Genomic DNA, 56,971 nt, shown 5'->3' with positions numbered 1-56,971 from the left:
GTTTTAACGGTATATATGATGTTGTCGGAAATGTTTGGCAGTGGAGCAAAACACCTATATTTGGATTTGATGGTTTTGCTATCCATCCTGCTTATGATGACTTCTCTGTACCTACTTTTGACAATAAACACTCACTTATACTAGGCTCATCATGGGCTAGTAGCGGAAATCTTATCATGAAGTATTCACGTTATGCATTTCGCAAGCACTTTTATCAAAATGCAGGCTTTAGGTATGTTATATCAAGCTTGAGTGCAAAGGTTCAGAGTGATATATATGAGAGCGATGAATTAGTATCGCAGTATTGTGAATTTCAGTATGGAGATGAAGAGTTTGGCGTTGAAAACTTTGCAGTAGCATGTGCTAGAATAGCTGCAGAATTTGCAACAAATACTGAAAAAGCCCTTGATTTGGGATGTGCAACAGGGCGAGCATCATTTGAACTTGCTAAGAGCTTTGATGAGGTAGAGGGGATTGATTTCTCGGCTAGATTTATAAGTGTTGGCGTAAAACTAAAGGATGAGGGCTACTTGGCTTATAGGGTAAAAACAGAGGGCGATTTAAGCGAGGATAAAAAGGTTACGATAGAAGAGCTTGGTTATGAGAGCGTGAAAGATAGAGTCTCTTTTTGGCAGGGGGATGCATGTAACTTAAAGCCAAACTTTAACTCCTATGATTTGGTCATGGCGACAAATCTTATAGACAGACTTTACAATCCAAGACTATTTTTAAAGAGCGTTCATGAGAGATTAAATGAGGAGGGGGTCTTGATGCTAACATCTCCATACACATGGCAGGAGAGTTCAACCAAAAAAGAGTTCTGGCTTGGTGGCTACAGAGATGATAGCGGCAAAGAGATAAAAACAATAGATACGTTAAAAGAGATTTTAGGCAAAAAATTTGAACTCATTCATCTACAGAATTTGGAGTTTGTCATAAAAGAGACGGCTAGAAAGTTTCAGCATAGTATTGCAGAGGTGAGCGTGTGGAGAAAGAGGTGAGTTATAACTTTTTAACCTCTGCGCCAAGGGAAGATACAAATGCCGAGAAGTATGTTTTAAGAGAGAAGCTCTTTGGGAGCCAAGATGTGCTTCCGGCATGGGTGGCAGATATGGATATAGATACACCTCCGTTTGTTCTTGAAGCCGTAAAACAAAGGCTTGAACATCCAATCATTGGTTATGAAGAGGTTCCAGATAGTGCATTTTTGGCTCAGGCAGAGTGGATGAAAAAAGAGCATAACGTAACTTTTGAGTTAGAAGATATGCTCTACTCGCACTCCGTAGTAGCGAGTATAAATGTAGCCATAGAGGCTTTTAGTGAAGTAGGCGATAAGATAATAGTCCAAACTCCGGTTTACTCTCCGTTTTTTCATAGCGTCTTAGAGCATGAGAGAGAGCTTCTTAAGAATCCTCTAAAGCAGAGTGAGGATGGAAGTTACACTTTTGATATAGATGATTTGAGGGCAAAGATAGATAGTAAAACAAAACTTCTACTTTTATGCTCTCCACATAATCCGGTTGGACGTGCTTGGAGAAGAGATGAGTTAGTGCAGATTTTAGAACTCTGCCTTGAACATAATATAATAGTCTTTAGTGATGAGATCCACTGTGATCTAGTTTATGCACCAAAGAGGCATATACCCTTTGCCTCCCTCTCTAAAGAGGCAAGAGATATTAGCGTAACGGCAATAGGAGTCGGCAAGACGTTTAATATGGCTGGATTTGCCATGAGCAGCGTGGCAATACCGGATAAAAATCTTAGAGATAAATTCTTAAAAGTCTATAATCGTATCCATTTTGCACATGGAAGTTCTCTCTCACATGTAGCTTTTGAAGCGGCATATACAGAGAGTAATGAGTGGCTAAAAGAGCTCAAAGAGCATCTTTTTAAAAACTACAACATGTTAAAAGAGGTATGTGGAAAATATCCGCAACTTATAAAAATAGTGCCCATTGAGGCGACATATTTAGCTTGGCTTGATTGTAGAGGGATGGGGGTTCGTGATAAAGTGCTGAGAGACTTTTTTGTCAAAGAGGCAAAATTAGGGCTTAGTGCAGGGATAAGTTTTGGCAGAGAGGGGAGCGGTTTTATGAGATTGAACTTTGCCGTTACTTCTGATAAAATGTCGCAAATAATAAAAAATTTACAAAAGGCATTAAAGAATTTTAGGAGAGAGAGTTGATTGATATAAACTGGGATGAGTTTAAATTTTTTAAGCAGTACAGCGAGAAGAAAGATGATAACTTTGAGGTGCTCTTAGACTTTCTAAAAAGTTACTACTCCATGACAAATATTAAAGAGATGTATGAGACGATGGCAAATGACGATATCGCGCAGATGATGCTAAATAAGCGGGATATATGCTCGGTAGAAGATCTAGAGAAGCATCTTTTTAGAAACTTCAATGTCGCAAAATAATCTAGCAAAGATAGCCTCATTTTTGGCTAAACATCATGTTTTGACTCTAGCTACATCCGATGGATTAAAGCTTAGTGCGTGCAACCTTTTTTATGCCTATGATTTGCAAAAAACTTCATTTGTAGTTGCAAGCAGCGATGAAACTGAGCATATAAAAAATACTTCAAAAAATCCATCGGTTGCAGGAACGGTTGTTTTAGAGACAAAAACTGTAGGCAAGATAGAGGGAGTTCAGTTTAGAGGTGAGTTCTCAGAGAGTGAGGATGATGAGTTAAAAAAGCTCTATTTTAAAACTTTTCCATATGCTCTTGCTATGAATCCGAAGCTTTGGCAGATAAAGATTAACTACTTCAAACTAACGGACAATACCTTAGGATTTGGCAAAAAGATTATTTGGAAGGCTTCTTCTCTTTAAACATAGTGCAGTCACTTCCGCTACTTTGAAACACCATAAGCGAGGGTATTTGCGCTGATTTAAATCCATATGCTTTGCATCCATGCGGTCTTTTTGCTTCCCATGTAACAAAATAGTATTGACATCTTCTACAGTTAATTCTTTTCATGCAAGCTCTTAGTTTAAGTGCGCTATTTTAGCATATTTGGTACAATGCCCCATAAAATAAAGCAACTAGTTGCCCCTTGAGGGTATGAAACAGATTAAAGGAAGAGTGATGGATAAGATATTGTTGATGCTGCAACTTCAAGCCGATTTAAATGAAGCAACAAACGGAGATAAGTGGACTGAGGGAGTTACAAAAAACGGTAAGCTTATAAACTGGAGAAGATGTATATATATGGAGTGCGCAGAGATGATTGACTCCTTTACGTGGAAGCATTGGAAAAATATAGACCAAGAGGCAGATTGGGATAATCTACAAGTTGAAGTTGTAGATGTCTGGCACTTTATTATGAGTTTAGCGATAGAGAACTACTCTCAAACCCTAAGAGGGCAAGTTGAAGATTTGGCAATAGATATCTCAGAGTTACAGAGTTTTAAAAAGATAGATACAGAAGATGAACTATTTGCAAAACAGGATGAGACTATCTACAAGATAGAGTCTATTATGATAGAGGCTCTATCTAGGGATTCGCTACAACTTGAGAAGCTTTTAGGTGATTTTTTTGATTTGGTGCTTATGAGCGGACTCAACCTTGAGAGCCTCTATAAGCTTTATGTAGGGAAAAATATCTTAAACCAATTTAGACAAGATAACGGTTATAAAGAGGGCTCTTATATCAAAGTATGGGCAGGGGAAGAGGATAATGTAGTAATGAAGAGAGTTTTAGAGCAAGACAGCGGCATAAAACCTGATGCTCTATACAGAGAGCTTACAAAACTCTATTTGGCACTAAATAAGAGTTAAGTGTTGAGCAGCTTATTAGATATAAAAAACCTCTCCTTTGGTTATACAAAAGAGCTACTGCTTTTTGAGGAACTTTCACTCTCTTTAAAAAAAGGGGAGATAAAAGCGATTGTTGGAGAAAGCGGAGCGGGGAAGAGTACTCTCTTTGAACTAATAGTCGGCAATCTTGTTCCGCTCTCTGGAGCTATTAAAAGCTCACGTACTTCGGAGGTTTTTCAAGACCCCTATAGCTCTTTTCACCCAAGCTATACACTTTTAAATCAGATAAAAGATGTCGCAAATATAGATGAGCTTGATTTCTATCTAAAAAATATAAATCTAGATTATGAACTTCTTTTAAAGTTACCTCATGAGCTCTCAGGCGGGCAACTTCAACGCGCTTCAATCCTTCGTGCAATGCTTATGAAGCCTGAGCTACTTCTGCTTGATGAGCCTACTTCTGCACTTGATAATATTATTCAGCTTGAAGTCATGAGTATGCTTATCAAACATCTCGATAGAATGGGAATGTTGCTTATTACGCATGATTTGGATTTGGCTAAGTGGTGCGCCGATGAGATTATTATGATTTGAGGCGGTTTATTTTATAAATAGCTTTGCTAGATAAAAACCGCTTCCAGCCATAATAATTGTGCCAAAAGCATTGAGTGATATATTTATAGCCGCTAAAAGTATATGACCGCCGCTTAACAGTAAAAAGCTCTCAAATGCAAATGCAGAGTATGTTGTAAGAGCACCTAGTACTCCGGTAGAAAGAAAAGATTTCATATGCAAAGAAAATATTGTCGTGTACATAAAATAGGCAATTAAGATACCCATTAAAAAACTTCCTATCAAGTTTACACCAAGTGTTCCATACGGCAGGTCGTGCGGAACTTTATGTGAGATAAGGCCGTTAAAGTAGGCTCTAAGCACTGCGCCTATAAAACCGCCGCTACCTATGGCTAGGATTGTTTGCCAGCTCATCGTCATACACCTTTTGCATTTTATTGCGCAGATTACTTAACCACTTATCGTCACTCTTATCCGCGATAAACGACTCTAAAAAGATTGCCTTTATACGTCCGGGTTTATAATAGAACTCTTTTATGTTGTAATATTTTGATGTCTGCATTAAAACAACAGGCTGAACACGAAGCTTGTTAGCATCAGCTATAATCTTTGCTCCGGATTTAAAGGGAAGCATAGTGCCTGTAGTAGAGCGTGTACCCTCTGGAAACATAGTTATAACTCTGTTAGTTTTAAGAATACGTTTAGCATCTCTTAGAAGCTTGATTAGAGATGTTTTGCTCTCTCTCTCAACAGCTATATCTTTTGGCATTTTAAGAATTAAACCAAAAAAAGGCATATCAAACAACTCTTTTTTTGCAACCCATGTAATATCTCTTTTGCTAATTGTCTCCATCACTACAATATCCAAATCACTTTGATGATTTAGCAAAAACATCTGCGCATCAGGGTCCTCTTTTCCTTCAACTTCAACTGTGAAAAAGATTCCTATTCTAATAAGCCAAGCAGATAATTTTCTGCTGTAAGGTCTTGGAAGAATATGAAAGGTAAGAATCATAATAGTAAGGGATGTAGCTATTATGATTGTTGCAAAGAGCCAACTAACGTGAGCAAATATCTTCATTTTTTACCCATCCTATTTTTTCATTTTCTAACAGCACTTTTACCCAGCCTTTTATCTCATCCTCTTGTTTAAGATGATATACGCTTGAAGTAGTCTCAAATATTGTTCCGTTTACAAGGGGAAGAAGATAGATATTTGAGTTCTCCTTGATGCAGACCTCTTTTGAAGGAGAGCCAACATATGCTATATATGTTAGAGGCAAGAGTATAAAGATAAGATATATATATTTTCGTCTCCATAAGATTATAAAAAAAGCAATTACGGCAACAGCTGCGGCTGCTGCCATTTTAAGTATCTCATGAGATTGGTTTTTTGGTTTTAAGTCACTTTGCGTTGTCACACTGTCATCATCAACGATGATTGGTATATAGATAGGGATAAATCTATTTTTTTCTAAATTAAAGTATGAGAATGATAAGTTTTCTAGTTTTTTATCTATTATTGCATAGTATGTAATTTTTGAGTCAAAGTAAGACTCTGTAATAGATTCTACCCCTTGCTTATAGACATTGTTTAGAGAAAGAGCCGAAATATCGCAATTAGAAGCAGTAGCTACAAATACTACTATGTTATGAAGGGCGTCATAGCTTGTAGTTTTGTACTCAAGTATCTCAAACTCCTTTGCCACAATATGAGAGAAATCTTTTTTTGGATTCAAGGAGATGACATTTAACTCTTTACCGAGCAGTGTTGTAGGTCTGCTCTCCTCATTATTATTACCTATTAGAGTAGCTGTAAAATCAGGAAGTCTGATTGTGCTTGATGTTGCTAAAAAATGAAAAGTTTCATAGTAGTATCTTGAGTCAATCTCTCTTGATGGGAATTCACTTAGAAGCTTTAACCCCTGTGAGTTTGTGGCAGTATAGGTAATGTCCATAAAATCCTTAACCGTAGATAGAGCTTTTATGGTAACGGTAAATATCTCGCCCTCTAGTACTCTTGATGGAATTTTCTCATAGCTTAGATAGATTACTTTTGGAAGGTTCTCTATCTCACTATTGCTCATAAATGTAGTATTATTAATATTTTGGGTATTAGTAGAGTTATTTAAGTCAACACTCTGTGCAGATGCTAGGAGAAAAACGCATACTAAGAGAAAAAGTCTCACGCTTTTAGAAATCCTTGTAACATCTTAAGTCCGTCATCGCTTCCGAGAATTTTTTCCATTGCACGTTCAGGGTGAGGCATAAGTCCAAAAACATTTCTCTCTCTGTTACAGATTCCTGCAATAGCGTCTATACTGCCGTTTGGATTTTTAATATCCCCATCTTCATCGCAATACTTTAAAAGAACTTGATTATTTTCATAAAGCTCTTTTAGACCGTCTTGATCTATATAGTAGTTTCCGTCATGATGAGCTATTGGAATATTTACAACATCACCGTTGCTCAACTCTTCTAAAAATATATTGTCGTTATCTATAACTTTTAGGTGATGATGCTTTGAGATAAAGTGAAGGCTCTCGTTTCTCTTTAGCGCACCGGGAAGCAGCCCTGCTTCAGTTAAAACTTGAAATCCGTTACAGATACCTAAAACTTTTCCACCGCTGTTTGCATATTTTGCCACTGCCTTCATAACGGGAGAGAATTTTGCAATAGCTCCGCTTCTTAAGTAGTCTCCATAGCTAAATCCTCCGGCAACTACTAAGAGGTCTGTGTCAGATGGAACACTCTGCGACTTATGCCATAAAATCTCCGTTTTAGCGCCAAGTTTTTCAAAAGCATACTGTGTATCATATTCGCAGTTCGTGCCGGGAAACTGTAAAATAGTTACTTTCATTTTACCAACTCTATGTTGTAGTCTTCAATTACGGTGTTTGCAAGAAGCTCTTCGCACATCTTTGTAACATCTGCCATAGCTTTTGTCTCATCACTCTCATCTAGGTTCAAAACTATCTGCTTTCCGATACGAACATCACTTACATTATTAAAGTGCAGAGACTCTAATGCATGGTGGACGGCTTTACCTTGAGAGTCTAATACTCCGGCTTTTAAAAATACGTTTACTATAACTTTCATCATCTTTATTTCCCTAAAATTCTATTTAAAACTTGTTCGTATGCAACAGTTAGTCCGCCTAAACCTTGACGGAATCTGTCCTTATCCATCTTTTCACCGCTTGCCATATCCCAAAAACGGCAATTGTCAGGGCTAATCTCATCTATAAGAATAATATTGCCGCTACTATCTTTTCCAAACTCAAGTTTAAAGTCAACTAGATTAAGACCTTTAGAGGCGAAATAAGGCTTAAGGATATCATTTATCTGTCTTGCCATTCGGCGAAGTTTGTCAAGCTCATCTTGAAAATTAACCAAACCGAGGATAAGTGCATGTTGGTCGTTTAGTTTAGGATCACCCAATGCATCATTCTTGTAGTCAAACTCAACTAGAGTAAAAGGAAGAACCGTTCCATCTTTTATACCTAGGTTACGGCTTAGACTGCCCGTTGCAATATTGCGAACGATAACTTCTATGAGAATAACCTCTGTCTTTTTATGAAGCATATGGTTATCATCAAGCATCTTTACAAAGTGTGTCTGTATGCCCTCTGCCTCTAAAAGCTTAAAGAGTTCTGTTGAAATCTTGTTGTTAAGCGCACCTTTTCCCGCTTCGCTAGATTTTTTCTCTCCGTTAAACGCAGTCAAGTCATCTTTAAACTCTGAGATAAGAAGGTTTTCATCATCAGTCGTAAACAGTTTTTTTGCTTTTCCCTCGTAGAGGACCTCTCTCTTTTGCATCTTTTTATAATCCTTTTGTAATAATTAATGCTTTTAAAATATCAACACCGACTTTTAGTTGCATGTCTTTATTTATCATCTCATCAGTTATGATGTATTTTGAGTCTTTTTGAGTCTCTTTCTCCTCTTTTTTACCGTCAACTTTTTCTAGTTCTTCTTCTAGGTGTTTCTTTAAGTCAGCCTCTTTTATAGCAAATTCATTTTTATTTACCGTTGCTTCACCTGGAAATACCTCTATATCAGGCTTTACTCCAAGAGCTTGAATTGTTCGTCCGCTTGGAAGGTAGTATCTTGCAATTGTAAGTTTAATAGCTTCCTCTTCCGTTATAGGAAGTACCACCTGAACGCTTCCCTTTCCAAAGGTGTTTTGACCTACTACAATAGCTCGCTTATGATCTTGAAGCGACCCGCTTACAATCTCACTAGCACTCGCACTTCCTCCATTTACAAGGACAACTAAAGGGACATCCGTTAAGGTATTTGAGCTTTTTGCAGAGTATATCTCATCATCTGCCTTGTTTCTACCTTTTTGAGAAACTATGTCTCCTTCATCAACAAACATATCTACGAGTCCGACAGCTTGATCAAGAAGTCCGCCGGGATTGTTTCTTAAGTCAAGAACAATACCTTTTGTTGATGATTTTCTTTTCTTGATAGCTTTTGAAATCTCTTCATCAACTTTCTTATCAAAGCTTGTTACGCGTATATACTGTATGTCATTGCCTATAGATTTTGCATATACCGACTCAATAGTGATGATTCCTCTTACTATTTTAATTGTCAGAGGCTTGCTCTCACCCTCTCTTACAACCATTAGCTCAATAGGAGTACCGACTTTTCCTCTCATGATAGAAACGGCTTCATCGATTGTCATGTTAAGAGTTGATTCTTTATTTATTTTTAAAATAATATCTCCGGCTTCTATGCCTGCTTTGTCAGCCGGAGTGCCTTCAATAGGAGCAATTACGGTAAGTGCACCGTCTCTGATTCCGACTGTAATGCCAAGACCGCCAAACTCGCCGTTTGTTTGAACTTTTAAATTTTTATAATCTTTTTGTGTTAAGTAGTTTGAGTGGGCATCTAAGTTGCTCATCATTCCCTCAAGTGCTTTATCCATTAGCTCTTCAATAGTTATGTCATCTACATTATACTGCTCGACAATGCTTATGACTTTTGTAAATTTTGCTAAAGATTCAAGCCTAGACGCCTCTTTGCTTTTCGTTTTCTCCGCGTCAGAAGCAAAAAGATTTGTTGAAAACAGTAGAGCCAAGGCAACCGTTACAGAGGCAAAACCAAGGGTAAGTAGTTTTTTATTTTTCATTATTTTTCCTATATGAAGTAAAAAGGACATTATAGTAAAAAGCTGTTTAAATAACAACTTGAATGAAATTGATATATAGTAATTTTTATTTAAATTACTTTTAATATAATACGAAAATTTAATTAAATAAGGCATAAAAACAATGAGCAGTATAAAAGAGTATTTAAGCACAGACCATGGTCGTTGTGATGAGCTGTTTGCAAGCATGGAAGATGCAGTAACAAAAGATATACAGAGTGCAAAAGAGGCATATGAAGAGTTTGCTAATGCGACAGAGAGACACTTTCAGATGGAAGAGCGTGTTATGTTTTTAGAGTTTGAGCAAAAAACGGGAATGACGCAAGGGCCGACTGCTATGATGAGACATGAACACGCGCAGATGAGAAATCTAATCTCGGACATGGGAGAAGCAATAGATGATAAAGATAAAGATAAATTTTTTGGAAGCAGCGAAACGTTGATGATTTTAATGCAGCAACACAACATGAAAGAGGAGCAGATGCTCTACACCATGGCACAGCAGCATCTAAGTGCAGACTCTGAGCGTATCGTAGATATGATGAACTCTATGATTGTAGAGTAAAGAAGAGATATAGATTTGGATTTTAACGGACTATCTGTAGATCAAGCGCCACCGATATCGGCACCGATTAGATTTTTTTTAACAGCACCTCTTTTTGCAATCTTAGCCGGAGTTTTAATACTCTTTAGTGATGCTGCGTCTTTGGCGAGCAGGCACTCCATAGAAGCAATCGTAATAACGCATGCTATAACTATCGGCTTTTTAAGTTTTGTAATGTTTGGAGCGCTTACTCAGATGTTACCGGTCTTAGCCGGAGTTAAAATTGCAAAAGTGGATTTTGTCTCTAGGCTCTCATATACATTTCTGCTAAGCGGTGTTTTATCTATGATATTTGGACTCTGGCTAAACATTCAAATATTGATATTTGCCGCATCTGCTCTGCTTGGAGGCGGTTTTTTAATTACTATAATCTCTATGCTGCTTGCCCTAAAAAACGTTATAAATTTTACTCCAAGCATAAAGGCTATGATTACCTCTCTTATTTTTGCCCTTTTAATTACATTAATTGGAGTTCACCTCTTAGCATCTTACGGAGTTGGAAATTTTTCTGAGTCTCATCTCTTTTTTGCAAATACTCATAGTGTTTGGGCAATTTTCGGTTTTGCCGGAATTTTGATTATCGGAGTCGCTTTTCATATACTGCCTATGTTTTATGTAGCACCGAAGTTTAAGCGATTTTGTAAGCAGAGAGTTGTTCTGCTCATAAGCTTAGGACTCCTCTTTTGGATGGTTTTAAATCTTTTTTTAGATTCATACGCAATTGTTGCAAAAATTTGGATTATTACATTTTTTTGGGCATTTGCTACAACCGTGCATATTAAACTAAATACACGCCGTAGAAAAGTTAGTGACATAACAATCTGGTACTGGAGGAGCGCTTCTGTTTTTATGACTTTGGGTGCTTTCTCATGGGTTATAAACGATTTTTTCAACTCTGAGTATATAGTGATAGTCTCTGTTATGATAGGCGGAGGGTTTATACTCTCCATTATGACGGGTATGTTATACAAAATAGTTCCGTTTTTAGTCTGGTTTCATCTTAATGCAAAGGGATATATGAGTATCCCTACAATGAATGAGATGATAAACAAGAGGCTTGCAACAGCGCAATTTGTGCTCTTTATAATCTCTCTTATAGGCTTTGTTGTCTCATTTTTTGCACCATACCTTCTGTCACTATCTGCTATTGCTTTTATTATCAGTATGTTAATATTAGAGTACAATGTCATCAGTCCTGTTTTGATATATCTCAAAACAATCAAGACCAAACCTGATTTTGACATGAGCATGTTTGCAGCTACAACACAACAGCAGAAGTGATAATAATTAAAATGCAAGGAGATACATAGTGCCGAGTCATAGAAATATTATATTAATAGGCTTCATGGGTGTTGGCAAGGGTAGCGTTGCTCGTGAGGTTGTAAAAATATCTAATTATATATCAGTAGATACCGATGATTTGATAGAGAGTATGGAGAATAGAACCGTTAAAAAAATCTTTGAACAAAGCGGCGAAGAGTATTTTAGAAAGCTTGAAAAAAAGGTTTCTGTGTGGCTAGAAAATAGTGTTAATAACACCCTTATCTCAACCGGCGGCGGATTTTATAAGCAAGAGAACTTAAAAGAGATAGGGATTGTTGTTTTTTTAAACTCACCTTTTGATAAAATACTAAAACGGATAAAAACTCATCCAAATGCGTCAAAAAAACTTAAAAAAAGACCGTTGTTAAATGATTTAAGCAGGGCAAAAGAGCTATATAATGAGCGCTTACCCGAGTATATGGCTGTTGCAGATATTACAATTGACGTAACTAATAAGAGTGCGCTTGAGTGTGCTAAGGAACTTCTAAAAAAGGTAAAAGAGTATGCGTAAAATTTTTATATTTTTGGTACTAGGTATATTGATTAATCTCTTTGCATCGGAGATAAAGTGGATGAAGGATTATCATGAAGGGATTAAGGTTGCGCAACAGAGTACAAAGCCGATTCTTTTTGTCTCATCAAGCCACGCTTGTAAATATTGTGTAATTTTGGATAATACTACATTTAAAGATGCAAAAGTAATAGAGGAGCTCAATAAAAATTTCGTATCGGTCATATCTTATAGCGATGAAAACGACTATCTACCGACAGAGCTATGGAGACCGGGAACTCCGGCTATCTGGTTTTTAATGCCAAACGGCGAGCCTATGTATGAGCCGCTAATGGGTGCGATGAATGCAGAGAATTTTTTAAAAGCTCTCTCTATTGTTGAGGAAGAGTTTAATAAGGAAATAGAAAAAAAATGATTTTTACAAATTCAAAAAGCAGTAGTTTTAAAGCAGATTTTGACGAGCTTCTAAAAAGAGGCAAGATGGATATAGAGTCGGTAAGTGTTATTGTCGGAAATATTATCAGCGAAATAAGAGATGAGAAAAACGATGCACTAAAACGCCATATTGTCAAATTTGACAACTGGACTCCAAAGAGTGATGAAGATTTGAAAATATCTGTTGAGGCTATGGAAAAAGCGTATAACAATATTGACAATAAGTTAAAGGACTCCTTGCATTTGGCATATGAGAGAATAAAAAGTTACCATGAAAAGCAGAAGCCCAAATCTTGGTTTGACACTGAAGAGAATGGAACTATTTTGGGTCAAAAGGCTACAGCTGTTGATAGTGCAGGGCTTTATATCCCGGGAGGAAAAGCGGCTTATCCCTCATCACTTCTCATGAATGTAATTCCTGCTCAAGTTGCCGGAGTAAAAAATATAGTCATATGTACACCGACACCACAAAACGAACCAAATGAACTTCTGCTTGCCGCTTGTCACCTGTGTGGAGTTAGCGAAGTATATAAAGTAGGCGGTGCGAGTGCAATAGCCGCAATGGCGTATGGTACACAAACTATTCCCAAAGTTGATGTAATTACGGGACCGGGCAACATATTTGTAGCGACTGCAAAAAAGATGGTTTTTGGCGAGGTCAACATTGACATGATTGCAGGTCCGAGTGAGATTGGAATTTTGGCGGATGATAGCGCAAATCCTTCACATATGGCAATCGATATGCTCTCTCAAGCAGAGCATGACGAGATGGCAAGTTCAATCCTAATAACTCCGTCGCAAAAATTAGCGGATGAGGTTAAGATTGAGCTAGAGACTTGGTTAAAAAAACTCCCTCGTCAAGAGATTGCAAGAGAGTCGATAGAGAAGCGCGGGGCAATTATTGTAACGAGTGACATGCAAGAAGCAGTTGCTCTTATGAATGAGATAGCACCGGAACATTTAGAAGTTGCGACAACATCTCCTTTTGAGTTGCTACCAAGTATAAAACACGCGGGAGCAATTTTCTTGGGACATAACACCCCAGAAGCGATAGGCGACTATATTGCAGGTCCAAACCATACTCTTCCGACAGGCGGAACAGCAAAGTTCTACTCTCCGCTTGGAGTAGAGAACTTTATGAAAAAATCTTCAATTATCTATTTTAGCCAAAAAGCTATAAACGAGATAGGCTCTGAATGCGCATTAATTGCAAATACAGAAGGATTGACTGCACATGAGGAGTCAGTCAGGGTAAGGCTTAAGAGCTAAAGCACTACCCAGCTCTCTGTTTTTCAAATATTCCCAATAATAGAAAATATTATAAAATTATCACATTTTTATAACTAATTTAAGCTTTATATAGATAGTATACTCGTAGTAAGAACTTCCGTTTTTTAAAATAAGGGTTTTTTATTCAAAGATTAACTGTAGTTATAAATCTAACATTTGTCTAATAGATTAGGCTAGAAGGAGAATATATGCAATTAGGCTTCCTAGTTGATTTACATCTGTGTATGGGATGTAAAGGGTGTGAAATCGCATGTAAGGTGGAAAATGAAGTTCCACTTAGTACATGGAGACTTCGTGTTAAGTATGTAGATGTGGGAACATTTCCTGAGACAAAAAGAACATTTACTCCACTTAGATGTAACCATTGTGAAAATGCACCATGTGAGAGAATTTGTCCGGTTAGTGCACTTCACTATTTAGATAACGGTATCGTAAATATTGATAAAGAGCGCTGTATCGGTTGTGCGGGTTGTGTAATGGCTTGTCCATATGGAGCAATTTACATTGATCCTCAAACACAAACTGCCGACAAATGTACATATTGTGCGCACCGTGTTGCTTCATCTATGATGCCGGCTTGTGTTGTTGCTTGTCCTGTTCAAGCAAATATTTTTGGTGACTTAGATGATCCGACTTCAAATATCTCTAAGTATATACAAGCAAATCAAAGTAACGTTCAAGTACGTAAGCCTGAAAAAGGGACTAATCCTCATCACTACTATGTAAATGGCGGTAATGTCTCTCTTAACCCACTTGCATCGTTCCGTCCTGAAGGTCATGACTTATTTGGTAAAATAACATCTAAAATGCCTGTAGGAGGACACCACTAATGGCGGCACATGAAATATTAGCAGCAACTAATGCTGTGGTTACTCTAGATGTAGGAATCCCAGGCATAGTTTGGCCTTGGTTAGTTACGGTAAATATGTGGGCAAAAAGTATTGGTACCGGTGTTATATTTATGCTCTTTATGCTTCTTAGAATGTATCCAGATTCGGTTAAAAATTTAAGGTTGCCGACTGCTATAGTTGCGTTTATTTTTATCAATATCTTCTTGCTCTTTACGCTTGCAGACTTGCATCAACCATTTAGAATGTGGCACATATTTGTTTACTCTAGCTGGTCTTCGGCAATTGCTTGGGGTTCATTTATGGCTTCAGCATTTTTGGGTCTTTTGACTCTACTTGTATTTCTTGCATATAAGAAAAACAATGAAACATATGACAAAGTACTGCTATGGAGCACTATTCTTGCAATACCGGTAACTCTTTATACGGCTGCATTAATGGCTCAATGTACAGCTCGTGAATTGTGGCAGATGCCGGCAGAGTCGGCTCAGATGATATTAGCAGCACTTCTAGCGGGTTCGGCAACTATGATTCTTCTTGGAGGAAACAAGCTCTCTAGTGAAGCAAAAAACACTCTTGGAGTTGTTTTAGGTCTAAGTGCTTTAATGGCATTTATAATCTATATGTCAGAGTATATCTTTGGAGCAATGAAAGCAGAGGAGATAGCAGCAGTTATCGGCTACATTAAAGGTGACGGACCATATACGGTTATGTTCTGGCTAGGTCAGTGGATGGCATATCTTTTACCGATGCTATTTATCCTTTTAAGCAGAGTTAGCAAAAGTGAGAGTATTTTAAAGCTTGCAGCTATTTTAGCGTTAGTCGGTCTTGCAATAGTTAAGCATGTATGGCTAATGATTCCACAATTATTACCAATGAGTTAGGGAGAATATTTAATGTATTTACAAAGTAGAAGAACATTTTTAAAAGGCGCCGCATTTACTGTAGCGGGCGTCTCAATTGCAAAAGGTGTATTTACGGCTGATGCTATAGCAGATTCAATCACTGAGAGCAAGTTTACAAATACTCCGGACTCTCTATCATTTTACCCTCCAATGAGTGAGTGGGATGATTTTAAAGAGCTAGATGGAGATGATTGGAAAAGAGGCGGTATAGATCGCCATGGTGTAAGAAGTGCTTCAAATCCTGAAGGTATTGAAGTTAATGACTACATGATAGTACCTACGGCATGTTCAAACTGTGAAGCTTCATGTGGTTTGACGGCATGGATTGATAAAAAAACATTTACAGTTAAAAAATATATGGGTAGTCCTCTTCATCCCGCTTCTCGTGGACGTAACTGTGCTAAAGGTTATGCAACACAATCGCAGATGTATGATCCAGATCGTATAGCATTCCCGCTTAAGCGTGCTCCGGGTTCTGCTCGTGGTGAAGGTAAGTGGATTCGTACTACTTGGGACGAGGCTATGACTACTATAGGTAATAAGATGCATGATGCTATTAAGGTAGGTGATGAATTATCTAAAAAATCATGTATGTTCCACGTCGGTCGTCCAAACGAAAATGGATTTACGGGGCAAGTATGGTCTACAATAGGGCAAGACTGCTTTAACTCACATACAAACATCTGTTCGTCAAATGGTCGTACTCCTACTATTCAGTGGGCAAATGACGATAGAACTTCTCCGGATTGGGCAAATGCAAAACTTATATTTCTAAACTCATCACATGCCGCAGATGCAGGACACTACTTCCAGCAGTCTGCTTCATTTATTGCAGATGCTAGAGCTAAGGGTGCAAAGATGGTAGTTATGGATCCTCGCCTCTCTAACTCTGCAGGTATGGCAGATCTCTGGATTGCAGCGTGGCCGGGTACTGAGCCTGTTGTATATCTCTATCTTGCTCAAAGAATGCTAAATGAAGGCACGGTAAATAAAGAGTTTGTTAAGAAGTGGCTAAACTGGGAAGTTATGCTAGATAATAAAAAGTATTTGGAGTTTATGGTTAGCAAGGGATATATCTCTAAAGTTCCATCTGGTGATGATTTTGATACATTCTTAGATGTTCTAAAAGAACTTTACTCTCCATTTACATTGGATTATGCAGTAAAAGAGACACATGTTCCCGCTTATAAGCTAGAGAAACTTTACGATATGTTTATCTGGGCAGGAACTTCTATCTCTACATACTTCTGGAGAGCAACAGCTGCAGGAAATCGTGGTGGATGGATGAGCGGACGTACAGGTTATTTATCGCTTGCTCTTCGCGGGGCTATCGGACCTGAGGGCGGTACATTTTTTCACCACTGGCATGTTATATCTGTCGGCGGAAAAGGTGGAAGTTCAACAGTCGGTCAAGGTAAACGTGGAGCAGAAGTTCCAAGAATTAATGCCTACAATGAGCTTTCTTGGCCGCCTGAATGGCCACTGTCAACTTATGAGCTCTCTTACCTTCTACCTCACCTTCTTTCTGATAAAAAATGGCAGAAAAAGTGGATAGATAAAGGATTTAGCGTTCCACAAAAACTTGCAGTTTGGATTCCTCGTATGTACAATCCTGTATGGATTAATCCGGATGGGTTTAGATGGATTGATACTATCAAAGATGAATCCAAAATGGAACTTACCATGAATCTCTCTCCGGTATGGTCTGAGACAAACTGGTATGTTGATTATATTCTACCTGTGGGTCTTGCAGGGGAGAGACATGATCAGCACTCAGAGGCTACAATGCCTGCACGTTGGACATCTTTCCGTCAACCTGTTATGAGAGTTGCGCTTGAAAAAGCCGGCTGGAAGCCTAAAAATCCTAACCGTGCAACTCTAGAAGCGCATATAAAAGCGGGTCTTGGAGAAGTTTGGGAAGAGAATGAGTTCTGGTTTGATATGTGTGTAAATTATATAGATCCAAAAGGTGAGCTATATTTAGATGAATCAAAAACCAAGACAATCAAATCTATGTGGGAGTCTAAAAAGAACCCAGGAAGACCGGTTACAATCGCTGAGTGGTATGATGCTGCATTTGGCGATAATCTTCCAAATCTAAAAGCAACTGCAACTGCAGATGAGAGATATAAAAACTCAGAGTATCCTGTATATGAGTATATGAGGGATCACGGTGCTTGGATGGAGGAGAATCATATCTACTCAGCACAAGAGCGTGAGATTAAAGATGACGGTAAAAACTATATTTCACATGGTCATAAGTATGACAAAAAAGATGTAACTATAAACAAAAGAACAGGTGTTATGACTGCTAAGAGCCATGGTAAGACAAAAGCTATCGGCATAGAGATTGACGGTAAAAAGATGGAAGGGTTTGCAACTCTAGATAAGAAACTTGACTTCTTCTGTGAGTGGCTTGCAGATGATTGGAAGTGGCCTGAATACGCTATTCCTTTCTATCCACGAAATGAGGACGAGAAGAAAGAGATGCCTCATATTCTCTCACATGTAAATCACTCTTACATGACGGAGAAAAACTCTTATGCTTTAAATACTGTATTTAGATTGCCATACAATATTCATACTCGTTCTGCAAACTCTAAACATTTAATGGAGATTTCGCAAAACCATGACCCAATCTGGATCTCAACTCCAGATGCTAAGCGTCAAGGATTTAAACGTGGCGATGCTATACGTGTTAGGATTGTAGATAGCGTAACCGGATTAGAGTCCGGTTACTTTGTGGCTATGGCAGTTCCAACAGAGGGTGTTTTACCCGGAACATTAGCATGTTCACACCATGGTGGTCGCTGGAAGCTTGTAAACTCCGTATCTGTTCCAAACGGTGTAACAGACGGCAAAGTAGATTCGCAGCCAGTTACTAGAAATATGAATGATCCTAAATTTTTGGCACACTCGCCGGAAAACGTCGGAAAAGATGGTGCTCAAATTAAGATTGAAGATTATGATGGAACAAGCGGCTTAAATAGTTTTGGTGTTCCGACTGCTGAACTTCAGATGGATGGAAAAATCGGTAAACTCAAATATGTTGAGGGTATCAAAGCGTTTAAAACCAAAAGATTTGCAGACTACAATAAAGATAGTGCAAATATTTGGTGGGATGGGCTTAGCGGTTCATGGCAAAATGCTGTAGCTGCTGCACATCCGGACCCTATTTCAGGTATGCACTGCTGGCACCAAAAGGTTATTTTAGAGCCTGCTCAAGCCGGTGATAAGATAGGTGATATATTCGTAAACTACGACAATAACTTTAAAATTTATGAAGGTTGGAGAGATCAGCTAACTCGTGGATTAGATGAGAACTCTACTCTTCGTCGTCCTCTTCATATTAAGCGTCCTTGGGTGCCTCTAGCTCGTGAGGCATATACGGTTAATATAACAAAATAAGTAATAAGCCTCATTAAGAGGCTTATACCTTATAAACTTACCCACCACATTCTAAGCCACAATCCAAAAGTGCTTGTATAGCCTACATCACTAAAAAACTCATTTTTATTTCTATCATATATAATCGTAGTAGGAAAAACAGAAACAGAATATTTTTGAGTAATTTGACCGGTAGTGTCATTAACGACATTAAAGTCTAAATTGCGACTCTTGAGGTAATCTCTTATCTCCTCATCGCTTCCTGATTTAAGAGCAATAGTTAAAACATTGTAATTTTGTGAAATAGTTTGAATGTTTTGTGCTTCAGCTTTACATGTAGGACACCATGTGGCCCAAAAATGAAGTAGTATAGGCTCATTTTTAGGCAACTCATAGGGTATATCCCCAAGAAGAGTAACCCTGTTTAAATCTAGAGGCTCTTTACTTACGGCACCACTTCTATAAAAACTTAAAATATTGGCAAAGATAATCATAACTACAAGAAAAATAGTTATCTCTTTGGCATATTTTATAAACTTATTTTTCATTTAAATCCATTAATCTACTATTTTAAAGCATAATTCCTCTTATTGTAAAGTATAGCATTCCCGCAAGTATAGCGGCAGCCGGTACTGTAATAAGCCATGCTGCAACTATTTTGTTGAAAGAGTCTCTCTTTACATACTGAATTTTTCTAGCTTTTTTTATGCTCTTCTTTGTTGATTTTATTATTTTTTTCTCATTTGCTATAAGCTTATATAGTTCAGCAATTCTAGTATAGTTAGCTTGAGATTTTTCATCTTTTTCTTCTAACTCTTTTAGCTCGTACTCATATGCACTTTTTGTAAGTTTTTCATCTTCTATAGCTGCTATATCATCTTCGATTGTGTGATTATTTTCATCTTTAACATAAAGCCACTCTCTTAAAAAACCAACTCCAAATACTCCACCTATAGCAATGTGCGTAGAGCTTACAGGCAAACCTAATTGTGAAGCAATAATAACGGTTAGCGAAGCTGCCATGGCTATTGAAAAGGCTCTTATTTGATCTAAATCTGTTATTTCACTGCCGACGGTTTTAATTAGTCCGGGACCATAGAGTGCTAAACCTAAAGATATTCCAACAGCACCCACGCCCATAACCCAAAGTGGAATAGAGGCATCTGATGAGACGCCGCCATTTACAATTGCATCATTAATTGCAGCTAAAGGACCGATTGCATTTGCAACATCATTAGCACCATGAGCAAAGCTAAGAAGAGCAGCCGCAAAAATAAGTGGGATTGTAAAAAGCGTGTTTACCGATTCTCTTGTGTTTTGTAGGGCAGTTGTATTAAAAGAGACTCTTCTTTTTACAATGACATAAACAAATATAGCCACTACTAAACCAATAGTAAATGCAGTAAAAAAGGATGGCTTATCTGTTATCTCTAATGATATCAAAGGTAGAGTGTTGAGGAGTTGTAATATCTTTGCCCATATATGCTTTACACCCTTTATTATAATATATGTAACAAATGCCCAAGACATAATAGCAACAAAAATTGGAACATAGGTCTTAGCAGCACTAATTTTATCCTCTTTAAAAACAATTGACTTTTTAATCGCAAAAAGAAAGCCTGCCGCAATTATTCCACCTAAAACAGGAGAGATAATCCATGAAGCGACTATACTACCCATTGTCGCCCAGTTTACAATACTAAACCCTGCTGCTGCAATTCCCGCACCCATTACGCCGCCCACAATCGCATGTGTTGTAGAGACAGGAGCTCTCATCATTGTTGCAAAGTTTAACCATAGTGCTGCGGAGAGAAGAGCTGCCATCATAGCCCAGATAAAGGGATCTGCATTTCCACCAAAAGCAGAGAGGTCGATAATTCCATTTTTAATTGTCTTAACAACGTCACCGCCGGCAATTAGCGCACCTGCAGTCTCAAAGATAGCAGCTATTATGATAGCTGTTGTAAGTGTAAGTGCTTTTGCACCGACAGCAGGACTTACATTGTTAGCAACATCGTTAGCACCTATATTCATTGCCATATATGCACCGACTAATGCTGCTACCGCAAGAAATAGGTTGTTAGATACACCGCCGTTGTTTAAAAAACTAAATGTCAAAACTCCTATCATAAAAAATAGAGCAAAGCCAAGCCTTGTAAAATCTGCAGCACTTTTTTTGAGTGCTTTTTTTTGAATTTTACTAACAGTACTAATTTCCATTAAATGCCTTTTTATTATTGGTGCAATTATATTGCAAAAGTAATTATAAACTAATTACATACTGCTTATCTAGTAGCGATTATACTATTTTTTAATATATGCTTTTATGATTTTTTGCTCCTGAGCAGGTCTGTCTGCCGCTGATGTTTTGACATTTTGAAGCTTATTTACTACACTAAATGATTCTGTGCTGACTTGACCAAATATAGTGTGCCTGCCGTTTAGCCAAGGAGTCGGAACTGTTGTAATGAAAAATTGACTTCCATTGGTATTTGGTCCTGCATTTGCCATGGCTAAGACCCCGGCATGAGAAAAGGTTTTGTCTTTGTACTCATCCTTAAACGGTTTGTTCCATATGCTACTTCCGCCTCTACCTGTTCCTGTAGGGTCTCCACCTTGAATCATAAAATTTTTGATTATACGGTGAAAGACAACACCGTCATAGTAACCATTTTTTACATGTGTTATGAAATTCTCTACTGCCAAAGGAGCAATATCAGCAAATAGTTTAAGTTCAATTACTCCCTGAGTCGTCTCTAAGACAACATGTGGCTCACTATTATCAGCATTTAGGTTTATGGATAGTAGCATAAGCATGGTAAGTATGATTTTTTTCATTTTTTCTCCTAATGAATATACAACGCAATTGTACCTATTTTTATTTAAATTTTGAAATTATCGTGTTTGGTTATATTTATAGAAGAGCGTAAAGATATTTAGATAAGGGAGAGTATTATTAGAAGAAATTTTGTCGCAAAAAGGATTGCGACAAAATAAGAGGTTTTATTTACCAGCAGCAACGCGGTCTTTAAGACCTTTACCAGCTTTAAATTTAGGAACCATCTTGTCCTTTGTAGTATAAGTTTTATCAGTTCCAGGAACTTTTCCACTTTTACCTTTTTGTAGTGAAGCACTAAAGCTTCCAAATCCTACAAGAGAAACATCCTCTTTTTTTACTAATGCAGACGCAACCGCATCTGTAAATGCTCTGATAGCTGCTTCAGCTTCAACTTTAGTCTTGTAATTACCGCTTGCTTGTACTAGTTCAACGAATTGAGCTTTATTCATAAATCTACCCTTGAATTTATAAAGATTTTCCGAAACCACATAACTTTAAAATATAATTTTATAATTATGTAATTCAGCTATAGACACTTTATAGTTTATTTGCTTAAATATTTCTTCTTTTTATATGAAAGTGATAAAAAATGTGAATTTTTTCTCTTTTTTAGTCCGAATTTTGCACGCCTAAGTAGTTTTGAGAGAACACTGCTAATATCATCAGCTATAATAAAAGAGGATAATTCTTTTATCTTTTTATACTTATTATTCTCTGTGTTAATAGATAAAAACACATCCTCTAGAGCATCTTTTTCTTGCTTTGTCAGTGTACTCATTATCTTAATCCTTTAGTTTATTGATTTTTCTAACAGCTCTAATGATCTCATCATCTTCTAATCTACCTAACATCTCCATAACAGCTATAGCGGCTTGAGGCTTTGCACGCCCTAGCTTCCAATCCTGATATGTACGCATAGATATTCCAAGTGAAGCGGCCATATCTTTTAGGGATATTTTTTTGCCGTTGTTTTTAGACTCTAAAGAGTTATGAAGAATATTAAATAGGTCGTTAATTTGCATAAAAGATTGTACGGTTTAAATACTTAAATATACATTTAATTATAAAATAAATACATATAAATATATATTATAAACATATAAATTGTTATATAATACTATTTAACTAAGTTCAAAGTATATTAAAATGATATTATATACGGAAAAACGTATATTATTTTCATAAAAAAGTATATAGATATTTAAAAAGAAGTGCTTTTTGGGAAGATGTTGCAGGTGATTTTAGGATTCTATGGCGATTTTTTTGTTTGTAGGGTGAAGAGTTATATAGTTATCAGACTCTATTAAGTAAAACGGCTCATATGCTTGCTCTTGTGTTTTGTATGTAAGCTCTTCACCGTTAAGGAGCATAAAAGTTATAGTATTTATGCCTCTAAAAGGTTCTTTAACGCTTATTTTTGCATGCTTTACACCGTTTACTATTTTATCTTGCTCGGTTTTAAGTTCATCAATTTTCTCTTTTAGTTGAGGAACTTCTGCTGGAGAGTGTTTTAGAGCTCCTTGAAGCTTATATTTTAAATCTTCCATCTCTTTTGTTACAAAATTGTATCTGCTATTTAGTGTTGGAATATCTTTATAATTTATTTTAAATAGATTATCCTCTCCGCTTACGCGTTTTATAGTAATGGAGTTAGATGCATAAACTTTAAGGTTGCTCTTTACATGCTCTATAGTTACGTTCTCTGCATAAACCGTGCCGCCTAGAGAGTTCTCTATCTCAACATCTGTAGCATGGACTTCACCGCCTTCTAGAAGAGCTATTTTTGCGCTGTGACATCTAAGTCTGCCTTTGTGTCTATTTATCGTAGCAAACTTTGCCTCTTGCGTTGAGTCTTTATGTGTAGCACCATCTATTATAAGATTTACAGCTCTGAGGCTTGATTTTGCACCGACATGTCCGTTTATGTGAATTGTCTCAGATGTAAGTTCAACACCCTCTCCCAGACTATCCAAGGAGGTATCGTTTTGAGAGATGATTACCTCTATGTTGTTGGCTTCATCTTTTGCAACAGAGTCTTGAACACGGGATAGGTGCCGCATTTTAATTTTATTATCTACATAGAAGTTGTTTTCATCAAAGTGAACATATCCCTTTAGCCTGCTTTTGTAAATTTTCTTATCATCATTTTCGACAATCTCTATACTTTTTTCATCTACATGACACTTTAGGTCTTCACTATTTTTTAAATATATATTATTTACTATCTCTCCAAATGCATTCATCCCGTTTTTACCAAAGATAGGTTTTATAAAATCAACTAAAACCTCCCCCTCATCAACTTCTATTACCTGATGAGTTCTCTCTTTTTGCAAAAAACGCATAACAAGCTTACTGCTTCTTCTTATTTCAGGTTCAAGCCCACTAAAAAGAGGAATCCTAACTTTTTTAACAAATCTACCGCCATAGAGATATTTAACAAAAGCTTTTAGCTTCTTTTTCATAGCTTCATCAAAAATATTTATTAAAATTTTGTTTATTGCTTTAATATTGTTTAACTCTTTTAGCAAAAGCATATATATCTCTTTTGGTTTATACTTTTTATATAAAATCTGTGAGTCTGGATGTATAATTATCGCAGGGGAGATGTTGTTGTTTGAGAACTCTATATTGTAATTTAATTTTACTATTTTTTTTGGAGTATCTGTTACTGTTATAGTATATAACTGCTTGATTTTAACATGTTCGTTAATCATCTTGTCATGGTCTGTAAAATAGTTGTGGATATCCTTAGGATAGAGCACAAAACTATCATCAGAGACTGTTTTTATATATGTTTCAACACCATTTAGATTAAACGAGAGATCTAAGGGCGAAGTGTTGCTTTCTGCTGCAAACTTATTTATAGTAGCGCTAATATTTTTTGTTTTAAATTTTTTAGTAAGCAAGCAGATCACTATAGTCATATTTTGAAAAGTCTAAATAGAGCTTTCCATCTTTATGTATCACTCTTATATCGTTGTCATATGCATCTAAAAATCGTTTTTTTATAGCTTTTCTCTGATTTGATTTAAGATTTAAGAGCTTTAGATACTCCTTTAGTTCTACTACTTCCAGATTTTTAGGAGCTGTTATCTTCTCTTGATGCTCAAAACTCTCAACTTCGTGAACGGTAGCAGCTTCGCGTTCAAACTTCATTTTTTTGTTAACAAGTTCTAAAATATTTTTTAACTGCTCATCTTTTGAGCTGTAGATACTCTCTATCTTGTCTCTCTCTGCTCGAAGCATCTGCTCTTTATCATCTATAAGTTTATCTATCTTTGACTCAAGCTGCACGATTTTGTTCTTTAAAAAACTGTTCTCTCTTTGGTATAGTGCTAAGACTGTTGCAACTGTTATTTTTGGTTTTTCTGTCTGGTTTTCCTCTTGATTATCTCTTTGAAGCGAATCTTTTGTTACTATTATATATGTCTTGCCATTTTCAATTATATAGTTAATTTTTTTCATCTTTATCTTAGAGTTGACCATCTCTTTAGACATCTTAAAGTATCTACAATATTCATCTACTGTTAATCTCATTTTGAATTCCCGATCAATTTTTTAGATATTTTATCATAATAAAGTTTTTATAAAAGTTATTTTAAATGAAGCCTATAATATAATTAAGAACAAATTTTATAAAAAGAGTTTAATAATGGGTATTTTAGATATTGTAAAGCCAGGTGTACTGTTTGGTGATGATGTGCAAAAAGTTTATCAATATGCTAAGGAGAACGGATTTGCTATTCCTGCAATTAATGTTGTCGGTACTGATTCTATAAATGCAATACTTGAAGCTGCGGCAAAAGTAAAATCTCCGGTAATAATTCAGTTTAGTAACGGTGGTGCGGCATACTATGCAGGAAAAGGTTTAAGTAATGAGAGTGAGAAAGCGGCAATTGCTGGTGCCGTCTCTGGTGCAATCCACGTTCATTTGATGGCGGAGAGCTACGGTGTTGCCGTTATTCTCCATACAGATCATGCGGCAAAAAAACTTCTTCCTTGGATAGACGCACTCCTTGATGAGAGTGAAAAATATTATAAAACGCATAAGAAACCTTTATACTCCTCTCACATGTTAGATTTATCCGAAGAGTCTTTAGAGGAGAATGTTGCAATTAGCAAAAAATATCTACAAAGAATGAGTAAAATAGATATGAGTATTGAGATAGAGCTTGGTGTTACCGGTGGAGAAGAGGATGGAGTGGATAACTCAAACATTGACAACTCTCTGCTTTATACCCAACCAGAGGATGTGGCTTATGCATACAAAGAGCTAAGTGAAGTCTCGCCACACTTTACAATAGCTGCATCGTTTGGAAATGTTCATGGTGTTTATAAACCCGGAAATGTAGTACTTACTCCAAAAATTTTGGATAACTCTCAAAAGTATATTCAAGAAAAGTTTGGTACTGATAAAAAACCTGTTAATTTCGTATTTCATGGAGGCTCAGGTTCAAGTCTTGAGGATATACGTGAGGCGATAAGCTATGGTGTTATTAAGATGAATATTGATACTGACACGCAGTGGGCCACTTGGAGCGGTGTTAAAGAGTATTATGAAAAAAACAGAGAGTATCTTCAGGGGCAAATCGGAAACCCAGAGGGCGAAGATAGACCAAATAAAAACTACTATGACCCGAGAAAATGGCTAAGAGCCGGACAACTTGCTTTGATAAAAAGAGTTGAGAGCGCATTTTCTGACCTTAATGCGATAGATAAAAATTAAATTTAAGTTAGGCTCTTATAGATATCTTCGATATTTTTTAGATGCGGATTTTGTAAAAAATATAAATCTAGCATCTTGTTTAATCTATTTTGATTAAATCTCCAAAACCGTTTTTTGTCAAACTCTTGATCGGTTGCTATGAGATTGAAGAGCTCTTTAGTGTCTAAATCGCCACCGTTTTCTCTGATAACTTTTATCATGAGATGTTGGAGTTGCTCTTGTGACTCCTCTGTAGTATCATCATCCTCTAGTTGCTTGTTTGGTAAAAATGCATATATTTTCCAGAAGCTAACTATAAAAAGCAGCGCGAAAAATATCAGCATAAGTGATGATGTAGAGATGTCCATATGGTTACCTTATTTTTTTTAACGAATTATAGGAGTAGTATCATAATATTTTGGTTAAAATTTTAGCCTAGGGAATAAAAATGAACGATAAAGTATTTACAAAACCGATAAAAAAGCAGTTTGAATTTGATGAAGAGGTTGCCGCTGTTTTTGATGATATGTTACAAAGAAGTGTGCCTTTTTATAAGGAGTCACAAAAAATTACAGAGTTTTTTGCCTTAAAACAGCTTGAGGAGGGAGGAGTTGCCTATGATTTGGGATGTTCTACCGCAACTCTTTTAATTAGCATAAGCAGAAAACTAAAAACAGTTGCCACTCTAGTGGGGCTTGATAACTCTGAAGCTATGCTTGAGCAAGCCAGAAAAAAGTGTGAGGCATTTAAAGCAGATATAGAGCTCAAATATGCGGACATCTTAGAGTATGGCTATGAGGAAGCAGACCTCTTTATAAGTAACTATACACTTCAGTTTATCCGCCCACTAATCCGCGAAGAACTTGTAAAAAAGATTGCAAAATCGTTAAAAAAAGGCGGTATATTTATATTTAGCGAAAAGATTATAAGTCATCACTCAAAGCTAAATAAAGATTTGATTGAGTGCTACTACGACTTCAAAAAAGAGCAGGGCTACTCAGAGTATGAGATAGTGCAAAAAAGAGAAGCGCTTGAGAATGTTTTAGTACCATATAGTGAAGATGAAAATATAAAAATGGCGAAAAATTGCGGTTTTTCACACTGTGAGGTGGTATTTCGCTGGGCAAATTTCGCCACTTTCATAGCTATAAAGTAAAATTGTTTCATATTTCGTCGTTGTTTTTTTCAATGTACTACAGTGTGCATCTTTAAAAAACGCCTATAACTATTTTGCAATTTTAATTTATAAAGACTACTTTATATCTACCAAACATTCCCTTTTGGCTTCTCTTCTTCGGCTCCGACTACATAGTCAATAACCGCATCTGCTTTTTTACTAAGCTCTTTATAGGTGATAATATCATCCTCTCCGCACTCTTTATGATAGTAGCCTTGAAGATCGTAATACTCTTTACACTCACTATAATACTTAGCTGAAATACCATGTTTATTTACACATGCAGAGAAGAGAAATAGCGTTGAGATAATTAATAAATATTTTGTCATACTCTTTTTAAAGCAAAAATTAATCCACATTTACTTTATACCTTGAAACTCTCTTTTGTTTTGCAGTAAGAGGTTAAAAAGCACTCATCACATCTTGGATTTTTTGCTTTGCAGATATAGCGACCAAAGAGCACCATCCCTTGGTGAAGCGTACGCAGGTTATTTTTAAATTTTTTAACAAGTGTCGCCTCTGTTTTTGTTGCAGTTTTATCATCACTAAGACCTAATCTGTGAGAGACTCTAAAGACATGCGTATCAACTGCCATAAGATTTGCTCCCGTGTACTCTATCATAACTACGTTTGCAGTTTTTTGTCCGACTCCTGCGAGAGTTATAAGCTCTTTCTCATCCATCGGTATCTCGCCGCCGTAAACCTCTACTACCCTCTTTGCCATCTCTATAATATTTTTTGCCTTATTATTAAAAAATGAACAACTGTTAATAATTAATTTTACATCCTCTATGTCGGCATCTGCTAAAGTTTGTGGATCGGGATACTTTTTAAACAGCGCGGGAGTAATGAGATTTACTCTAACATCGGTGCATTGTGCTGAGAGAGCAACAGCAACAACTAGTTCATATGCATTTTTGTAGTTTAATTCTGTTACGGCGTCACTGTATTTTTCTATAAAGAGGTCGCAAATCTCTCTAATTTCCTGTTTTGTAGCTTTTTTCATGGCGTAATTATATACAAAATGCTATTTGTTTAATAATCATTAGTATTAACTAACTAAAATTTTTTTACATAAAGAAGGAAGAATGAATGAAAACAGTAACAAAATTGGTAGCTTCGTTAGCTATATTCTCAACAATCTCAATGGCTCAAACTTTGGTAACGGTTAATGGCACCGCAATTACTCAAGAAGATGTCGATAGAGAATTAATGACAGCAACACAGGGGAGATTAAATCAAGTTCCCCAAGAGAAACAAGCTGAGTTTAGAAAGCAGGTATTAGAGCAACTAATTGCTAAAGAGCTTGTATATGATGATGCAAAAAAATCAGGCCTATTAAACGCACAGGACTTCAAAGATAGATATGAAGAGGTAACTAACAGAATTAAAAAAGAGGTTGCTATTCAGGTTTGGCAAAAAAGAGAGTTTGACAAAATAGCGATTTCTGAAAAAGATAAAAAAGATTATTATGATGCAAACAAAGAGGAGTTTGCAGAGGACGAGAGCGTCAGAGCTCGCCATATACTTGTAGAAAAAGAGAGTGATGCAAAAAATATCATCGCTCAACTAAAACCTTTAAAGGGCGATGCGCTAAAGAGTAAGTTCATGGAAATTGCAAAAGAGAAGTCTACATGTGCAAGCGCTCCAGAGGGTGGCGATTTAGGTTATTTTTCTGAAGGACAGATGGTTCCTGAATTTAATGACAAAGCATTTTCAATGAAAGCAAAAGAGATTACTACGGTACCGGTTAAGACTCAATTCGGATATCATGTAATTTACATTGAAGATAAAAAACCAAAAACAACAAGAAGTTTCTCTGAAGTAAAGGCATCAATTGAGCAGAGACTAAAGGTAGAAAAAGCAAAAAGTGTAATGCTAGAGAAGATGAAAGAGTTAGAGAAAAAAGCGCAAATCAACTAAATTTATGTACTCTCCTGTTTCTGAAATATATCTCAACGGGAGACGTTTCTATGTTAAAAGAGATGATTTAATAGATCCTTATTTAGCAGGAAACAAGTATCGCAAGTTATACACACTTCTACAAACCCCATCTAAGAGATACAGTACAATTATCTCTTACGGCGGAACACAATCTAATGCAATGTTAGCTATTGCGGCTATGTGCAGAGATAAAAATTGGAACTTCATATACTATACAAAACCACTAAGCACTACCCTCAAACATGAAAATATCGGAAACTTTTATGAGGCAAAAAATCTAGGTATGAAACATATTGAGATTCAACATCAATATTATAAAGAGTTCATAGCCTCACTTAGGCTAAATCTAGATGAGAAGATATTTGTAATAGACCAAGGCGGTGCAGTAGAAGAGGCAAAAAAAGGGATAGAAGTTTTGGCGCAAGAGATAAGAGAATCCGGTATAAAGGTAAACTCTTTAGCCACCCCTTCCGGAACCGGCACAACAGCACTTTTTCTAGCGTTGTCTCTTCCTGAGTATAGAGTATATACTGTACCGGCCATAGGAGATAGTGCGTATTTGATAAAGCAGATGAGCGCTCTATCTAAAATTCCAGAAAACTTGACTATCTTGGAGCCTGAAAAAAAGTACCGTTTTGCAAAGCCCTATATAGAGTTTTTAAATATGCAGCAAAAACTCTTAGATGCCGGAGTAGAGTTTGATTTGATTTATGCGCCAAATTTATGGAGATGCCTGCTTGCACAGACAAATGAGGAAATTTTTTATATACATAGCGGCGGAGTAAGTGGAAATAAAAGTATGCTAGAGCGTTATAGTCATAAGGGACTCTTTGTCTCTTAATCTAGAGAGTAAAATCATTTAGATAAAAACAACATTTTCACTCATCTCTACTCTTTTTGGCTGATATGTATTAATTTTAGCATCTCTATCCTCATAACCAAGGACGACACTATAAAGAAGTGCTAAGTTGTCAGGAACATTTAAAACATCTGCTACGACTCTTCCAAACTCTGTTGTTGATCCTTGTGGACAACTCTGAATCCCAAAAGAAGATGCAGCTAACATAATAGTCTGCATATAGGCACCACAGTCAATAAGTGCTCCTTGTGCACCATCAATCATATCTTTATCGCAAAAGACAAAAAAGACTGTACTAGCCCCGAACCATCTAAAGTTATTGTGCCACATTTCAGTTCTTTTTATAGTATCTTTTTTATTAACTTCCATTAAAGTGTATAAGCCAATACCTGTCTCTAATCTTCTTTTTTTATAAGGATTTTTCCACTTTAGCGGATAGTACTGTATAAACTGGTCATGCTCTACGCCACTCTCCATCTTATCTATAATAGCGTCGCCTATATTTTTTAAAACTTTTTCATCACTAACGGCATAAGTAATCCAAGGCTGCATATTTGCTCCGCTTGGGGTCATTGAAGCAGCTTTTAATATTTTTTCCTGAATATCCTGTGTTACAGGAGTAGATAGAAAAGCTCTCTTTGAAGAGCGATTTACAATAGCGTCTATAATTGTTGACATATATAATCCTGAGAAATATTTTTGGAATTATAATATAAATTAAATTAAAAGATAATATAATATCATTAGACTAAAAAGACTTGACAATAGAGCACTCAACTAGATATAATATTTGTCAAAATAATAGTAGAGGAATTTGAAAATGAATAATATATTTGAAAAATTAACAAACAACATGACTGAGTCGATAGAATCAGCAGTCTCGCTGGCACTTTATAACAAAAATCAGGAGGTTGAACCTATACACTTTCTATGGGCGCAACTTACTAACTCAAGCTCGGTACTAAATCAGATGCTTAATAAAATGAGTGTTGATAAAGTTGCAATCGAGCTTGATGTAAAGAGCTTAAGCGAAAAACTGCCTAAATCCTCAACCGTCTCAAAAGAGAGCATAAGAGTCTCTAAAAATTTTGTTCAGACTCTTGAAAATGGTATCGGGCTTATGACAAAAAATGCAGACTCCTTTTTAGCTGTGGATACTTACTTGTTGGCAAACTTAAAAAATGAACCGTTTTTTAGCCTTTTGAAAAAATATATAGATATATCTGAGCTTGCTAAAAATATAGAAGCTTCGCGCGGAAATACAAAAATTGATTCGCAAAGTTCTGATGAGACTCTGGAGTCACTTAAAAAATATGGGATAGATTTAACGGCAGAAGCAAGAGAGGGTAAACTATCTCCTGTAATCGGTCGTGATGAAGAGATTACGCGCATGATGCAGATACTTATCCGTAAAACAAAAAACAACCCTATGCTTTTAGGGGAACCGGGAGTTGGTAAAACGGCACTTGTTGAGGGACTTGCTCAAAGAATCAGTGATGGCAAAGTTCCTACCTCCTTGCAGAACAAAAAGGTAGTAGCGCTTGACATGAGTGCACTTATTGCTGGTGCAAAATATAGAGGTGAGTTTGAAGATAGGCTCAAAGCTGTAATTGATGAGGTTAAAAAAAGCGGAAATATTATACTTTTTATAGATGAGATTCACACTATAGTAGGCGCGGGTGCAAGCGAGGGAAGTATGGATGCGGCAAATATCTTAAAACCCGCACTTGCGCGTGGAGAACTCCACACTATAGGAGCAACTACGCTAAAAGAGTATAGAAAATACTTTGAAAAAGATATGGCGCTTCAGAGACGTTTCTTGCCAATCAATCTTGATGAACCGACGGTCAATCAGTCGCTCCAGATTCTGCGCGGTATAAAAGAGCGTCTAGAGACGCATCATAATGTAACCATAACCGATAGTGCTTTAGTAGCAGCTGCGAAACTATCCGATAGATATATAGCGGATAGATTTTTGCCTGATAAGGCGATAGACCTTATAGATGAGGCGGCAGCTGAGCTTAAGATGCAGATAGAGTCTGAGCCTCATGCACTAAGCAATGCAAAGATAAAGAGCTCTGAACTTCATGTTGAACAGGAAGCGTTGAAGATGGAGGATACTCCTGCAAATACAAAACGTTTAGAGGAGATAAAAAAAGAGCTTGCTGATGTCCAAGAGAGTGTGAGAAGTTTAGAGGCACAGTTTGCTTATGAGAAAGAGGTCTTTGGAAAAATCTCAAATATTAAAAATGAGATTGAGGCAAAAAGAAGAGAGGCACATGTAGCAAAAAGCTCATCAGAGTTTAATCGTGCCGCTGAGATAGAGTATGGCGAGATTCCGGCACTTTTAGCACAGGAAAAAGAGATAACTCAAAACTGGGCAGATATGCAAAAAGAGGGAACACTTCTAAAAAATAGTGTTGATGAAGAGTCAATTGCTTCGATAATCTCAAGATGGACAGGCATCCCTGTTCAAAAGATGCTACAAGCCGACAAAGATAAGATTTTAAATGTTGAAGAGGAGCTAAACAAAGAGGTAGTAGGTCAGAGCAAAGCCACACATGCGGTTGCACGTGCGATAAAGAGAAACAAAGCGGGGCTATCAAGCGGAAACTCTCCAATCGGGAGCTTCCTATTTTTAGGACCTACCGGAGTAGGTAAAACACAGACGGCTAAGACATTGGCAAAATTCCTCTTTGACTCTCCCGATGCCATGATACGAATAGATATGAGTGAGTATATGGAAAAACATGCAGTATCTCGTTTAGTCGGTGCAGCTCCGGGATATGTCGGTTATGAAGAGGGCGGACAGCTTACAGAAGCTGTTAGAAGAAAGCCATATAGCGTTATTTTATTTGATGAGGTTGAAAAAGCACATCCGGATGTTTTTAATATCTTACTGCAGGTTTTAGATGATGGAAGATTAACTGACAACAAAGGAGTAACGGTTGATTTTACAAACACTATCATTATACTTACTTCAAATATTGCAAGTGATAAGATAATCAATAACCCTAACTCCGAGACGCTTCAAGAGATGGTTATGGGTGAGCTAAAACAGGCATTTAAGCCGGAGTTTTTAAACAGACTCGATGATGTAGTTATATTTAATGCGCTTGGGCGTGAACAGATAGTAGGAATTGTGGACATATTCTTTAGTGAGATTGCACAAAAAGTAGCCTCAAGAGATATAACCCTGACACTTAGCAAAAATGCAAAAGCATATATTGCTGAAGCTGGATTTGACCCTGTTTACGGGGCAAGACCTCTAAAAAGAGCTCTTTATGAGATAGTTGAAGATAGACTTGCAGAACTAATACTTGAGGGTAAAGTAGAGGAGGGCTCAAGTGTAGAGTTTGATTATAAAGATGGTGAAATAGAGGTTAAAATATCTTAATTTCTACTCTTTAGATGTTACATGAGCGTGGTTAATTGCCCTAAAACGCAAATCTTAACCACGCTTTAAGCAATTTTTTTATATGATTTCGGACTTAATTTTAAAGAAGGATATGTCATGAAAAGAACATACCAGCCTCACAATACGCCAAGAAAGAGAACTCACGGTTTTAGATCAAGAATGGCAACTAAAAACGGCCGCAATGTAATCAATCGCCGTCGTGCAAAAGGTCGTAAAAAATTGTCAGTTTAGGAAATTTTTATACACTAAAACTCCACAAAGAGTTTCAGTATATATATAAAAAAGGAAAAGATGCGCACTCTGATAGTGTAGTACTTTTTTTTCTTCCCGCTAAAGAGATTCATAAAGTGGGTTTTACGGCTACGAAAAAAATAGGCAATGCCGTAAAAAGAAATAGAGCAAAGAGAAGACTTAGAGCTCTCTTTCATGAATTCTCACCATCTCTCAAAGACGGCACATATATTTTTGTAGCCAAACAATCAATCAACGAAGTGACACACCAAAAACTTAAAAATGATTTTAAAAAGATATTAAATCGTTTAAATACGATAAAGAAAGAGCCTAATGATTAGGAAGTTTTTGCTTAAATTTTTGTGGCTTTATCAGAAGTTTTTTACGCTTATAGGCTACGGTAGTTGTAGATATTACCCATCTTGTAGTGAATATGCAAGAATAAACTTTGAAAATAACTCTATTTCAAGTGCTTTTTACCACACTTTTACTAGAATACTGCGTTGTAATCAATTATTTGACGGTGGCATAGAGTATCCACTACTCGACAAGCTGTCTTTAAAGCCCGCAAATATAGGGGTTGATTCTATAAAATATTGGTTGGTTCCAAATAAAAAAAACCGTTTTTATATCATAAAAAATTTTTCATATAAAGGGTGACCGTGTTAGACAAAATGACACCAAATCAGAGATTGACGATAGCAGTAGTGTTATCAATTATATTTTTCGTAGTATATACGATAATTTTTCCACCGCAAGAGCAAGAGAACGCAAAGGGGACTCAAGCAAATACCCAAAGCTCACAAACTTCTAAAGAATCGCAACCCGCTCTTAAAGTCGAAGACGTAGTTAGTCATGAGATTTCAAGTGATGAGAAAATGGCAGTAAATGATTTAAGCACTCTAGTTACTGTTAAAAGTAGCAAGTTTATACTTAAGCTAGATACTCTGGGGCGAATCTCATCTAAAGTATTACTTCAAGATAAGTACAATGATAAAGATGATAAGCATGCACAGCTGATTCCTGATGTTGGACCAAAGCCTCTTTTTATTAGATTTTTAGATCCAAATCTAAATGATGAGGCAACAAAAGTTCCTTATAAAACGACTATATCTGAGCTCTCTTTAGATAGCGGCTCTCAAAAAGTTACACTAACTCAAGAGTTAGAGAGTTTAAAAGTTACAAAAGAGATTACATTTTTTGCAGATGGGCATTATGATATAAAAATATCTCTCTCTGATGATAAGAGATACTTTGTTTATTTAGGTCAGAGACCTCGTATTACAGAGCAGATGATGACGGTCTCAGGTGCTATGGTCTATACGGATGATGAGATAGTAACGATAATAGAAGACGGCGATGCAGAAGGGCGAAAAATTTTTACCGGTGTTGAGCTTATATCAGCATTTGATCAATACTCTGCGACAATTATGTATGGATTTACAAAAGATACAAATATAATTGTAGAGAGAGATAGAAACGATGACCCGGTTATCTATTTTGAAGCACTTCAAAATATGACTTTTAGCGGTTACGTTGGGCAAAAAGAGTACAAGACATTAAATAGCATAAATCCAGTGCTGACAAATGCTATTGAGTATGGGTGGTTTACTTTTGCATCAAAACCTCTATTTCAGCTTCTATCATGGTTACATGGAATATTTGGCAACTGGGGTTGGTCTATTGTAGCGCTTACTATTATAATTAGAACAGTACTCTATCCTTTGACGTACAAGGGTATGGTCTCTATGCAGAAGATGAAGGATCTCTCTCCTCAGATAAAAGAGCTTCAGAAAAAGTACAAGGGCGAGCCTCAGCGCATGAATGCTGCTGTAATGGATACATATAAAAAGCATGGGGCAAATCCTCTTGGCGGTTGTCTGCCGATGCTGCTTCAGATTCCGGTATTTTTTGCAATTTACCGCGTACTTCTAAATGCAGTTGAGCTTCAAGGTGCTGAGTGGGCGCTGTGGATAAATGACTTATCTAGAATGGATTCTACATTTATACTTCCTATTTTAATGGGTGCTTCGATGTACTATCAGCAAAAACTGACACCTAGTAATTTTACGGATCCTATGCAGGAGAAGATATTTAAGTTTCTGCCTATAATATTTACGTTCTTCTTTTTAACGTTCCCATCAGGGTTGGTTCTTTACTGGTTTGTTAATAACCTCTTCTCTATCGCGCAGCAGTTTATTGTAAATAGACAATTTAAAAATGCTAAAGATGCAGAGATAGCGGCGCATAAGCATGCGGAGAAAAAAGATGATTAAGATAGAGTCTACTACTTTAGAGCAGGCTTGTAAAGATGCTGCGGCTGCTTTGGAGTGTTCTGCTAGCGAGCTAGTAGTCGAAATTGTCCAAAGCCCAAGCAGCGGCTTTTTAGGACTTTTTAAGAAGAGTGCTATAATCGTTGCCGCTAAGAAAAAGCAAGAGACAAAAAGTAGCGCCGAAAAACCTATAAAAAAAGATAAACAAGAGTTTAAGTCTCAAAATAAACAGACAGAGAAAAAAGAGTTTAAAAAAGAGGAGCCCAAGCCTTCTCAAAATATAATTAACGACACAATTATTCCTCAGTCGTTTGTTAGTATGCAAGATGAGGACGATTATGATTTGGCTGATATCAACTACACTGCCGACTATGAAGAGGATGAAGTAGAGAAGCAAGAGGAGAAGAGGGGTCTTAGCGCATATGAAGTTGTTAAAAAAGTAGAAAAAGAGATTAATGAACTTTTCAACTCTATCTGTTTTAAAATTGAGAAGATAGAGGTAAGCGCATATGATGAGGATACTCTTCTTGTTGAGTTTAAAGGAGAAGATGCTGCACTTCTTATAGGAAAAGAGGGGTATAGATACAAAGCGCTATCGTATATGATATTTAATTGGATAAACACAAAGTACCAGTTGCAGTTGCGCCTAGAGATTGCCGAATTTTTGAAAAATCAAGAGGAGTCGGTAGGGAGATATCTAGTGGGGGTGTGTGAAAATATAGATAGAGACGGCAGAGCACAAACTAAGATACTCGATGGTGTTTTGATACAAATTGCACTCAAAGAGCTAAGAGAGAAGTATCCAAACAAATATGTAGCTGTCCGCTCTACACGCGATGGACTGAAATTTATTATTATAAACGATTATCATAACTAATATATGAGTACAGATACAATAAGTGCCATTGCAACAGCAAACGGCATAGGCTCTATCGCAATTATTCGCATAAGCGGTGATAGAGCTTTTGAAATAGCAAAAAAACTTACCCGCAAAAAAAATTTTACTCCAAGATATGCAACTCTATCAAATATATATGACATCAATAATGAGCTTATAGATGAGTCTATAGTTATCTACTTCAATGCACCATTTTCATTTACTGCCGAGGATGTTGTTGAGATTCAGTGTCATGGCGGCTTTATTGTCGCTCAAAGCATATTAAAAGCAACTCTGGCTCATGGTGCCAGACTTGCAACGGCAGGTGAATTCTCTAAAAGAGCATTCTTTAACGGTCGCATTGATTTGAGTGAAGCCGAAGCAATTGCGCAGTTAATTGAAGCAAAAAGTGAAGATGCTGCAAAAATATTGGCACAGCAGATGAAAGGTTCTCTAAAAGAGTATATAGAAAAAATCCGTGATGAGATAATTCATATATTAGCTTACTCTGAGGTCAGTATTGATTACGCAGAGGAGGATTTGCCGGAGGATTTGGTTTTACAAATTGAGCTAAAACTTAAGGAGTTAAAAAAGTCTCTAGAGTCAACTCTTCTTGCTAGCAAGGCAAGAGAGGGTCTTATGCAGGGCTTTAAAGTAGCGATAGTCGGTAAGCCTAATGTCGGCAAAAGCTCGCTATTAAATGCACTTCTTAGTTATAACCGTGCTATCGTCAGTGATGTTGCAGGAACTACAAGAGATACAATAGAAGAGCAGGTCAAAATAGGTACACATCTTATCCGCATAGTTGATACTGCCGGAATACGTGAGGCAGGTGATGAGATAGAGCGAATAGGTATAGCACGCTCACTAGAAGCGATAGAGCAAAGCGACATAGTTGTAGCGCTTTTTGATGCTTCTAGAGAAGCTGACGCGGAAGATGAGCAGATAATCTCTTTAATAAAATCAGATGCAAAAGATAAAGATATTTTATATGTTAAGAACAAAATCGACCTAGAAGAAAAATTTGTTCATGCAGATATAAAATTTGACATGCAGCTAAGCTCTAAAGAGAGTGTTGATGAGCTAGTAAGAGCTTTAGAGAGTATAATGAACAGAGCTAACAGCTCTGATGAGATGATGCTTATATCTCATAGGCAGATAAACGCTGTAGAGAGTACTTTAAAAAATATAGAAGAAGCGTTTGATCCACTTCAAGATCAAGAGTTGGAAATATTTTCGTTTCATCTAAACGAGGCTATAAAAGAGATGGCTTCAATAACGAGACCTTTTAAAAATGATGAGATGCTTGATAAAATGTTCGGCTCTTTTTGTTTAGGAAAATAGTATCAAGTATATAGCTATAGATTTGGGACTTAAGCGCATAGGCTTGGCATATTCGGCGCATAAAGATATAGTAACTCCACTTCCATCTATCATTCGTAAAAATCGTAATCAAGCCGCTGATGAAGTTAAAAAGGCTATAAAAGAGTGGGAGGTAGATGCAGTTGTTGTCGGCGTTCCTCTTGGCGGAAGTAGCGAAGAGGAGATGAAGAGACGCATAGCTCACTTTATGAACCTAGTCTCTTTTGAGGGTAAAGTTTTTTATCAAGATGAAGCCGGAAGTTCTAAAGAGGCAGAGTCTATGATGAAAGGGGAGATGAAACATCTTCGTGACGGCAGAATAGACTCCATCTCTGCTATGATAATTCTGCAGAGGTTTTTAAGAACAAAACCTCCCAGAGGCTAATCCACCCTATTTATATTTAAAAGAATCTTTTTTAACAAAGAGGAGAATAGCTTCTTCTCCTCTTCGCTAAAAGCTTCAAAATATTTACTGCACTCTTTAGACATCTCTTGGAGAGACTCTTTAACAAGTTTTTTACCACTACTGCTTAAGCAGACAAGCATACATCTTCTATCGTTTATATCTGCTTTTCTATATATAAGATCTCTCTCTTGAAGTCTTTTTAAAACCTTTGTCATGCCTCCTGAGGAGAAGATTGTCAAATCATAAAGCTGTGTAGGTGAAAGTACGCCATTATGTGTGTATAAAGAAGCAAGCACATCGAGCTCGGAGTTTAACATGTCAAATTTATCTTTTAAAAAACTCTCTGCATGTGAGAAGATTGTTTTGTGAATAACAGCAATTGGAAAAGTCATTAAAAAAACTTCAGGAAGCTCGCCATCGCTTACTTTGTCGTAAAAATTTGTTATAAAATCTGCATGTACTCTATTTTTCATAAAAGTATTATATCTTAAATATATCTTTCTGGCAAGATATGTTTAAGAGTTAATGTGATATTATTATTCTAAAATAATAAAAGGGGATTTAGTGAAATCTTTATTTCCACTGCTTTTTCTGCCTGTTTTTTTATACTCTTACACGCTTGATGAGCTTATAGAGTTATCTCAAAAAAATAGAGTTGTGGAGTCTGCCGCGCACGTAGTAACTTCAAGAGAGAAGGAGTATGAGAGCACTAAGAGCTCCTATCTGCCTTCATTGGAACTTGGTGCGACTTATCAAAATGTATATGATGAAACTGTAACGCTTGCAGAAAATTCAATAAAAGTTCAAGCAAGTCTAAAATATACTCTTTATGATGGCGGCAAAAAAGGGACTCTTTATAACGAACTTAAATCAGGTATAGAGTCCGGCAAAGAGAGTGTCGAGGCAATAAAAAACAGCATCTCTCTTGATGTCTCAAGACTCTATTTTGAGTTTATGGCGCTTAACTCAGATAAAGAAGCAACCCAGCAGGAGATTGAACAACTCAAGGCTGAATTTCGTAGACTAGAACTTTTTTATGAGTCGGGTTCTGTGACAAAAGATGAGCTAGATAAGATTGACGCAACGCTCAAAGATGCACTCGTATCGCTCTATGAAATTGACCTAGAGAGAGAAAAAATCCTTCATACGTTAGAGTACTACACAACACGAAAGGTCGATACTCTACAAAGCGGTGCAAAAATAGATTTCATTGATGAGAGCAGCGTTGGCGTACGACATGATATAAAATCACTTGAGCATGATGCTGCTGCACTTTTATATGAAGCAAAAGGTAGAAAAAGCGAGAATATGCCAAAAGTATATTTTGACAATACATTAAGCTACAGCGACTACTATTTTGATAATAAACCGGCAACTAATTTTTTAATAGATACACAAAATATTGCCATGATTTACGCTTCATGGAATATTTTTGATTTTGGCTCAACTACAAAGAGCTATGAGTCAAAGTATGAAGAGTATTTGAGTAAAAGAGCAACAATAGAGCATGAGAAGCATAGAGCAGATGTTGATTATAGGCTTGCTAAAAAATCACTAGAGATTGCAAAGCTTAAAATCGGCGCAACAAAAGCAGCGCTTGATGCTGCAACATCTGCATATGAGCTTATCAAGTTTAAGTATCAAAACGGAACAATTGACAATGTCGCATATCTTTTAGCGCTTAGCCAAAAATATGATGCCGCAAGGAATCATGAAAGAGCGCTATATAATTTAGAGATTAAAAAAGCAGAGTTGATTTATTACAGTGCAAAAGATATTAAGGAGTTTTTATAGATGAAAAATTTAGCATTATCGTTAGTAGTGGTATCACTACTTTTTATAGGTTGTAGTGATGAAAAAGATGCTACTTCAACTCCACAAACAATGGCGCAGATGCCACCGCTGCCGGTAAAGGGTCAAGTGGTCAAATATGAAAAAGTCGATTTTACAAAAAGTTACTCTGCAGTTCTGAAACCTTTTAAAGAGGTAGATATTGTCGCTAGAGTAAGAGGTATTTTAGAAAAAGAGAACTTCACAGAGGGAGCATTTGTAAAAAAAGGCGAGATTATTTACGAACTAGAAAAAGATGGGTATAGAGCAGCACTCGATGAGGCAAAAGCTGCACTTCTAAAAGCTGAAGCCAACTTCAATAAAGCTTCAAACGATTGGGGTAGAGGTGAGTATCTATTTAAAAATAGTGCGATAAGCAAGCAACAAAGAGATGAACTTTTATATACTTATGATGATGCGAAGGCTGAGGTTCAAAAAGCAAAAGCAGCTTTAGCAAATGCTGAGCTCAGTTATAGCTATACAACTATCAAGGCGCCTATAAGCGGCATGATTGGAATAAGCAACAGTGATGTTGGAACTTATATTGATTTTGATGCACAAAACGCAAATCTCACTACTATTACTTCATTAGAAAGCGTTTATGCAGAGTTTTCCGTGCCTAGTATCGATATATTAAAATATAAGACGCAAATAAAAATAGGCACAGAGGTTACTGTTAATATAGGTTCAAAAAAGTATAGTGGAGTAGTTGACTTTATATCTCCTAAGTTAGATCTTCAGACAGACACCCTTTTACTTAGAGCGACTTTTAAAAACCAAAACAGAGAAATGGTAGTAGGCTCTTATGTTGAGCTTAACATGGATGGATTTAGCTATGATAATGTTGTAAAAATCCCGCAAAATGCACTTATAAAAACCCCTGAAGCCTTGATAGTTTATGTTGCAAAAAATGGCGAAATCTCTATGCGAACAGTTGAGGTTTTACAGGTCACAGACGGTTTAGCATTAATCTCTAGGGGCTTAAATGAGGGAGAGAGTGTTGTAGTTAGCAACATAGCAAAACTAAGACCAAGCAGCAGAGTAACTATCATGGAAGGCAGTTAATATGTTCTCTGCTTTTTTTATAAAAAGACCTATCTTTGCATCTGTAATCTCTATTATAATTTTGCTCGCAGGTATTATCTCTATGATGTCTCTGCCTATTGGAGAGTATCCAAGAGTAGTGCCGCCGCAGATTGTTGTTTCAACCTCTTATCCGGGGGCGAGTGCAGATACTATCTCAAAAACAGTTGCAGCACCTCTTGAGCAAGAGATAAACGGAGCAAAAGATATGCTCTATATGAGCTCTCTCTCTGCAGATAACGGCGTTCTTAGTATAAGTATATTTTTTGAAGTAGGAACTAATCCTGATGATGCAAAAATAGATGTAAACAATCGTGTCCAAGCCGCACTATCAAAACTTCCCGAGCAGGTTCAAAGACAAGGGGTGAGAGTTGCTGAGAAATCACCTGACATGCTTCAAGTAATCATCTTACACTCTCCAAAACAGACAAAAGATGTGACTTATCTCTCCAACTATGCTCTTATGAATATTGTTGATGATTTAAAAAGAGTCAAAGGGGTAGGTGACGTAACAATCTTCGGCGCTAAAGATTACTCAATGAGAGTCTGGATAGACCCGTTAAAACTTAAGAAGTATTCGCTTACCGCAAATGATTTAATCTTGGCAATAAGAGAGCAAAATGAGCAGTATGCCGCAGGAAAACTATCTGCTGAACCGGTATCCTCAAATGAGATGTTTACCTACACACTTGAGACGCAAGAGAGATTTAGTGACCCTTCTGAGTTTTCGGAGATTATAGTAAGAGCAAATGAAGATGGAAGCTCTCTTAAGCTCAAAGATGTAGCAACTATAGAGCTTGGTTCTCAAAGCTATGCCATGAAGAACAAATTAAATAACGCTCCTGCCGTTCCGATTGGGATATTTTTACAAAGCGGTGCAAATGCTATAGAGACCGCAGGAAATATCAAAAAAACTATAGCTTCAATAAGTGAGAATTTTGTTGAAGATGTTGAATATGAGATACCTTATGATATTACCGAGTTTGTTGAACTCTCTATAAATGAGGTTGTTAAGACCTTTATTGAGGCTATTATTTTAGTCGTACTTATTATATATCTATTTTTACAAAACTGGAGAGCTACCCTTATACCTGTTTTAGCTGTTCCTGTCTCAATTATCGGGGCTTTTGTAGGGATGTATATCTTAGGTTTTAGTATCAACCTACTCACTCTTTTTGGGCTTGTTTTGGCAATTGGGATAGTAGTTGACGATGCTATTATTGTTATTGAAAATGTTGAGAGACATATAAAAGAGGGGCTATCTCCAATGGAGGCCTCCTATGTCGCTATGAAAGAGGTCTCGGGTGCACTTGTTGCCATTGTACTTGTTCTCTCTGCGGTATTTATCCCCGTTGCATTTTTAGGCGGACTTAGTGGAGAGATGTATAGGCAGTTTGCCGTAACAATAGTTATCTCCTTGGCAATTTCCGGTTTTGTAGCACTTACACTTACACCTGCTCTTTGTGCGATAATGTTAAAACCGACACATAAAGAGCCTAAGTACTTTTTCAAATGGTTTAATAGCTTTTTTGAGTTTGCTACAAGAGGGTACTCAAAAGCTTTAAAACTAACCATACGGTATGGATTTTTAAGCATGCTTCTTTTTGGCGGACTTATATATATAACATATGATATGTTTAACTCTCTAAAGACGGGACTTGTTCCGACTGAAGACAAGGGAACGGTCTTTGTATTTAGTTACAACCCTCCCGGTTCATCTCTTAGTAGAACAGATACTTTGACTTCCGAGATTTATGATATTACTTCAAGGGATAAAGAGAGTATAAAAGATATAGTTCAGTTTGCCGGAATGGATTTTGTAACTTCTTCACTTAGAACAAATTCAGCCGCTACAATTTTAAAGCTACAACCGTGGAATGAGAGAGAGGAGCCGCATCAACATGCGGTACATATAGCTTCACAAATAGGAAAAAAACTCTCTACAACAAGTGATGGTTTCTCCTTTGGTGTTGTACCTCCTCCTATTAGGGGTATGGGTATAGCCGGCGGGTTTGAGCTATATGTTCAAGATAGAACAGGCGCTGACATTAAAGAGCTTCAAAAGTATGTAAATGAGATTATTAAAAAAGGTAACGAGAGGGAGGAGTTAGAGGGAGTAAGAAGTACTTTAAACACCAATGTTCCAAAATACCAAGTCATAGTTGATAGTGCAAAAGTCAAGTCCAAAGGAGTTGATTTAGAGCATGTTTATCAGACCTTAAATGCAACGTTTGGGAGTTATTATGTAAATGATTTTAATCTTATGGGCAGAACATATATGGTAAATATGCAAGCTAAGGAGTCGTTTAGAAAAACCCCTGATGATCTAAATAAAATATATGTCAGAAATAATAAAGATGAGATGCTTCCTCTTAGTTCGTTTGTGACACTTAAGCAGATAGTAAGTGCGGACTTAGTTGAGAGATTTAACCTATTTAGCGCGGCTAAAGTCTCAGGCCAGCCAGCTCTTGGATATAGCTCCGGTGATGCTCTAAGAGCCATAGAAGAGGTAGCAAACGAGGTTCTGCCTCAAGGATACACAATTAGCTGGATTGGAACGGCATATCAGGAGAAGCAGATTTCAAGTGCAGGAAGCATGGCTTTTATCTTCGGCATAATCTTTTTGTATCTAATTTTAGCAGCTCAGTATGAGAGATGGTTAATGCCGATATCTGTTATTTTAGCAGTACCTTTTGGAATCTTTGGTGCAGTTGTTGCAAATCATATAAGAGGACTCGAAAATGATATATATTTTCAGATAGGCATCCTTGTTTTAGCAGGACTCTCGGCTAAAAATGCAATTCTTATTGTGGAGTTTGCAATGCAAAAGAGAGAGCAGGGAATGGAGCTAGTAGAAGCTGTACTAGACGCGGCAAAAGTTCGTCTTCGCCCTATTGTTATGACCTCACTTGCATTTACGCTAGGAGTTATTCCGCTTGCGTTAAGTAGCGGAGCAGGAGCGGCAAGTAGGCACTCTATAGGTACGGGAGTTGTAGGCGGAATGTTGGCAGCAACTTTCCTAGCCATTGTATTTATCCCTCTTTTTTATGTTCTTGTCTCAAAGTTTGGGCAAAAAGAGTCTAAGATAACGTAAGTAGCGTTATCTTGGACTTAATTGAGTTAAATAGCTTTAAAAAACTCCGCAGCCTCTTCTTCGTCATCACTTAGGTTATCTTGTATAAAATCTTCATCTTCTGCTATTAACCTTTTTACCTCTTTTTGACAATAATTAAAGAGAGTCTCTCTTGCTTCATTTAAGTTCTCTACAAAACCAAGACCGCTAAACTGATAAGGCTCTTCTTGCTCTATGCAGATGAGTGTACCCGCGCACTCTTTTTCAAGAATTTCAACTAATGTTCTGTATGTAATATTAAATTCTGCAGCGTGCCAGCCAATCTCCTCCATCTCTTTTGTGCTAAACTCATCAACACCATCAGCAGTAGTATCATCATATGTTGCTCTTTTGTTATTAAAACCTATTATCTCTTGCCATGCTCCAAATGCTTTGATTAAAACTCTGTTATTATCTTCTACAACTTGATAGTTTTTCCCAAAAATGGTGTTTAGCGGAAGATCTGCATTTGGGATACCGCTATATATTAAAATATCCTCAACAGTAAAAGGCTCATAAGAGATTGCTCCATCAATTCTTATACCAAAATGTTTACCTGAGTTTATAGCCTCTTGCAAGCTATTTTTATCAGCAGTAATGATTTCTTTAAAAAGATTGAATTTTTTCATAAAGATTCCTCCGTTTTTAGTGACATTATAAAAGTTTTTGCTTTACTTTAGTATAATGTCAAAAATTTTTTAAGCAGTTAAGCTTAATATAATATCAAGGGAAAAATAATGGCATTAAATGTATACTACGACAAAGATTGTAATATTGAGCTAATCAAGAGCAAAAAAGTTGCAATGATTGGTTTTGGTTCTCAAGGACACGCTCACGCTGAAAACTTAAGAGATAGCGGTGTTGAAGTATGTGTTGGTTTAAGAAAAAATGGTTCATCTTGGGCTAAAGCAGAGGCGAAAGGCTTTGAAGTTTTAACTGTAGCAGAGGCTTCTAAAGTTTCTGATGTTGTTATGATTCTTTTACCGGATGAAAATCAAGCTGAGATATATAAGAATGAGATTGAGCCAAACCTAAAACAAGGTGCTACTATTGCTTTTGGTCATGGTTTTAATATTCACTATGGTCGTATTCACCCAAGAGCAGATATTAATGTTACCATGATAGCTCCAAAAGCCCCTGGACACACTGTTCGTTCTGAGTTTGTTCGTGGTGGCGGTATTCCTGATTTAATTGCTGTCGGTCAAGATCCAAGCGGTACAACTAAAGAGTTGGCACTCTCATACGCTTCTGCGATTGGCGGCGGTAGAACTGCAATTATCGAGACGACTTTTAAGGATGAGACTGAGACTGACCTTTTTGGAGAGCAGGCTGTTCTTTGCGGTGGTGCAGCATCACTTGTTCAAGCTGGATTTGAGACACTGACTGAAGCCGGTTACGCTCCTGAACTTGCATACTTTGAGTGTCTACATGAGCTAAAGCTTATTGTTGACTTGATGTTTGAGGGTGGAATCGCTGATATGAGATATAGTATCTCTAATACTGCTGAGTATGGTGATTATGTTTCAGGTAAGCGTGTTATCAATGCAGAGTCTAAAGCTGCTATGAAAGAGATTTTAAAAGAGATTCAAGATGGTAGATTTGCAAAAGATTTTATCCTTGAAGGTCAAGCAGGCTACCCTCGTATGAACGCTGAGCGCAATAACGATAAAACGAAACTAATTACAGTAACCGGTAACAAACTTCGTGAAATGATGCCGTGGATATCAGCAAATAAAATAGTAGACACTTCTAAAAACTAAAATAGCGACGCATTTTATGCGTTGCTTCGCTCGTCATGTGCTTGAAGAAGCACGCTTCCTAACTGTGCGCCTTGAAAATTTCATCACTCTTTTAGTCTTTAGCTAAAATATTAATTAATACTTTTATAGTAGTTTTTGAACCCTAATAAGAGTAGAGAGCAAAATAGCACCTTTGTCTACATGTGAACTTTTCATCTTTAGTTCACTATCTAAAAGCAGTTCATGCAGTTTATAGTAAGTGCGGGGTTTTATTTTGATAGACATTGCAGCTTTCTCCTCTACTACAAACTTCGGAGGATTGTACCCAAGTATCTCTACAGCGTTTGGAGTACCGTTTACTCTTATATATATGTTAAACATATATAGTTGTGTTAGATAGCTTGTAATGGCGTTTAGGACTCTTATCTCATCCTCCCCATGTTCAAGAATAGTATTTAGATCCTCTTTAAACTCTTTTTTGTTTAAAACATTTTTTATAAAACTATCTATACTTATTTGAGCTAAGCCAAAAACTAAACTATCTATATCTTTTGTTGTTATAGCTCTGTCATAAACTCTTAACTTATCTATCTCATTACATGCAAGTGCAATATCCCAGTTGTGAATCGCCAAAAGATGGTTAATAGTGTAGTTGTCAATGTTTACATTTTTTTCACGAGCAACTTGAGAGAGTGTAAAGAGTGCCTCATTATGATTAGGATGAAAAAATCTAACGCACATAGTTTTTGTTTTTGCGGGAGCTTTTATGTACGCCTTTTGATCCTCTCCATAGTAGGCGTAAACAAAGATGTTGTTTGGATTTTTTTCACACTGCTCTATAAGTGCATCTAACTCTTTTTTGGGGATTTTTTTCTCACTTTTGATTATAAGAACATTACAATCCCCAAAGAGTGAAGCTTGTGATAGGTGCGCTTTTGCAGAGGCAAAATCATACTCATCATGATAAAACTTTGCTACAGAGGCATCGCTGATATCTGTCAAAATCCCGATATATCTCTCTATAAGAAAAGTGCTCTCCCCAAAGAGTATAAAACTGTTTGAGAGAGAGCTGTTTTGTATATGCTTGTCCAGTTCGCTTTTGTACAACTACTTATCTCTCTCTACTCTCTCAACTACACTTGCATAGATTTTAGCTTTTGCAATATCAACTTTGTCGATTCTTACTTTTACATCTTCAAAGAGTTGTGCATCAAGTCCATGCGTTATAGAAAACCTTGCACCTTGAATCTCATCATGAAGTTCGGCATTGAGATATGGGTCCGTGGATGTAATTCTCGCTTTAAAGATACCGCCGATATTTTCATCTGCCCATCTTGCAAACTTTCTCGCCATAAACTCATTTTCTATTTTTGAGGATTCTCTCTCTTTTTCACTAACGCTCATGCAGAGCGATTCTATGTTCCTTAAAACATATGAACTCTCCTCTGTATCATGATTGTTGATAGCTTTGAGAAGTCTGTGAACTATTAAGTCTGAATATCTTCTAATAGGCGAAGTAAAGTGCGTATACTCATCAAAGCCAAGTCCAAAATGCCCTACGTTAAACGGTGCGTATCTAGCCTGCATTTGTGACTGGATTATAAGTGTGTCAACTTCAGAAGCAAGCCCCATCTCTTTAGCTTGCGTTTGTATCTCGGTAATTGTCTCTTTTATGGACTTTTTGATATCTACAAACATACCGATGCCTGCAAGTTCTTGATACAAGTTTTGCAATTTTAGTTGGTTTGGCGGCTCATGTATACGAAAAACTCCTTTAGTAAATCTCTTTGCCGCTTCCTTGTTTGCTAAAAGCATACAATCCTCTATAAGTGCATGAGATGGAGTCTCCTCGGCATAAGTCGTGTGTGTTATATTTGAGTTTTCATCAATAAACATCTCAAGCTCGTTTGAGTGAAAATCGTAACCGACCTTGAGCCTTTTTACTTTTAATCTGTCGGTAATTATTTTTAGTTTGGAGATATACTCAAGAACTCTTTTTTCAGACTCATCTTCTGCTTCTAGCCTGCCTTCTAAGAAGTTGTCAATCTCCTCATAGTTAAACCTTCTTTGTGAGTGAATTATCGCTTCATATACTTTTGAACTCTTTACATCCAATGTCTCAAGGTCTAGTTTTATCTCAAAAACGTATGAGAGTCTGTCGACATGCGGCTGAAGTGAGCAGAGGGTTTCACTTAGCTCTCTTGGAAGCATGGGAATTGAGCGGTGCGGGAGATATATGGAAAAACTTCTGTAAATCGCTTCGTTGTCAATCGCGCCAAAAGGGGTTACATATTCGCTAACATCTGCTACTGCAACATAAAGTGTAGAATTTTGATCATCCCAGTAGATTGCATCATCAAAATCTTTTGCCGTTACGGGGTCGATTGTACAAAAAGGGAGTTCTCTTAAATCTACTCTAGAGGGGTATTTTGAGGCATCTACTTCCGTAAACGACGATGCTAATTCCAAGACTTCAGGTTCAAACTCATCATGTTTGTTAAATTGTGCAAGAACAATTTTCTCATCAACTAATGGGTCTTTTATATTGCCAAGCTTCTCCATGATTGTGAAATCTTGGTTATCGATTTTAAAGACATCACCATATTCATATTTATTTAACTCTTCTTGAGTAGTCTCAACTCCTGCCGGATAGTTAGTTTTTAAATCAACCATAGATTTTCTGCCGTCTTTGGAGATAATATATGCAACACTGTAACTCTGCGCTCTTCCTACAATCTCTACAACTTTTGCAGAAGGAGAACCCTTTTTGCCAAGTAGTCTCTGTACAATAACAAGGTCGCCCTGTTTTGCGTTTGCCAAATCACCTTCGCCTATAAAAATATCGCGCACATATTCGCCGATAACGTTTAAATAGGCAGTCTCATTTTGAACTAGCCCTAGAGTTCCGGCTCGATATTTGGAGTTAAACTTGTAAATATTATCTTTTTTAGTGACGTAGCTTTTAGATAAGAAATTATTTATATAAGGGTACTCATCTACTATAACATCCTGCTCACTTAAACCATTAGTCAGTTTAATTAAGAGTGATTTTATATCAGACACTAAAGATTCTCGATCGCATTATTAAAGCTTTGCAAATCAAGCTTATACTTAGCAATCAACTCTTTTGCAGCCGCTATACTCTCATCTGTAACCATACCGTTTAGCTCGACTGCAGTACGGACAACATGCAGAATTTGTGCAGGTTTTTTAATATCATCTTCTGCTTTTTCGGGGTTTAAACAGCTACTAATTGTATCTACAAGCCCCGACTCAAATCTCCAGTGTTCAAATATTCTAGCACTCACTTCAGGAGTGTCCACTCCCGTAATTTCTCTCTCAGCCTCTTCAATAGTTGCTGATTTTGCAAGAGCCTCTTTGAACTTATCTCCGGTTCTGTCAGCTATGACTTGTTGAGCTATTAAGACCTTTCCTATCTCAACCAAAAAGGCTGCAGGAGATAGAATTCCAAGAAGTTTTGAATCTTTTTTAAGGCACCAAGCGGTAGTTAGGGCATGCTGTTTTTTTGAGAGCATTGAGAATGTGTCATTATCAATTCCATATGCAGATAGGTCAAGGTCAAAGCTTTTTTTCACAATAGAAGCCAGAGCAAAGCCTCTTACGGTTCCCATTCCAAAAAGACCGACAGCTTGAGATATTGCATTAATCTCACGAGAGAAGCCATAGAGAGGAGAATTTGCTGCTTTTAAAATATCTGCCGTTAAAAGAGGGTCTTTTTCTAAGATTTTGACCATATCGTTAAAGGTGCTCTCAGGATCTTGATAGACAGATTCAATTTGCATAACTGATTCAGGAAGCGGTGGAAGTTGTTTGATTTTTTTAAGTATCTCTTCAGTCATTTAACTCTCTCTTTTATCAAATATTAATTTGAATAGATGATACATATATGTTCATAAAAAAGTACTGAATATTTACAAAAAGTTGATACTATTTCCTTATATTTTTAAAAAAAGAGGGGATAAGATATGCAAAAAGAAGCTATGCTTACACAGTTAGGTTACGTACCAAATGATGCTTTACTTAAGCAACTAGAGAGAATTGAAGAGAATACTGCCGGTTACGAGAAAATAAAAAAACATATTATGGATTTACATGACCACTTGAAAGTTGATGACTCTTATGTTGCAATGTCAAACTCGAATGATTTTTTTAAAATAAAGGTTGAGTCTCCAAGCGTTGAAATGGCGGAGGGGGCACATGAGAAAATCAGACATTTTAGCCAAAAATATAAAGTTGCCGTAAATAAACTTGAAAATAAAAACACTTACTACATACTAGGATTTAGCAATTAATAATGAACCGATGAGCATTGAAGGATATGACCTTTTAATCCTTGAATTTAAACATCTGCTTGAGGTTGAAAAACCCAAAGTAGCACAAGAAAAACTTATTGCCGCTGCTTTGGGAGACAGAAGTGAAAATGCGGACTATCAAGCCGCAAAAGAGAAGCTAAGATTTATAGATAAAAGACTCTTCTTTCTAAACTCTATGATAGAGAAGTCTCAAATTATCGACCCATCAAAATTACTTCATGACAAGGTTGGCTTTGGAAGTAGCGTAACTATACTAAATCTTCAAACGGATGAGGAGGAGAGCTACACTATTTGCGGAGTTTTAGAGTCAGAGCCGGAAAATGGGCTTATTTCAGTACACTCGCCATTGGCAAAAGCCATGATGGGAAAAAAGGTGGATGATGAGTTTAAAATCGGGCTTCCTTCTGGAGAAAAAGAGTATGAAATTGTAAATATTTACTATAAAAACATCTTTACGTTAAAGAAAAATATCCGCACAAAAAGCGACTTCTCCTTCCATTAAAACTCTTTTTACCTCATATTGGGTATAATCCCTCTTTAAAAATCAAATTTTTAGGATTCTCCGTGAGCCAACAACTAGAAAATATTGAAAAAGTACTTGCTTCGCATAAACTCTCAAGTGAAGATTACACGCATATTAAGCAGATTTTAGGACGTGAACCGAACTTAATAGAGATAGGAATCTTTTCTGCGATGTGGAGTGAACACTGCAGTTACAAATCCTCAAAAGTTCATCTAAGCGGCTTTCCTACAAAAGCTCCATGGGTTATTCAGGGTCCGGGTGAGAATGCGGGCGTGATTGATATCGGCGGTGGATATGCTGCAGTATTTAAGATGGAGTCACACAATCATCCAAGTTTTATAGAGCCTTATCAAGGTGCGGCAACGGGTGTCGGCGGAATTATGCGCGATGTGTTTACAATGGGTGCTCGTCCTGTTGCAAATCTTAACGCTCTTAGATTTGGCAATATCTTAAATGATGATGATATCTCTAAGCACCAACGATATTTAGTTCGCGGTGTAGTTGCAGGAATAGGCGGTTATGGAAACTGCATGGGAGTTCCTACTATAGGCGGAGAGACAAGTTTTGATGAGTGCTATAACGGCAATATTCTAGTAAATGCTTTTACTCTTGGACTTGCAAAAAGTGATGAAATTTTTTACGGAAGAGCTGATGGTATAGGCAATCCCGTTATCTATGTCGGTGCAAAGACAGGTCGTGACGGATTAGGCGGAGCGGTAATGAGCTCTGATAGTTTTACGGAGGAGTCTAAGTCTCTTCGCCCTACCGTTCAAGTGGGTGATCCTTTTACTGAAAAACTTCTTCTTGAGGCTTGTTTAGAGCTTTTTAAAACAGACCATGTTGTCGGCATCCAAGACATGGGAGCAGCGGGTCTTACATCGTCATCTTTTGAGATGGCAGGCAGAAGCGGTAGCGGAATGATTATGCATCTTGACCGTGTTCCGGCTCGTGAAGAGGGGATGACTCCTTATGATTTTATGCTAAGCGAATCTCAAGAGCGTATGCTCCTTTGTGCAAAAAAAGGTAGCGAAGCAGAGATTATTAAAATCTTTGAGAAGTGGGATTTAGATGCTGCGGTAATCGGTGAGGTAACTGCAACCGGCAATATGGAACTTTTCTGGCATGGAGATAAAGTTGCTGAGGTTCCTGTTGATCCTGTGAGCGAGGAAGCTCCTGTATTAAATCGTCCAATGGTGCGTCCTGCATATCTTGATAAAATTGTCGACGTAACTATAAATGATTTTGAGAGAGTGGCAAACCAAGAGGCGTTTGAGAGACTTACAAAATCAATGGAAGTTGTCGATAAATCATGGATATACACTCAGTATGATTCGATGGTACAGACAAACACAATAAAAAAAGGCGGTATGCTTGACGCTTCGGTTGTTCGCGTTAAAGAGAACGGCAAAGCGCTTGCCATGTCGGCTGATTGTAATGTTCGCTACTGTTATATTGACCCAAAAGGCGGAGCTGCTGCCGCTGTTATTGAGAGTGGAAGAAATGTAGCGATGAGTGGGGCTAGACCTTTGGCAATTACCGATTGTCTAAACTACGGTAACCCTGAAAATCCGGAAGTTATGTGGCAGTTTGCTCAAGGATGTCTTGGCATCAAGGAGGCGTGTACAGAGCTAACAACTCCGGTAATCGGCGGAAATGTCTCTTTATATAATGAGACAAACGGAGTCTCTGTTTTTCCAACGCCATCAATTGCAACAGTCGGTGTCAATGATGATCAAAACAGAGTTTTAATGTCAAGTTTTCAAGAAGAGGGCAACACTCTTTATTTGGTCGGTGAGAACAAAAATGAATTTGGCGGATCACTCTACATGAAAGAGATATGTGGAGTTGTTGCGGGCAAGCTTCCTGAGATTGATTATAAAAAAGAGCTTGCTCTTTGGGAGCTAGTTATTGAGGCTAACAAAAAAGGCATCTTAGAGTGTGCAAAAGATGCAAGCAGCGGCGGTGTTGCTATCGCTTTGGCTAAAATGGCGGCTGTAAGCGGGCTTGGATGTAGCGTTAAAATGGCTGTAAATGATGAGCGTGATATATTTTCTGAGAGCATGAGTCGTGCTATTATAGAGGTTAAGCAAGAAAACTCTGCATCTTTTGAGTCGATGGCAGGAGTCTTAGCGTGTCAAAAAATCGGAACTGTAGGCGGAGACAAGATCAAAATCAACAATGTTGAGATGAGCATGAAAGAGCTTCAAGATAACTACTTCAATACATTTAAAAGAGTTATTGAGAGTATTTAATCTATATTTAGTTTTAAAACTCTTGCATCCTAAAAACTTCATAAGCCACCTCTTCATAGGGGTGCGTCTCTTTTAAAACCCTAATTGCTTCTTCTATAAGTTCATCACTGCAAATCATCTCAACTTTATACTCTTGTACATACTCTAGTTTATCAAGAGAGCCGATATGCGGATTTGCGCTGCTTATAGGTTTAAATTGTCCGACTCCTAGAGTCTCAAAACTGCAACACTCATAATTCTCATATTTTCCTACTCCTACTCTAAAGAGAGCCTTTTTAACTCGCTCTTTATCATCAGATGGAACAAAAAAATTTAGTTTATACATCTAGAGCCTCTTTAAATAGTTTAAAAGTTCGCTATCTAGGCGATATTTTGTATTTGCAACTTCATCTATGCTTTTGTACTCAAAGCCGCTTTTTGTGTAACATATCACACTCTTTGTTTTATCGCTAAGGAGCCCGTCAATCGCATAATTTACAAATTTGTAAGCCATGAGCCTGTCGTAAGTTGTAGGATTTCCGCCTCTTTGCGTATGCCCTAAGACAGCAACTCTTGACTCAACTCCAATATTTTCTTCAAACCAAGAGGCAATCTCTTGCGAGCTCTCTTTTATCCCCTCTGAGACTACTGCTATAAAATATCTTCTGCCGTTTTGCATCTGTTTTTTAAAATCTTTTTCATGCTCACTTAGATTATGCTCGGCTTCTGGGATAAGGCATAGTTCAGCACCACACGTAAGAGCTGAAACAAGAGCCAAATAGCCGCAATTTCTCCCCATAGTCTCTATAACAAAAGCTCTTGAGAAGGATGACGCGGTATCTCTTATGTTGTCAATTGAGTCTTTGATGACATTTAGTGCAGTATCAACACCTAAGCAGTACTCGGTGCCGCTGATATCGTTGTCTATAGTAGAGGGTACACCGCAGAATTTTACGCCGTGCTCTTTATAAAAAATATCCATACCTTTAAATGAGCCATCTCCTCCTAAGACAATCAGCATATCAATATTTAAAGCGTCAAGGTTTTTTTTAGCAATATCTCTGAACTCTTTGAGTGTAAATCTTTTGCTTCTAGCTGAGCCAATCATAGTTCCGCCACGATTTATAATTCCTGAAACATGTTTATGAGAAACTTTATCTATCTTGTTATCTATCAGCCCCTCAAATCCGTCATATACAAAATATGGAGTTAAACCGTTTTGCAACGAGTACTCGACAAAATGCTTTAGTGCAGGATTCATACCGCTTACATCTCCGCCTGAACATAAAATTGCTATATTTTTCATTCTTTTTTCTCTAGTTTGATTTTATTAAGTTTACCATCTTCTAATCTCTAATTAGATAATATTTTATAATTTATTTTTTAATGTAGATAGTAAGGTTTTATATGAGAAGAGCATTAGTAAGTGTTAGCGATAAGAGTGGCGTGGTGGATTTTTGTAAATCATTGGTTAAAAACGGATATGAAATAATATCTACCGGCGGAACATACAAGATGCTTGTTGATAGCGGTGTAGGCGCTATAGAGATAGATGAAGTAACAAAATTTCCGGAGTGTTTTGAGGGTCGTGTTAAGACTCTAAATCCATTTGTTCACGGTGGAATCCTTCACAGACGCGATAAGCAATCACATCTAGATCAAGCAAAAGAGCTTGGCGTTGAAGCTATTGATTTAGTTTGTGTAAACCTCTACCCTTTTAAGGAGACAATCCAAAAAACAGACGATTTTGAAGAGATTATAGAAAATATTGATATAGGCGGACCTGCCATGGTTCGCTCAGCCGCTAAAAATTTTGATAGTGTCATGATTATTACTGATGTAGATGATTATGCAAAAGTGATAGATGCGATAGAGAATGAGAAAAATACATTAGAGTTTCGTCGCTCTCTCATGATAAGAGCTTATGAGCATACTGCAGCGTATGACTCCATGATAGCAAACTATATGAATGAACGATTTAACGGCGGTTTTGGAGCAAAACAGTTTATAGTCGGAGAAAAAGTGATGGATACTCGCTACGGCGAAAATCCTCATCAAAAAGGTGCTTTGTATGAGTTTGACAAGCACTACTCAGAGAACTTCAAAACCTTAAAAGGCGAAGCGAGCTTTAATAACCTAAACGACTTAAGCGGCGCGGTTAAAATAGCTTCTGCTTTTGGAGATGATAACGCTGTTTGTATCACAAAGCATGGAAATCCATGTGGTTTTGCAATCCGCGACAACCTTTTAGATGCTTACGTAGAGGCCCTAAAATGCGACCCTGTTTCTGCATTTGGCGGAGTCGTTGCAGTTAATGGTGTTGTTACAAAAGAGTTGGCACTTAAGATGAATGAAATTTTCTTAGAAGTTATTATTGCGGGACGTATAACTCCTGAGGCGCAGGAAGTATTTGCTTCTAAAAAGCGCATTAAACTCTTTGAAATGCAAAGTGATAAGCTAATCTTAGCTAATGACACTAAAGATTTTAAACATATTGACGGCGGTTTTGTTTATCAAGATGCTGATAGAGTGGGCGAAGATGAAGTAAAAAATGCAAAGCTGATGAGCCAAAGAGAAGCAACTTTGGGCGAGAAAAAAGATATGGAGATAGCTTACAAAGTGGCATCTCTTACAAAATCAAACTGCGTTGTATATGTTAAAAACTCTGCTATGGTAGCAGTTGGAATGGGCATGACAAGCCGTGTTGATGCCTCGCAGTGTGCCTTGAAAAAGGCAAAAGAGATGGGGCTTGATGTAGAGGGTGCAGCACTTGCAAGCGAAGCTTTCTTCCCGTTTCGTGATAGCATTGATGCAGCGGCAGCAGCAGGTGTCAAGAGCGTAATAGAGCCGGGAGGAAGTATCCGTGATGATGAGATTATAGAGGCTGCAAATGAGTTTGGCATGAGCTTGTACTTCTCTGAAGTTCGCCATTTTCTGCACTAAATATATCTCTAAGTCAAGCATTTTGTTTGCTAGCAAGCAAAATGCACTTTTATAGTACACACTCTTTGATTAAAGATAGAGTAGTGAAGCTTAAAAAATTATCATAAGAGTTGATTGACATCCACTCAACTCTTATGATATAATTTTACTTAAGATAAGCAATAATATAAATTTTAGGAACAGAATAATGAGTAAATCTTTATACGAAACATTAGAGATCTCTGAAGGTGCAAGTGAAGCAGAGATAAAAAAGGCGTACAGAAAATTAGCAAGAAAGTATCATCCTGA

The 56,971-nt window shown here is 37.1% G+C and carries 62 protein-coding genes (1 of these 62 cut by a window edge); 35 read left to right on the top strand and 27 right to left on the bottom strand.

Annotation, left to right across the window (positions count from 1 at the left end; translation table 11 throughout):
• The 4 genes in view from ovoA to M0Q20_RS02385 are tightly spaced (each overlapping or abutting the next) and all read left to right on the top strand, a layout consistent with a single transcriptional unit that may run on beyond the window.
• Nucleotides 1–1,001, top strand: partial view of a 5-histidylcysteine sulfoxide synthase gene (ovoA, locus tag M0Q20_RS02400; RefSeq protein WP_295058489.1) — the 3' portion only. The gene continues 1,099 nt to the left of window position 1, outside the view; only the last 1,001 of its 2,100 coding nucleotides appear in the window; the start codon falls outside the window, past its left edge; the stop codon is at nt 999–1,001.
• Complete coding sequence (locus M0Q20_RS02395) at nt 986–2,185, top strand: PatB family C-S lyase (protein WP_295058487.1); 1,200 nt, start codon at nt 986–988, stop codon at nt 2,183–2,185. Before ovoA ends, M0Q20_RS02395 begins: the two co-directional genes overlap by 16 nt.
• Entirely contained in the window at nt 2,182–2,421 is a 240-nt protein-coding gene (locus M0Q20_RS02390) for a hypothetical protein (protein WP_295058485.1), read from the top strand. Before M0Q20_RS02395 ends, M0Q20_RS02390 begins: the two co-directional genes overlap by 4 nt.
• Entirely contained in the window at nt 2,408–2,836 is a 429-nt protein-coding gene (locus M0Q20_RS02385) for a pyridoxamine 5'-phosphate oxidase family protein (RefSeq protein WP_295058483.1), read from the top strand. Before M0Q20_RS02390 ends, M0Q20_RS02385 begins: the two co-directional genes overlap by 14 nt.
• On the opposite strand, the gene M0Q20_RS02380 is transcribed toward M0Q20_RS02385, so the two are convergent.
• Nucleotides 2,811–2,984: a uracil-DNA glycosylase gene (locus M0Q20_RS02380; protein WP_295058482.1), complete on the bottom strand. Its 174-nt coding sequence runs from the start codon at nt 2,982–2,984 to the stop codon at nt 2,811–2,813. The two genes, M0Q20_RS02385 and M0Q20_RS02380, sit on opposite strands and share 26 nt — an antisense overlap.
• 108 nt (nt 2,985–3,092) lie before the next feature.
• On the opposite strand from M0Q20_RS02380, the gene M0Q20_RS02375 reads away from it, so the two are divergent.
• Nucleotides 3,093–3,785, top strand: coding sequence for a dUTP diphosphatase (locus M0Q20_RS02375; protein WP_295058480.1), 693 nt, complete (start codon nt 3,093–3,095; stop codon nt 3,783–3,785).
• 3 nt (nt 3,786–3,788) lie between these two features.
• A complete protein-coding gene (locus M0Q20_RS02370; RefSeq protein ID WP_295058479.1) occupies nt 3,789–4,358 on the top strand; it encodes an ATP-binding cassette domain-containing protein in 570 nt (189 codons plus the stop codon).
• A gap of 6 nt (nt 4,359–4,364) precedes the next feature.
• On the opposite strand, the gene M0Q20_RS02365 is transcribed toward M0Q20_RS02370, so the two are convergent.
• The 7 genes from M0Q20_RS02365 to M0Q20_RS02335 are packed head-to-tail and all read right to left on the bottom strand — an operon-like array spanning nt 4,365 to nt 9,476.
• The gene (locus M0Q20_RS02365; RefSeq protein ID WP_295058477.1) at nt 4,365–4,751 is read right to left on the bottom strand and encodes a CrcB family protein; all 387 of its coding nucleotides are present in this window, start codon (nt 4,749–4,751) and stop codon (nt 4,365–4,367) included.
• On the bottom strand, nt 4,720–5,418 hold the full coding sequence (locus M0Q20_RS02360) for a 1-acyl-sn-glycerol-3-phosphate acyltransferase (protein ID WP_295058475.1): 699 nt from the start codon (nt 5,416–5,418) through the stop codon (nt 4,720–4,722). Before M0Q20_RS02360 ends, M0Q20_RS02365 begins: the two co-directional genes overlap by 32 nt.
• The gene (locus tag M0Q20_RS02355; RefSeq protein ID WP_295058473.1) at nt 5,396–6,526 is read right to left on the bottom strand and encodes a hypothetical protein; all 1,131 of its coding nucleotides are present in this window, start codon (nt 6,524–6,526) and stop codon (nt 5,396–5,398) included. Before M0Q20_RS02355 ends, M0Q20_RS02360 begins: the two co-directional genes overlap by 23 nt.
• Complete coding sequence (purQ, locus tag M0Q20_RS02350; protein ID WP_295058472.1) at nt 6,523–7,197, bottom strand: phosphoribosylformylglycinamidine synthase I; 675 nt, start codon at nt 7,195–7,197, stop codon at nt 6,523–6,525. The genes M0Q20_RS02355 and purQ overlap by 4 nt, the downstream gene beginning before the upstream one ends.
• Nucleotides 7,194–7,436, bottom strand: coding sequence for a phosphoribosylformylglycinamidine synthase subunit PurS (gene purS / locus M0Q20_RS02345; RefSeq protein WP_295058526.1), 243 nt, complete (start codon nt 7,434–7,436; stop codon nt 7,194–7,196). Before purS ends, purQ begins: the two co-directional genes overlap by 4 nt.
• Before the next feature lie 5 nt (nt 7,437–7,441).
• Complete coding sequence (gene purC, locus M0Q20_RS02340) at nt 7,442–8,155, bottom strand: phosphoribosylaminoimidazolesuccinocarboxamide synthase (RefSeq protein WP_295058470.1); 714 nt, start codon at nt 8,153–8,155, stop codon at nt 7,442–7,444.
• Between the two features lie 4 nt (nt 8,156–8,159).
• On the bottom strand, nt 8,160–9,476 hold the full coding sequence (locus tag M0Q20_RS02335) for a S41 family peptidase (protein ID WP_295058468.1): 1,317 nt from the start codon (nt 9,474–9,476) through the stop codon (nt 8,160–8,162).
• A 142-nt stretch (nt 9,477–9,618) separates the two neighbouring features.
• On the opposite strand from M0Q20_RS02335, the gene M0Q20_RS02330 reads away from it, so the two are divergent.
• The 8 genes from M0Q20_RS02330 (at nt 9,619) to M0Q20_RS02295 (ending at nt 18,818) form a co-directional block, all read left to right on the top strand.
• The gene (locus M0Q20_RS02330) at nt 9,619–10,059 is read left to right on the top strand and encodes a hemerythrin domain-containing protein (RefSeq protein ID WP_295058466.1); all 441 of its coding nucleotides are present in this window, start codon (nt 9,619–9,621) and stop codon (nt 10,057–10,059) included.
• Between the two features lie 15 nt (nt 10,060–10,074).
• Complete coding sequence (locus M0Q20_RS02325) at nt 10,075–11,379, top strand: hypothetical protein (RefSeq protein WP_295058464.1); 1,305 nt, start codon at nt 10,075–10,077, stop codon at nt 11,377–11,379.
• Nucleotides 11,380–11,407: 28 nt separating this feature from the next.
• The gene (locus tag M0Q20_RS02320) at nt 11,408–11,932 is read left to right on the top strand and encodes a shikimate kinase (RefSeq protein WP_366933646.1); all 525 of its coding nucleotides are present in this window, start codon (nt 11,408–11,410) and stop codon (nt 11,930–11,932) included.
• Entirely contained in the window at nt 11,925–12,347 is a 423-nt protein-coding gene (locus tag M0Q20_RS02315; protein WP_295058462.1) for a thioredoxin family protein, read from the top strand. Before M0Q20_RS02320 ends, M0Q20_RS02315 begins: the two co-directional genes overlap by 8 nt.
• Entirely contained in the window at nt 12,344–13,636 is a 1,293-nt protein-coding gene (gene hisD, locus M0Q20_RS02310) for a histidinol dehydrogenase (RefSeq protein WP_295058460.1), read from the top strand. The genes M0Q20_RS02315 and hisD overlap by 4 nt, the downstream gene beginning before the upstream one ends.
• Before the next feature lie 209 nt (nt 13,637–13,845).
• Nucleotides 13,846–14,487, top strand: coding sequence for a 4Fe-4S dicluster domain-containing protein (locus M0Q20_RS02305; protein WP_295058458.1), 642 nt, complete (start codon nt 13,846–13,848; stop codon nt 14,485–14,487).
• Nucleotides 14,487–15,389, top strand: a complete 903-nt coding sequence (nrfD, locus tag M0Q20_RS02300; RefSeq protein WP_295058456.1) for an NrfD/PsrC family molybdoenzyme membrane anchor subunit — start codon at nt 14,487–14,489, stop codon at nt 15,387–15,389. The genes M0Q20_RS02305 and nrfD overlap by 1 nt, the downstream gene beginning before the upstream one ends.
• Nucleotides 15,390–15,401: 12 nt before the next feature.
• Nucleotides 15,402–18,818, top strand: coding sequence for a molybdopterin-dependent oxidoreductase (locus tag M0Q20_RS02295; protein WP_295058454.1), 3,417 nt, complete (start codon nt 15,402–15,404; stop codon nt 18,816–18,818).
• 29 nt (nt 18,819–18,847) lie between these two features.
• Here M0Q20_RS02295 and M0Q20_RS02290 read toward each other — a convergent pair whose 3' ends face one another.
• From M0Q20_RS02290 to M0Q20_RS02255, 8 genes are all read right to left on the bottom strand, one after another.
• Entirely contained in the window at nt 18,848–19,345 is a 498-nt protein-coding gene (locus tag M0Q20_RS02290) for a redoxin domain-containing protein (RefSeq protein ID WP_295058453.1), read from the bottom strand.
• Between the two features lie 22 nt (nt 19,346–19,367).
• A complete protein-coding gene (locus tag M0Q20_RS02285) occupies nt 19,368–21,017 on the bottom strand; it encodes an inorganic phosphate transporter (protein WP_295058451.1) in 1,650 nt (549 codons plus the stop codon).
• 84 nt (nt 21,018–21,101) lie between these two features.
• Nucleotides 21,102–21,635: a peptidylprolyl isomerase gene (locus tag M0Q20_RS02280; RefSeq protein ID WP_295058449.1), complete on the bottom strand. Its 534-nt coding sequence runs from the start codon at nt 21,633–21,635 to the stop codon at nt 21,102–21,104.
• 165 nt (nt 21,636–21,800) lie between these two features.
• Nucleotides 21,801–22,085 (bottom strand): HU family DNA-binding protein, encoded by a 285-nt coding sequence (locus tag M0Q20_RS02275; protein ID WP_295058447.1) that lies wholly within the window; start codon nt 22,083–22,085, stop codon nt 21,801–21,803.
• Nucleotides 22,086–22,180: 95 nt separating this feature from the next.
• Nucleotides 22,181–22,414, bottom strand: a complete 234-nt coding sequence (locus M0Q20_RS02270) for a hypothetical protein (protein ID WP_295058445.1) — start codon at nt 22,412–22,414, stop codon at nt 22,181–22,183.
• A 4-nt stretch (nt 22,415–22,418) separates the two neighbouring features.
• Entirely contained in the window at nt 22,419–22,658 is a 240-nt protein-coding gene (locus M0Q20_RS02265) for an XRE family transcriptional regulator (RefSeq protein ID WP_295058443.1), read from the bottom strand.
• A 219-nt stretch (nt 22,659–22,877) separates the two neighbouring features.
• A complete protein-coding gene (locus M0Q20_RS02260) occupies nt 22,878–24,551 on the bottom strand; it encodes a flagellar assembly protein A (RefSeq protein ID WP_295058522.1) in 1,674 nt (557 codons plus the stop codon).
• Nucleotides 24,532–25,173 (bottom strand): hypothetical protein, encoded by a 642-nt coding sequence (locus tag M0Q20_RS02255; RefSeq protein ID WP_295058441.1) that lies wholly within the window; start codon nt 25,171–25,173, stop codon nt 24,532–24,534. The genes M0Q20_RS02260 and M0Q20_RS02255 overlap by 20 nt, the downstream gene beginning before the upstream one ends.
• A 115-nt stretch (nt 25,174–25,288) precedes the next feature.
• On the opposite strand from M0Q20_RS02255, the gene fbaA reads away from it, so the two are divergent.
• Nucleotides 25,289–26,362: a class II fructose-bisphosphate aldolase gene (gene fbaA / locus M0Q20_RS02250; RefSeq protein WP_295058439.1), complete on the top strand. Its 1,074-nt coding sequence runs from the start codon at nt 25,289–25,291 to the stop codon at nt 26,360–26,362.
• A 2-nt stretch (nt 26,363–26,364) separates the two neighbouring features.
• On the opposite strand, the gene M0Q20_RS02245 is transcribed toward fbaA, so the two are convergent.
• Complete coding sequence (locus M0Q20_RS02245) at nt 26,365–26,709, bottom strand: hypothetical protein (RefSeq protein WP_295058437.1); 345 nt, start codon at nt 26,707–26,709, stop codon at nt 26,365–26,367.
• 80 nt (nt 26,710–26,789) lie between these two features.
• Between M0Q20_RS02245 and cmoA the strand changes: the two genes are divergently transcribed.
• Nucleotides 26,790–27,497 carry a carboxy-S-adenosyl-L-methionine synthase CmoA gene (gene cmoA, locus M0Q20_RS02240; RefSeq protein WP_295058435.1) on the top strand — a complete coding sequence of 236 codons (708 nt, stop codon included), beginning with the start codon at nt 26,790–26,792 and terminating at the stop codon, nt 27,495–27,497.
• Between the two features lie 107 nt (nt 27,498–27,604).
• On the opposite strand, the gene M0Q20_RS02235 is transcribed toward cmoA, so the two are convergent.
• Both M0Q20_RS02235 and nth read right to left on the bottom strand, forming a co-directional pair.
• Entirely contained in the window at nt 27,605–27,847 is a 243-nt protein-coding gene (locus M0Q20_RS02235) for a hypothetical protein (protein WP_295058433.1), read from the bottom strand.
• Nucleotides 27,848–27,882: 35 nt separating this feature from the next.
• The gene (nth, locus tag M0Q20_RS02230; protein WP_295058431.1) at nt 27,883–28,524 is read right to left on the bottom strand and encodes an endonuclease III; all 642 of its coding nucleotides are present in this window, start codon (nt 28,522–28,524) and stop codon (nt 27,883–27,885) included.
• A gap of 86 nt (nt 28,525–28,610) precedes the next feature.
• Here nth and M0Q20_RS02225 point away from each other — a divergent pair, with 86 nt between their 5' ends.
• Both M0Q20_RS02225 and M0Q20_RS02220 read left to right on the top strand, forming a co-directional pair.
• Nucleotides 28,611–29,441, top strand: a complete 831-nt coding sequence (locus tag M0Q20_RS02225) for a peptidyl-prolyl cis-trans isomerase (protein ID WP_295058429.1) — start codon at nt 28,611–28,613, stop codon at nt 29,439–29,441.
• A 4-nt stretch (nt 29,442–29,445) separates the two neighbouring features.
• Nucleotides 29,446–30,303, top strand: coding sequence for a 1-aminocyclopropane-1-carboxylate deaminase (locus M0Q20_RS02220; protein WP_295058427.1), 858 nt, complete (start codon nt 29,446–29,448; stop codon nt 30,301–30,303).
• Between the two features lie 18 nt (nt 30,304–30,321).
• On the opposite strand, the gene M0Q20_RS02215 is transcribed toward M0Q20_RS02220, so the two are convergent.
• A complete protein-coding gene (locus M0Q20_RS02215; RefSeq protein ID WP_295058425.1) occupies nt 30,322–30,999 on the bottom strand; it encodes a nitroreductase in 678 nt (225 codons plus the stop codon).
• Between the two features lie 142 nt (nt 31,000–31,141).
• Between M0Q20_RS02215 and M0Q20_RS02210 the strand changes: the two genes are divergently transcribed.
• The 8 genes from M0Q20_RS02210 to ruvX all read left to right on the top strand — a co-directional run bounded on the left by M0Q20_RS02210 (nt 31,142) and on the right by ruvX (nt 38,867).
• Nucleotides 31,142–33,718 carry an AAA family ATPase gene (locus tag M0Q20_RS02210; protein WP_295058423.1) on the top strand — a complete coding sequence of 859 codons (2,577 nt, stop codon included), beginning with the start codon at nt 31,142–31,144 and terminating at the stop codon, nt 33,716–33,718.
• A gap of 117 nt (nt 33,719–33,835) precedes the next feature.
• Nucleotides 33,836–33,970 carry a 50S ribosomal protein L34 gene (rpmH, locus tag M0Q20_RS02205; RefSeq protein WP_137015337.1) on the top strand — a complete coding sequence of 45 codons (135 nt, stop codon included), beginning with the start codon at nt 33,836–33,838 and terminating at the stop codon, nt 33,968–33,970.
• A complete protein-coding gene (gene rnpA / locus M0Q20_RS02200; protein ID WP_295058520.1) occupies nt 33,958–34,311 on the top strand; it encodes a ribonuclease P protein component in 354 nt (117 codons plus the stop codon). Before rpmH ends, rnpA begins: the two co-directional genes overlap by 13 nt.
• A complete protein-coding gene (gene yidD, locus M0Q20_RS02195; protein WP_295058420.1) occupies nt 34,304–34,630 on the top strand; it encodes a membrane protein insertion efficiency factor YidD in 327 nt (108 codons plus the stop codon). The genes rnpA and yidD overlap by 8 nt, the downstream gene beginning before the upstream one ends.
• Nucleotides 34,631–34,632: 2 nt before the next feature.
• Nucleotides 34,633–36,246, top strand: coding sequence for a membrane protein insertase YidC (yidC, locus tag M0Q20_RS02190; protein ID WP_295058419.1), 1,614 nt, complete (start codon nt 34,633–34,635; stop codon nt 36,244–36,246).
• Nucleotides 36,239–37,120: a Jag N-terminal domain-containing protein gene (locus M0Q20_RS02185; protein ID WP_295058417.1), complete on the top strand. Its 882-nt coding sequence runs from the start codon at nt 36,239–36,241 to the stop codon at nt 37,118–37,120. The genes yidC and M0Q20_RS02185 overlap by 8 nt, the downstream gene beginning before the upstream one ends.
• A gap of 3 nt (nt 37,121–37,123) precedes the next feature.
• Entirely contained in the window at nt 37,124–38,464 is a 1,341-nt protein-coding gene (mnmE, locus tag M0Q20_RS02180; RefSeq protein WP_295058415.1) for a tRNA uridine-5-carboxymethylaminomethyl(34) synthesis GTPase MnmE, read from the top strand.
• A gap of 1 nt (nt 38,465) precedes the next feature.
• Nucleotides 38,466–38,867 (top strand): Holliday junction resolvase RuvX, encoded by a 402-nt coding sequence (gene ruvX / locus M0Q20_RS02175; protein ID WP_295058518.1) that lies wholly within the window; start codon nt 38,466–38,468, stop codon nt 38,865–38,867.
• Here ruvX and M0Q20_RS02170 read toward each other — a convergent pair.
• Nucleotides 38,864–39,361: a MarR family transcriptional regulator gene (locus M0Q20_RS02170; RefSeq protein ID WP_295058413.1), complete on the bottom strand. Its 498-nt coding sequence runs from the start codon at nt 39,359–39,361 to the stop codon at nt 38,864–38,866. The genes ruvX and M0Q20_RS02170 overlap by 4 nt on opposite strands.
• A 91-nt stretch (nt 39,362–39,452) precedes the next feature.
• Between M0Q20_RS02170 and M0Q20_RS02165 the strand changes: the two genes are divergently transcribed.
• The 3 genes from M0Q20_RS02165 to M0Q20_RS02155 are packed head-to-tail and all read left to right on the top strand — an operon-like array spanning nt 39,453 to nt 44,895.
• The gene (locus M0Q20_RS02165) at nt 39,453–40,682 is read left to right on the top strand and encodes a TolC family protein (RefSeq protein ID WP_295058411.1); all 1,230 of its coding nucleotides are present in this window, start codon (nt 39,453–39,455) and stop codon (nt 40,680–40,682) included.
• Complete coding sequence (locus M0Q20_RS02160) at nt 40,683–41,783, top strand: efflux RND transporter periplasmic adaptor subunit (protein WP_295058409.1); 1,101 nt, start codon at nt 40,683–40,685, stop codon at nt 41,781–41,783.
• A 1-nt stretch (nt 41,784) separates the two neighbouring features.
• Entirely contained in the window at nt 41,785–44,895 is a 3,111-nt protein-coding gene (locus M0Q20_RS02155; protein ID WP_295058407.1) for an efflux RND transporter permease subunit, read from the top strand.
• A gap of 26 nt (nt 44,896–44,921) precedes the next feature.
• Here M0Q20_RS02155 and M0Q20_RS02150 read toward each other — a convergent pair whose 3' ends face one another.
• Nucleotides 44,922–45,542 carry a hypothetical protein gene (locus M0Q20_RS02150; RefSeq protein ID WP_295058405.1) on the bottom strand — a complete coding sequence of 207 codons (621 nt, stop codon included), beginning with the start codon at nt 45,540–45,542 and terminating at the stop codon, nt 44,922–44,924.
• Nucleotides 45,543–45,650: 108 nt separating this feature from the next.
• Here M0Q20_RS02150 and ilvC point away from each other — a divergent pair, with 108 nt between their 5' ends.
• Complete coding sequence (gene ilvC / locus M0Q20_RS02145; RefSeq protein ID WP_295058403.1) at nt 45,651–46,673, top strand: ketol-acid reductoisomerase; 1,023 nt, start codon at nt 45,651–45,653, stop codon at nt 46,671–46,673.
• Nucleotides 46,674–46,796: 123 nt separating this feature from the next.
• Here the strand turns inward: ilvC and holA are convergent, their stop codons facing one another.
• Genes holA through M0Q20_RS02130 form a run of 3 tightly spaced genes read right to left on the bottom strand, consistent with a single transcriptional unit; the run spans nt 46,797 to nt 50,512 of the window.
• Nucleotides 46,797–47,759 (bottom strand): DNA polymerase III subunit delta, encoded by a 963-nt coding sequence (gene holA, locus M0Q20_RS02140; RefSeq protein ID WP_295058400.1) that lies wholly within the window; start codon nt 47,757–47,759, stop codon nt 46,797–46,799.
• Nucleotides 47,760–49,715, bottom strand: coding sequence for a ribonuclease R family protein (locus tag M0Q20_RS02135; protein ID WP_295058398.1), 1,956 nt, complete (start codon nt 49,713–49,715; stop codon nt 47,760–47,762). It lies immediately after the preceding gene.
• A complete protein-coding gene (locus tag M0Q20_RS02130; RefSeq protein WP_295058395.1) occupies nt 49,715–50,512 on the bottom strand; it encodes an HDOD domain-containing protein in 798 nt (265 codons plus the stop codon). Before M0Q20_RS02130 ends, M0Q20_RS02135 begins: the two co-directional genes overlap by 1 nt.
• Before the next feature lie 126 nt (nt 50,513–50,638).
• Here M0Q20_RS02130 and M0Q20_RS02125 point away from each other — a divergent pair, with 126 nt between their 5' ends.
• The 3 genes from M0Q20_RS02125 (at nt 50,639) to purL (ending at nt 53,761) form a co-directional block, all read left to right on the top strand.
• Complete coding sequence (locus tag M0Q20_RS02125) at nt 50,639–50,965, top strand: hypothetical protein (RefSeq protein ID WP_295058393.1); 327 nt, start codon at nt 50,639–50,641, stop codon at nt 50,963–50,965.
• Entirely contained in the window at nt 50,961–51,488 is a 528-nt protein-coding gene (gene greA, locus M0Q20_RS02120) for a transcription elongation factor GreA (RefSeq protein WP_295058516.1), read from the top strand. The genes M0Q20_RS02125 and greA overlap by 5 nt, the downstream gene beginning before the upstream one ends.
• A gap of 62 nt (nt 51,489–51,550) precedes the next feature.
• Nucleotides 51,551–53,761, top strand: a complete 2,211-nt coding sequence (gene purL, locus M0Q20_RS02115; RefSeq protein ID WP_295058391.1) for a phosphoribosylformylglycinamidine synthase subunit PurL — start codon at nt 51,551–51,553, stop codon at nt 53,759–53,761.
• A gap of 13 nt (nt 53,762–53,774) precedes the next feature.
• Here purL and M0Q20_RS02110 read toward each other — a convergent pair whose 3' ends face one another.
• Both M0Q20_RS02110 and M0Q20_RS02105 read right to left on the bottom strand, forming a co-directional pair.
• Nucleotides 53,775–54,086, bottom strand: a complete 312-nt coding sequence (locus M0Q20_RS02110; RefSeq protein ID WP_295058389.1) for an NGG1p interacting factor NIF3 — start codon at nt 54,084–54,086, stop codon at nt 53,775–53,777.
• Complete coding sequence (locus M0Q20_RS02105; RefSeq protein ID WP_295058387.1) at nt 54,087–55,046, bottom strand: 6-phosphofructokinase; 960 nt, start codon at nt 55,044–55,046, stop codon at nt 54,087–54,089.
• 101 nt (nt 55,047–55,147) lie between these two features.
• On the opposite strand from M0Q20_RS02105, the gene purH reads away from it, so the two are divergent.
• Nucleotides 55,148–56,683 carry a bifunctional phosphoribosylaminoimidazolecarboxamide formyltransferase/IMP cyclohydrolase gene (gene purH / locus M0Q20_RS02100; RefSeq protein ID WP_295058385.1) on the top strand — a complete coding sequence of 512 codons (1,536 nt, stop codon included), beginning with the start codon at nt 55,148–55,150 and terminating at the stop codon, nt 56,681–56,683.
• Between the two features lie 187 nt (nt 56,684–56,870).
• Nucleotides 56,871–56,971 (top strand): DnaJ domain-containing protein (locus M0Q20_RS02095; RefSeq protein ID WP_295058514.1); only part of this gene is annotated, 101 nt, incomplete at its 3' end.

The sequence above is a fragment of the Sulfurimonas sp. genome (genome assembly GCF_023229025.1).
In the GTDB taxonomy this organism is placed as follows: domain Bacteria; phylum Campylobacterota; class Campylobacteria; order Campylobacterales; family Sulfurimonadaceae; genus Sulfurimonas.
This window is presented reverse-complemented; position numbering and strand designations above follow the sequence as displayed.

What these genes read in the sequence shown, in the direction of transcription:
- M0Q20_RS02385 (WP_295058483.1), top strand. Translation starts at nt 2,408, where the DNA reads ATGTCGCAAAATAATCTAGCAAAGATAGCCTCATTTTTGGCTAAACAT.
- M0Q20_RS02380 (WP_295058482.1), bottom strand. Translation starts at nt 2,984, where the DNA reads ATGAAAAGAATTAACTGTAGAAGATGTCAATACTATTTTGTTACATGG.
- M0Q20_RS02375 (WP_295058480.1), top strand. Translation starts at nt 3,093, where the DNA reads ATGGATAAGATATTGTTGATGCTGCAACTTCAAGCCGATTTAAATGAA.
- M0Q20_RS02365 (WP_295058477.1), bottom strand. Translation starts at nt 4,751, where the DNA reads ATGAGCTGGCAAACAATCCTAGCCATAGGTAGCGGCGGTTTTATAGGC.
- M0Q20_RS02360 (WP_295058475.1), bottom strand. Translation starts at nt 5,418, where the DNA reads ATGAAGATATTTGCTCACGTTAGTTGGCTCTTTGCAACAATCATAATA.
- purQ (WP_295058472.1), bottom strand. Translation starts at nt 7,197, where the DNA reads ATGAAAGTAACTATTTTACAGTTTCCCGGCACGAACTGCGAATATGAT.
- purS (WP_295058526.1), bottom strand. Translation starts at nt 7,436, where the DNA reads ATGAAAGTTATAGTAAACGTATTTTTAAAAGCCGGAGTATTAGACTCT.
- purC (WP_295058470.1), bottom strand. Translation starts at nt 8,155, where the DNA reads ATGCAAAAGAGAGAGGTCCTCTACGAGGGAAAAGCAAAAAAACTGTTT.
- M0Q20_RS02335 (WP_295058468.1), bottom strand. Translation starts at nt 9,476, where the DNA reads ATGAAAAATAAAAAACTACTTACCCTTGGTTTTGCCTCTGTAACGGTT.
- M0Q20_RS02330 (WP_295058466.1), top strand. Translation starts at nt 9,619, where the DNA reads ATGAGCAGTATAAAAGAGTATTTAAGCACAGACCATGGTCGTTGTGAT.
- M0Q20_RS02315 (WP_295058462.1), top strand. Translation starts at nt 11,925, where the DNA reads ATGCGTAAAATTTTTATATTTTTGGTACTAGGTATATTGATTAATCTC.
- hisD (WP_295058460.1), top strand. Translation starts at nt 12,344, where the DNA reads ATGATTTTTACAAATTCAAAAAGCAGTAGTTTTAAAGCAGATTTTGAC.
- M0Q20_RS02305 (WP_295058458.1), top strand. Translation starts at nt 13,846, where the DNA reads ATGCAATTAGGCTTCCTAGTTGATTTACATCTGTGTATGGGATGTAAA.
- nrfD (WP_295058456.1), top strand. Translation starts at nt 14,487, where the DNA reads ATGGCGGCACATGAAATATTAGCAGCAACTAATGCTGTGGTTACTCTA.
- M0Q20_RS02295 (WP_295058454.1), top strand. Translation starts at nt 15,402, where the DNA reads ATGTATTTACAAAGTAGAAGAACATTTTTAAAAGGCGCCGCATTTACT.
- M0Q20_RS02290 (WP_295058453.1), bottom strand. Translation starts at nt 19,345, where the DNA reads ATGAAAAATAAGTTTATAAAATATGCCAAAGAGATAACTATTTTTCTT.
- M0Q20_RS02285 (WP_295058451.1), bottom strand. Translation starts at nt 21,017, where the DNA reads ATGGAAATTAGTACTGTTAGTAAAATTCAAAAAAAAGCACTCAAAAAA.
- M0Q20_RS02280 (WP_295058449.1), bottom strand. Translation starts at nt 21,635, where the DNA reads ATGAAAAAAATCATACTTACCATGCTTATGCTACTATCCATAAACCTA.
- M0Q20_RS02275 (WP_295058447.1), bottom strand. Translation starts at nt 22,085, where the DNA reads ATGAATAAAGCTCAATTCGTTGAACTAGTACAAGCAAGCGGTAATTAC.
- M0Q20_RS02270 (WP_295058445.1), bottom strand. Translation starts at nt 22,414, where the DNA reads ATGAGTACACTGACAAAGCAAGAAAAAGATGCTCTAGAGGATGTGTTT.
- M0Q20_RS02265 (WP_295058443.1), bottom strand. Translation starts at nt 22,658, where the DNA reads ATGCAAATTAACGACCTATTTAATATTCTTCATAACTCTTTAGAGTCT.
- M0Q20_RS02255 (WP_295058441.1), bottom strand. Translation starts at nt 25,173, where the DNA reads ATGAGATTAACAGTAGATGAATATTGTAGATACTTTAAGATGTCTAAA.
- fbaA (WP_295058439.1), top strand. Translation starts at nt 25,289, where the DNA reads ATGGGTATTTTAGATATTGTAAAGCCAGGTGTACTGTTTGGTGATGAT.
- M0Q20_RS02245 (WP_295058437.1), bottom strand. Translation starts at nt 26,709, where the DNA reads ATGGACATCTCTACATCATCACTTATGCTGATATTTTTCGCGCTGCTT.
- cmoA (WP_295058435.1), top strand. Translation starts at nt 26,790, where the DNA reads ATGAACGATAAAGTATTTACAAAACCGATAAAAAAGCAGTTTGAATTT.
- M0Q20_RS02235 (WP_295058433.1), bottom strand. Translation starts at nt 27,847, where the DNA reads ATGACAAAATATTTATTAATTATCTCAACGCTATTTCTCTTCTCTGCA.
- nth (WP_295058431.1), bottom strand. Translation starts at nt 28,524, where the DNA reads ATGAAAAAAGCTACAAAACAGGAAATTAGAGAGATTTGCGACCTCTTT.
- M0Q20_RS02225 (WP_295058429.1), top strand. Translation starts at nt 28,611, where the DNA reads ATGAAAACAGTAACAAAATTGGTAGCTTCGTTAGCTATATTCTCAACA.
- M0Q20_RS02220 (WP_295058427.1), top strand. Translation starts at nt 29,446, where the DNA reads ATGTACTCTCCTGTTTCTGAAATATATCTCAACGGGAGACGTTTCTAT.
- M0Q20_RS02215 (WP_295058425.1), bottom strand. Translation starts at nt 30,999, where the DNA reads ATGTCAACAATTATAGACGCTATTGTAAATCGCTCTTCAAAGAGAGCT.
- M0Q20_RS02210 (WP_295058423.1), top strand. Translation starts at nt 31,142, where the DNA reads ATGAATAATATATTTGAAAAATTAACAAACAACATGACTGAGTCGATA.
- rpmH (WP_137015337.1), top strand. Translation starts at nt 33,836, where the DNA reads ATGAAAAGAACATACCAGCCTCACAATACGCCAAGAAAGAGAACTCAC.
- yidD (WP_295058420.1), top strand. Translation starts at nt 34,304, where the DNA reads ATGATTAGGAAGTTTTTGCTTAAATTTTTGTGGCTTTATCAGAAGTTT.
- M0Q20_RS02185 (WP_295058417.1), top strand. Translation starts at nt 36,239, where the DNA reads ATGATTAAGATAGAGTCTACTACTTTAGAGCAGGCTTGTAAAGATGCT.
- mnmE (WP_295058415.1), top strand. Translation starts at nt 37,124, where the DNA reads ATGAGTACAGATACAATAAGTGCCATTGCAACAGCAAACGGCATAGGC.
- M0Q20_RS02170 (WP_295058413.1), bottom strand. Translation starts at nt 39,361, where the DNA reads ATGAAAAATAGAGTACATGCAGATTTTATAACAAATTTTTACGACAAA.
- M0Q20_RS02160 (WP_295058409.1), top strand. Translation starts at nt 40,683, where the DNA reads ATGAAAAATTTAGCATTATCGTTAGTAGTGGTATCACTACTTTTTATA.
- M0Q20_RS02155 (WP_295058407.1), top strand. Translation starts at nt 41,785, where the DNA reads ATGTTCTCTGCTTTTTTTATAAAAAGACCTATCTTTGCATCTGTAATC.
- M0Q20_RS02150 (WP_295058405.1), bottom strand. Translation starts at nt 45,542, where the DNA reads ATGAAAAAATTCAATCTTTTTAAAGAAATCATTACTGCTGATAAAAAT.
- ilvC (WP_295058403.1), top strand. Translation starts at nt 45,651, where the DNA reads ATGGCATTAAATGTATACTACGACAAAGATTGTAATATTGAGCTAATC.
- M0Q20_RS02130 (WP_295058395.1), bottom strand. Translation starts at nt 50,512, where the DNA reads ATGACTGAAGAGATACTTAAAAAAATCAAACAACTTCCACCGCTTCCT.
- M0Q20_RS02125 (WP_295058393.1), top strand. Translation starts at nt 50,639, where the DNA reads ATGCAAAAAGAAGCTATGCTTACACAGTTAGGTTACGTACCAAATGAT.
- M0Q20_RS02110 (WP_295058389.1), bottom strand. Translation starts at nt 54,086, where the DNA reads ATGTATAAACTAAATTTTTTTGTTCCATCTGATGATAAAGAGCGAGTT.
- M0Q20_RS02105 (WP_295058387.1), bottom strand. Translation starts at nt 55,046, where the DNA reads ATGAAAAATATAGCAATTTTATGTTCAGGCGGAGATGTAAGCGGTATG.
- purH (WP_295058385.1), top strand. Translation starts at nt 55,148, where the DNA reads ATGAGAAGAGCATTAGTAAGTGTTAGCGATAAGAGTGGCGTGGTGGAT.